The following is a 49441-nucleotide window of genomic DNA, read 5'->3' on the forward strand; positions in this document are numbered from 1 at the left end:
GCCTCCCTACACCCCGCAGCGCTACACCCTGGGCGAGGACTTCCTCACCGTCTTCGACGGCGAGTACGTTTTCGAGAACCTGCGCGACGCCACCGGGCTGCGCGCCCGCGCCATGATGCGCATGGCACTGATGAGCCAGGGCGGCCAGTTCATCACCTACAGCTGGACCGGCACCACCAGCACCCGGCCCTGGCCCTGGCGCGCCGACACTGCCGCGGTCTGTCCCCGGTGCTTGGCCGGGCCCGACCCGATCTGGCGCATCGCCTGGCACCTGCTGCCCTGCGTGGTCTGCCCGATCCACCGCGTCTATTTGACCGGCTGGTGCCCGAGCTGCCACAGCCGGATCAGTGTCGGCGACACCCCTCGCTACCGGCGCGAATGCAACGGACCGTTCGGCCCGCAGGGGCGCATTGTCGGCGCCCGCAACTGCCGGCAACAGCTCGCCCGGCTCCCCTGCGAGCCGGTCGGAAGCGAGCGGCTGCTGCGCATCCAGCAGGACCTCCTGGCGCAACTGCACCGTCCACGCGATGGACCCATCGAACCCACCAAGGCGTTCTGGGACCTCTATGAGCTGCTGTTCCGCCTGGCAATCTATTTCGGCACCCCGGAGATGCTCCCCGCCGACACCGACGCCCACCTCTGGTGGACCTTCCACGAGTTCTGCCACCTGCGCGACCAACTCGCCCTCACCGCCGGGCCCACCGCCCGCGAACGCTGCGGCGACCTGCTCTCCTACCAGCCCGGACCGCTGCTCAGCGCCGCTGCGATGCTCATCATCGACGAACTCAGCTTCACCGGCACCCTGCTGGACGCACTGCGCTACTTCATGGACCAACGCCGCTACGACCCCTGGGCTGGCACCCTCTGGCACGAGTTCTGCGACGACTATCACCCCACCGCGGTCACCAACCGGATCCTCAACCACCTCAAGATCAGAACCGTCGACCCGGCGCTGCTCAAACCACTCGCCCTCTGGGAACCAGGCGCGCCCCACCACCTGCACCCAGCCGAGACCGTCGACGATCTGGACCTGCCCGAGGCCGCGCTGCTGCTGGCCGGCGAAGGACTGCGTCCGTGGGAGAGCAGCGTGCCTGACGTGACACCCCATAAAGGAGCACAGGCCATCGGAAATGTCAGCTCGTGATCTTAAGATTGACAGCCGTGATCACCGCGCGGACTGTGTCTTTCGATCTCCACGTCAGCTACCGGCAGGCCTACCTCATCGACTACGGCACGCTAGCCCCAGAAGCTTTCCCCGATGACCATCCGGAGCACCCCGTGGGGATCCTCCGGGTCAAGGACGACAAGGCTCTCCTGGTCACGGGCCTGCACACGGGCATCGTCGGCCTCTCGGTGACGGTGGCCGACAGCGATCCGGGAGCAGACACTGACGGGTATGAGGACATCGTGGAGATCAGCTTCCGATCCGAGATCGGACGCCTCTGGTTATGTGAGTGGGCAGGTGAACGAGTCCACGATCTACCGGAGTTGCCCTCGGGTCCGGGGTGGTATCGGCTGCGCTACCACGCCGCGAACATGGACGAGGGCGCCGAGGTGAACAGCTCGATGGACGAGGTCATCGACCGCTATCTGCTGCAGATCTGGCCGCACGATGCATCCACACCGCGTGTGATCAAAAGCACGAGCCACCAACATGCCTACTGGCGCAACGTGAGCTGACCTCCCGGCAGAGACCTCGGGGCTGCCCTGCTGCGACCGACCAAAGCGATGTCCAGCGACGCCAGACATCTGGCGATCCGACTCCCAAAGCTCTGCTGGAACCCTAGGCCAGAATAGTTTCGGACCCGGCGTCACAGCGTCCGCCCAGTCCGACCCGAAGCATGACACGTGATCTTCGACCGGATACTGCCAACTTCGATGACGCAAACGCTGGTACTTCGATATCCGTCGAAATGACAGTGCCCAGGTCCGGGACAGGTCTAACTGTCATCTTCGCTGCTTCCAGACACCAGAGATAGTTGTCACATCCCAGCCATACTTGTCACCAAGAACAGGTTGGCGGTGGCGTCGGGAGGCGAATCGGTGACGACGGACGTGGCGGCAATGACTGAACGCGAGTACTTCGCCTTCATGGCCAAGCGGTTGGGCATGTTCGTGGCCGGGTCGAGGCTCGCTGGGGTGGAAGGGTTTCTGGACGGCTATGACCAGAACGCGCTGCGGCATGGAGGTCCTGGCCTGCGTGGCTGGCGGGAGTGGCTGGTAGCTCGGCGAGGCCAGGACTGCAATCACGGCTGGCATGGCCAAGTGCGCCATATCGCGCTCCCTGATGGATGGGAGCGGTGGGATCTGTCCCGCGAGGAGGAAGCCAAGGTTATCGAGGTCCTCTTCACGCTGCTGGATGAGTTTCTCGCTGAACGGGAACTGTCGACGGCGCACGGTGACTAGACCGTCCGGCGATAGCTTCGGGTGGCAAAGAGTTGCTGGCGGGCGTATTGCTGGTGGATGCCCTGGGTGGACATGCCGACGGCTGCGCCGAGCTCAGCTTCACCGGCACCTTGCTGGACGCGCTGCGCTACTTCATGGACCAACGCCGCTACGATCCCTGGGCCGGAACGCTCTGGCACGAATTCTGCGAGGATCACCACCCCACCGCTGTCACCACTCGGGTTCTCAACCACCTCAAGATCAGAACCGTCGACCCTGCTTTGCTCAAACCGCTCGCCCTCTGGGAACCGGGCGCACCCCACCACCTGCACCCACCCAAGACCGTTGAAGACCTCGACCTGCCCGAGGCGGCGCTACTCCTGGCCGGCGAAGGCATTCGTCCTTGGCAGACCACCGCAGGTGTCCGGGCGGCTACGGGCGTTTGAACAGGAGACCTTTCACTGATGCGACCGACCCCCGCTGAAATTCCCCTGACCGGAGGACGCATCACCTCAGGTGTCGTCCGGGTCGCTAATACCGTTCGGCGGCCCGCCACGGCCTCCTCCGCCTTCGTCGCCCGCCTGCTCACCCATCTTGAGCAATGCCAGTTCCCGGGAGCGCCCCGCTACCTCGGACGAGACGAAGCCGATCGCGACATTTTCACCTACCTGCCCGGCTGGGTGCCGGCCAGGTTCCAGCGCTGGAGCGACGCTCAAGTCGCTTCAGCTGGAGCGCTTCTTCGCTCGCTGCACGACGCCACCCGCAAGAGCGGCCTCACTGGGGAGCACCCCGTCATCTGCCATCACGACCCCGGACCCAACAACACGGTGTTCCGCGCCGGGCTACCAGTCGCCTTCATCGACTTCGACACCGCCGCCCCGGGCCATCCCCTCGAGGACATCGGATACATGGCCTGGACGTGGTGCATCTCCTCCAAGACCACCGCGCCGCCGGCCACCGCACAAGCTGCCCAGGTGCGAGTGCTCGCCGACGCCTACGGACTCACCGCTGCGCGCCGTGCTGCCATCCTTGATGCGATCCTCGACCGCCAATCCCGCAACGCCCGCTGGTGGGCAGAACGCCTGACCGACTCCAGTCACCATCTGGCCAGTCCCGAACAGATCACCTCCCGCATCGCATGGTCCGAACGCGAACACGCCTACACCAGTGCCAACCGTCTCGTCTTCGCGACGGCACTGCGCTGACGTCGAACGTGCTCCTGATGGCACCCACACGAGTACGTTCACAGTTGATCTTCGGCTCCGTACTGCCAACTTCGATGACGCAAACGCAGGTACTTCGATATCCGTCGAAATGACAGTTCCCAGGTCAGGAGCATCTCTCACTGCCATCTTCGATGCTTCCAGACAGGTGGGGCGGGCGACAATCCTCAGAGAAACGGTAAGGAAACAACCGCTGCTCTACTACTGATCCGCATGACCTACCGAACTTCACTGACGGCGCTGGCCCTGGCCATGGCGGGGTTGGCGGCGCATCCTTCCGCGGCGGGCGCCACCGCTACCATCGCCGCGAGCGCCACTGCGAACCCCACCTCGAGCTCCGGCGTGTCTTCCGTGCAGTGGAAATCCTGCCCGGCCTACTCCGACGAGGTGATCCGCAGCCTGGGCGTGGCGGAGGACAGGGTTACGGCGTTCCGCTCCTTGGTGAAGCGCCTGGAGTGCGGCACGGTCAGCGCCCCGCTGAACCACCGCGACCCCGGCGGGCGGAAGATCGACATCGCGGTGACCCGGCTGGCCGCCACGGACGAGGCCCACCGGCTCGGTGCCATTGCCGTCCTGCCGGGCGGGCCGGGCAACAGCGGATACCTGGACCCGGTCCTGCGGGCCGCGCTCAGGAACGAGGAGATGGCGGGGCTCAACGAGCGACACGACATCATCGGCTTCGACCCGCGCGGGGTCGGGTACAGCACCAAGGTCGCCTGCACCTTCTCGCCAAACGGCCCGCAGGAGCCCGGCGCGCTGACCAAGGAGGCGGCCAGGAAGATATACGACGCCCAGGTCGCAGCCAACCAGAAGTGTGGAAGCTCTGACCCGGCCTTCCTTGGACAGCTCACCACCGAGAACGTGGCCAAGGACCTGGACCTGGTACGGACCGCGCTGGGTGAGAGCAAACTCAACCTGCTCGGCTTCTCATGGGGCACCTATCTGGGGATGGTGTACCGCAGCCTGTTCCCCGGGCACACCGGACGGGCCTTCCTGGACAGCGTGGCGCCGCCGTGGACCCGTATTGACGAGCACGCCAAGGACAGCGCGGAGGCGGCCGAGCGCAACTTCGGGCGCCTGGCCGCCTGGCTGGCCCGCCGCGACGGGAGTTACGGTCTCGGCGCCACCGCACGGACGGTGCGCGAGGAGGTGGCGAAGCTGGTCAGCACGTACGACAAGAGCCCCAAGACCTACACCGACCTGCAGCGGCCCATCGACGGCTCGGCCGTCGCCGACCTGGCCAGGCGCAACTCGACCGAGTGGGTGCGCGCGGGCAAGGCGCTGGCCGAACTGCGGACGGCGACGGGCACCACCGCCCCGCCCACCGTCAAGGAGCTGCTCGGCGCACCGATGCCGGGGACGCCCGTGCCCGGCGCGCCCGAAACACTGAACAGGACCATGAACCTGGCCGTCGCGTGCAACGAGGACAGCAGCCGGGCCGGTTTCGACACCGCCTGGCGTGACTACCAGCAGCTCGTGAAGCGCCACCCGGCGACCGGCCGGTCCTGGGGACTGCCTGTCATGTGTCCCGGCTGGCCGCTGCCGGTGCAGCAGGCCACGTTGAAGCGGAGCAGCGGGTCACTGGTGCTGGCGGGGCACCTGCACGAGTTCATGTCCGTCTACGAATGGACGCTGCAGACGCGGCGCGCCATCGGCGGCACCGTCTACACGGTCGCCGACGACGTGCACGTGTCGACCACCCGGGTGCCCAAGTGCGCCGCCGACGTGGCGCGGTACTTCGAGACGGGCCAGATCGGCAAAGGTTGCGAGGGCAGCGCGATCCCGAGCTGACCACCGGTTACCGGCCCGGCGGCCTGCCACGGGCCGCCGGGTCCCTCTCGCGGCGCGCCCGGGCGGGTTCCGTCCGGTTCGAGCAGAGGCCCGTCACCACCTTGCCGAGCCACAACATCGTGCTGCTCTTCCATCCAGACCTTTCCCGAACCTCGCTCGGATTGGCACTTCCACCTGGACACCGGCGACTGCTGTTTCGCCACCGCATCGAGACGGTCATGCTCGGCGCGACGCCGGGTCGGCGGCGGCGCCCGAGGGCAGCCTGAGGGCCGCCGGGACGCCGAGCGCGGCGACGGCCGCGAGAAGCAGCAGCGTGGGCCCCATCGCGCCGCCGAAGGCCGCGGCCGTCCACCGCGATCCCCCGTCACCGGCCTGCCTTGTGGCCAGGCCGGGCGCGATGAGCGTGATCGACGTGGTGGCCAGGGCGATGCCCAGCGCCGGGCCGATGTTCATGATGGTCTGCTTCAGTCCGCCGGACACCCCCGAGTCGTCGGCGGGCGCCTGCTGCACGACGACGGCCGTCGCCGTGACCATCACTGTGCCGAAGCCGGCGCCCAGCATGAGGAACGCCACGGCCATTGCCGGTGAGGCCGCCGACCTTTCCACGCCGGCCAGCAGCAGCATTCCCGAGCTGACCAGGGCCATCGCCCCCAGCGCCGTCCGGCGGGGTCCCTGCCGGCGTACCAGCACCGCGGCGACCGGCGCGCCGACCACCATCATCACCGCCAGCGGCAGCACGCGCAGCCCGCTCTGCAACGGGTCCAGGGCCAGGACCTCCTGCAGGAAGTAGCTGCCGACGAACAGCGCTCCGAACATCGTGGCGGAGCTCGCCAGCAGGACGGCCAGCGCTGCGGTCAGCGCCCGCGACGCGAGCACCTGCCGGGGTATCAGCGGGTGGGCGGCGACCCGCTGGTGCCAGGCGAACGCGCCGCCCGCCGCGACGGCCGCGGCCAGTCCGAGCACGGTGCCCGGGGCCCATCCCGTACGTGGTACCTCCACCAGGGTGTGGATCAGGCAGGCCAGGGCCGCGGCCAGCAGGCAGGCGCCGGTCAGTCCGAGCCGGGCGGTTCGGGCGCCGGCACCGGCCTTGGCACCGGTGCCGACGGCCGCACCCGTGTCGTGCGGCGCCGGCACGCGGACGGCCAGAGCGGCCACGCCGATCAGGAGCGCGGGGGCGACGTTCAAGAGGAACACCGAACGCCAGCCGAAGTGGGCGATCAGGGCGCCGCCGACGAGCGGGCCGGCGGCGGCCGCCAACCCGATGGCGCTGCTGCGCACAGCGATGGCCATCGGGAGCCGGTCCGCCGGGAACGCGGCGCGGAGCATCCCGAGGGTGGCCGGTTGCAGCAGCGCGCCGAAAATTCCTTGGGCGACGCGCAGGCCGATGACCCAGCCGGCGCCGGGCGCCAGGGCGAGCGCCGCCGAGGTGGCGGCGAAGCCCACGGTCCCCACGGCGAAGACCTCCCGGTGGCCGTAGCGGTCGCCGAGCCTGCCTGCGAGAACGAGCAGGGCGGCCACGGCGATGAGGTAGCCGGTGCTGGTCCACTGGACCTGCGCGAAGGAGGCGTGCAGGTCCCGTTGCAGGGTGGGCTGGGCGATGGTGAGCACGGTTCCGTCGAGGGCGACGATGACCGCCCCCGTGACGCTGGCGACCAGCGTGAGGTGGCGGTGGCGTCCCGGTCTCACTGCGGTTCCTGCCCGAGGTGCGCCTCCAGTACGGCCCGCAGCAGCGGTTCGAGCTCGGCCGATCCGGTGGTCAGTTGCAGGCTGCCCCAGGCCCATAGCTGGGCGAGGCCGTGCGCGTTCGCCCACAGCACGCCTGCGGCGATCCGCGGGTCTACACCCGACCGCAGGCCTGCCCGGGTCAGCAGATCCACCACGACATGGAACAGCGGCAGGCTGGCTTCCCGCAGGCCCAGATGATCGCTCTCGAGCAGGTCATGGCGGAACATCAGCTCGTACATGCCGCGGTTGGCCAGCGCGAATTCGAGATATGCCCGGCCCAGCGTCGTCAACTGCGCGCGTGGATCTGCCCGGCCGTCGCCCAGCGCCCGGGTGACCTCGGCGCCCAGGGCCGCGAAGCCCTCGCGGGCGATGGCGGAGAGCAGTTCCAGGTGAGTGGGGAAGTAACGGCGCGGTGCGCCGTGCGAGACTCCGGCCCGCCGGGCGATCTCACGCAGTGTCAGCGACTGCGTCCCCTCGCGGGTCACCAGGTCCACGCCGACCTCTATCAGGCGGGCACGCAGCCCGGCGTCCTCCTCATGCATAGACACTGTCTACCAGCGTCTGGTAGACAGTGTCTACATGCCGGATGCCTCCTACTCCCGCACCTCTGCAGACGTCGCCAGGACTCGCCGCTTGTCTGGAGTCGGCATGCCCGATGACCCGCGCCCCGCTCGGCGATGCCGCGCACAGCCTTGGGCAGATCGCATGCGTCCGACAGCCGTATCGCCCCGACGCTGTCGCCGCCGGCCCATCGGCTCCGGCCTGCACAGGTTGATCACCTGTAGATGTCATGCCCACAGGCCGGCCTACCGGTTCACCTCCGCGGCGCGACAAGGGCCCCGCCCAGCAGCGGGGCGGCGGGCGGGCCGATCAGGAGGGACCCCATGATGCGAGCGTGCCGCCGCGAGGGATGCCACTGAGTGAGACAGAGCAGTACGCCTGGAACGAAGCCCGCCTCTGCCATGCCGAGCAGGAACCTGGGGAGGTAGAACTGCCAGACACATTGGGCACGAACGCCGTGAGACCGGACAAGATCCCTCAGGTGATCACGATTCTGGCCAGCCACCAGCGGGCGCCGACCTTCTGCAGGATGACCTTCAAGGAGTGCACAGGTTGTTCCTCGGCTATCTGTGGAGCCGATACCGACTGATGTGGCCCATCCTCGTTGTCCACGGCGCCATGAACGCCGCGCCCATTCTGCTGGGCATGTTGTGACGCCTGTCGCTCGAGCCTCCTCGTCGGTTCGACGCCTTCCCACCTGGGAAACGATCACATTCATGCTGGGAAGCGATCTTCCAGGCCATCACTTCGTCCCAGGCCGGACACACTCGTGAACACCCCAATACGATCGTCACCGGCACCGGGCCACTGGTCACCTCCTGCAGGAGGCGCGGCATCAGCTAGCCGAATTGCCAGCCGAGCAGGTTCCAGTGCTGGCAGAACCAGACGAGGGCCAGCATTCCGGCCAGCAGGATCACCTGGTGGCCGCGGGCCAGGACGCCGACGCCCGGCCGCCTCCAGCCGATGACAGTGGTGGTGATCGCGGCGACGGTGAGGGCCAGGAACAGCGGAGGAAGGAGCAGCAGGGCCCGGAGGGAGGTCGGCACCCCGTACAGGATGCTCGTCTCGCCGGTCAGCATCAGCACGAACAGGACGACGAACACCAGCCCGACGGCGCCGGCCAGGCCGGCGAGGAGCCGTCCGGCCCGCCAGGCGCGGGACGTCCGCGAGGGACGCCTCCGCAGCCGCCGGATGGCGGCGGTCAGCGGCAGGCCGAGCACGGCGGTCAAGGCGGTGACGGCGAACGCCAGGACGACGACGAGGTTGGCCGGGGGAGTGTCCCACCAGGGGATGAGCACGTAGGCGGGACCGTCGGTGGCCGCGTACGTGACGGCGCCGTTGGTGACGAACGCCAGTCGCTGTGATCCGCCGTTCTGCTGGTAGAGCCCTGGAGACAGGGGGCTCCACGTCTTGCCCATGAACGCAAGTTTCCCGCCGTCCTCGATCCGCAGCCGGGAGGAGCCGGTCAGCGTGAGCACCTTCTCGATGGTCGACTCGACGCTGCGGGTCGGCTTGTAGAAGCCCGCCACGGGAGCGGCCGTCCTGCTCGAAGAGGCGGCGGGTGCGGCGCGATCGCCGGGGAGGAAGCGGTCGAAGAAAGCGGGCAGGAGCTCGGTGACGGCGTCGATGCCGCCGACGCCGTTGGTGGAGACGAACAGGCCGAGGTCGGCGTCGGGTACGAGCAGCAGCGCGCTCTGGAAGCGTTCCCAGCTGCCGTCGTGCATGATCACGCGGTGCCCGTTGAGCGTCTGCTCCTTGAACCCGTGGGCGTACCCGTCGATCCGCGGGTCGGCGGTGAAGGACCGCTGGTGCATGAGACGGGCCGTGGGCTCGTCGAGCAGGGGCCCGTTCCGCAGATGGGCGATCATGAAGCGGGCCATGTCGTTCGCGGTGGCGCTGATCGATCCGTCGGGCGCGAGGTTGTCGAAGACAAAGGGTTTGCGCTGGTACGTCCCCTCGTCGTAGTCATAGCTGCGTGCCTGGCCGGCGGCCAGGGCGGCGGGGACCGGCTCGGCGGCCGTGCTGTGCCGCATGCCGAGCGGGTCCAGGATGTGGTCCTGTACGTACTGGTCGTACGGCTGCCCGCTCACCCGCGACACGATGTATCCGGCCAGCGCCGCGCCATAGTTCGAATAGGCCGACATCTCTCCGGGCGGGCGCACCCGCGCCGGCAGGTGCTCGGCGAGATACGTGCCCAGCGGCGGTACGTCGGCCTTGCTCCGCGAGCCCAGGCCGATGGCGCTGTCCTCGAACCCGGCGGTGTGGCTCATCAGGTGGGTCAGCGTGATCGGTCGGGGGTACGTCGCGGGGATCTTGAACGTGGTGAGGTAGCGGTTCACGTCCGCGTGCAGGTCCAGGCGTCCCTGTTGCACCTGCTGCATCACTGCGGTCCAGGTGAACAGCTTGGTGACCGAGGCGATCCGCACCAGCGAGGTCTCGGGGTCGAACGGCGTCCGGTTCTCGCGGTCGGCCAGGCCGTACCCCTTGCTGAAGAGGGTCCGTCCGCCGCCTACCACCGAGACCACCGCGCCCGGCACATGGTTGGCCTCCAGTCCTCGCGCCATCGCGGCGTCGAAGAAGTCCGTCAGCTCACGGGTGTCCGGAATGTCCACGGCCGACGCCGGGGTGGGGGTCGAGACGGCCGCCAGCGACAGCATGGCGACGAGCAGCAGGCGAGGGAGGGTGACTGGCCACACGGCGTGACTCCTGACGTTGTCGGGGTCATCAACGGTGCGGCCGGCGAGGGTGCGGCCGCATCACCATCACGGCCATGGCTGCATCACACTAAAGTCGGAGATTTCGTACGGTCGGCATCGACGCTCGGCCGAGGTGGTGCCCGCGCCGCCCTGGTTACGCTGGGCCGATGGTGCCATACCGGAGCGCGCTGCGGCGGCTCGTCACATCCGGCCCGCACGCGATCAGCGTGGCGTCCGTGGCGTTCTGCCTGTTCCTGACCGTCCTGGCGGTCAAGACGCCGTGGGCGCCGCTGCCGCGCGGAGTCATCGCCGCCGCCGGCCTGGTCGCCTCGAGCGCCGTGTGGTTCCGCAAGCGGTGGCCGGCCGCCGTCGCTGCCGTCGGAGCGGTCGCGTACGCGCTGTCGGGCAATCCCGGGCCGCTGCTGATCGGCCTGTTCTCTGGTGCGGGGACGCGGCTGGGCGCGCGGTTCGCGGCGCTGGCGGCGATCAGTGTCGCGGGATTCCTGGCCCAGCAGTGGATCGACAACGGCGGGTTCGGAGTGGACGCGCTGCTCTCTGCGATGGCCGCCACCGGCGCCGTGTTGCTGGCCGGCCTGTACGCCGCCACCCGCCGCGAGCTCACCCGATCACTGCGCGAACGCGCGGAGCGCGCCGAGACCGAACGGCACCTGCGCGACGAACAGGCGAAGGCCGCCGAGCGCGGCCGGATCGCGCGGGAGATGCACGACGTGCTCGCACACAAGGTCACCCTCATCTCGCTGCACGCCGGCGGGTTCGAGGTGAACGCCGGCGCGGAACCGGCGCGGATCCAGCGGGAGGCGGCGCTGATCCGGCTCACCGCACAGGAGGCACTCGAAGAGCTGCGGAAGATCGTGGGCGTGCTGCGGGCCGGACAGGACGCCGGATTTCCCGACCTGCGGCGGTTGGTGGAGTCGTGGGCGTCGGCCGGCAACACCGTCACGCTGCACGGCGACCTCGGCCCGTTGCCCGTGGCGACGGCCCGGGCCGCCTACCGGCTCGTCCAGGAAGGGCTGACCAATGCGCACAAACACGCCCTCGGCGCACCTGTCACTGTCTCGGTGACCGGCAGCCCGGAGGACGGCGTCACGATCGCGGTCGTCAACGAGCTCAGGCCCGGGGCGCACCCCTCCGGCGGCGGGGCCGGTCTCGTGGGCCTGGCGGAACGTTTCCGATTGATCGGCGGAACGGTGCGCAGCGCGCCCGACGATGCGGGAGGCTGGCGTCTCGAGGGCCGGTTGCCGTGGGACGCATCCGCGAGGGGCACACATGATCAGAACGCTGCTGGTGGATGACGAGTCGCTGATCCGCGCCGGGCTGCGATTCATCCTCGAATCCGCTCCCGACGTGGAGATCGTGGGGGAGGCCGAGGACGGGGACCAGGCGGTCGACGCCGTTCGCCGCCTCCGGCCGGACGTCGTCCTGATGGACATCAGGATGCCGCGGTCCGACGGCCTGGCCGCCACCGAGGCCATCCGCGAGCTCGCCCGGCCGCCCGCAGTGGTGATCCTCACCACGTTCGACAGCGACGAGCACGTCTTCACCGCCCTGGAGGCCGGGGCCTGCGGCTTCCTGCTCAAGGACACCTCACCGCACGACTTGATCGCCGCGGTGCGCGTCGCGCACGGCGGCGACTCCATGCTGTCCCCGCGGGTGACCCGGCGGCTGATCCACCGGGTCACCACCCACGTGCCGATCCGACGGCACCATGACGCGCTGGCCCGGCTGGAGACCCTCACCAGCCGCGAGCGCGAAGTGCTCACCGAGGTTGGGCTCGGCCGCTCCAACACTGAGATCGCGGCCAGTCTGAACATGAGCCAGGCGACGGTCAAAAGCCACATCTCACACCTGTTCGACAAGCTCGCCGTCACCAACCGCGTGCAGGTGGCCATTGCCGCCTACCGCGCCGGCCTGGTGGACTGACCCGCACGGTCGCCGCTCGGGAAGACCGGCCACCGACGATGACGTCGACCGCCGGCGGGACCGCCGCCCACCCGGCGAGCACCGCGAGCGCCGTGCCGCGAACGGCAGCACGAGCCGCTCTCCGGCTTGGCGATGGCGAAGACGGCATCGACTTGTAGTTGTGGGTTCCGGTCACGGGCTGAGACTCGTGCGTATGCCCAGCCGGTCACAGCACCCCTCCCGGCAGTGTCCAGAAACATCTCCTATTTTGGATGTTTTAGTGCGTGTTTGAGAAGATCATTCATGTTCGGCGTGGCGGCGTGACGACTGGCGCGGATGCCGTCAGGGTGGCCGGATGCCCCCAGATCGCTACCCCTCGGACCTGACCGACGCGCAATGGGAGCTGATCGAGCCCTTACTTCCCGAGCCGAGCACCAGCGGGCGTCCGGAGAAGCATCCGCGCCGGGAGATCGTGAACGCGATCCTTTACATGGTGCGCTCGGGCTGCCCGTGGCGGTACCTGCCCCTCGACCTGCCGTGCTCTTCTGGAGAGGGCCGTACAACCTCCTGCCGAAGCTGGTCGCCACTGCGTTCGATCAGATGATCGGAGAAGGGAACGAACCGTACGACGGCGCCCGTTTGTCGTCGATCGTCCCTCAATCCCTGCAGGCACGCGACGGCATTCTCACGGCGAACGAAAGGTCTTCACTGGAGTACGCGGTGACGTACGCGCCGATCCATCCGGACAGTCAAAACCTCTTCTCCACCCACAACCAGTCGATGGCCTCCCTGCCACCTCCGATCGACCGCGACGTGATCGATCCCGACGGCGACCGTTACCTCGACGAGAAGCCGCAAGCCGGTGACACCACGGTGAAACGGCTGACACTGGAGCGCCAGATCGTGTTCCCCCCGGACGGCCCGAGCGGTGACGACGTGGCCCAGGGCGATCTGGGCACCTGCGTACTGCTGTCCACGCTTGCCTCGATCGCCGACCACGACCCCGGCCAGATCAGGCGGATGGTCAAACCGAGCAGCGAGCTGATCGCCTCAAACCGGCTCCCCGGTTCGCAGCTGATCCCGACCGTACGCGGTGAGCTGCCGGCCCGGCTCGGACGGCGACCGGAAGCGCGCGGCGAGCCGGAGCCGGCGGCCCGGCTCTGCGCCAATCAGCGCGAACGCTCAGTGCTGCTGCGCAAGGAGGCCGGCATGGGCGGAGCAGTCATGTGACCTTGCCGCGGGCGCGTAGGGTCGCCACACCGTCGCCCTCGAGCTCGTTCCAGTAGCCGGTGCGTCCGGTCATCGCCATGATCAGTGCCAGTGTGGGGCCGGCCACCAGGGCGCCGGAGCCGGTCGTGAAGGGGCCGTCGGTGGCGACGAGGCGCAGGTCCCGGATCCGGCCCTTGGCGAGGACGACCATGTCGGAGCGCCGGTAGTACTCGGCCACCAGGGTGAGCACCTCGATCGGGTAGTCGCGCCGGATACCCAATGGGCGTCGGATGTCCTCTCCGTGCACGATTGTCTCGCCCAGCAGCGCCATGACGGGCAAGGGCGGCTTGGTCGTGCTGGTGACGATGCCGCGGAACCCGGCGAGCGTCTCGGCCGGGGTCGCGCCCAGCTGCTCGGCCAAGCGCATGGCCACCTGTTTGTCGAAGTCGAAACGGCAGCGGATGACGCCGGTCAGCCACCGTACCGGTGTGAGGCTCGCCCCTGCGGTGATGTGCGCCAGCACCTCGCGGACCGTCAGCCCGGTGCACAGGGACGGCGTGGTCCATTGCTCGCTGGTCAGCCCCGCGAGGTCGGCCGCGAGGGCCGCCCGCTCGGTGTGGGTCAGCGACCAGATATCGGTTCGGTGGTGCGGTGTTGGCTTCGGTGCAAAGTCGGTCATGGTCAGTGGCTCACCAGACCGACATGGTTGCCGTCGGGGTCGGCGAACACCGCGATCCGTCCCAGGGGCGTTGGCGCCGGTTCCATGACGCGGCTGCCGCCCAGCCGTTCCGCACGCGCCAGTGCGGCCTCGACGTCGTCGACCGCGAAGTAGACCACGATCCCGGTGTACGGGCTGTCCGGACCGGCCTGGCCGATACCGCCTGCGGGACGGTCGCCGTCACCACCGATGAGCGCGTAGGTCTCGTCGATGACGTTCACCGTCCAGCCGAACAGCTCCTGATAGAAGTGCCGCGCTTGCGAGGCATCGGGAGTGGAGATGTCGAACCATCCGGGCGTGGGACGAGATCCGATCGATGTCATGGCAGTCCTCCTCAACAAGGGCCGATGTGACCCCTCACCTGGTAGGACTGCCGTTGTAGGGCACAATCGTCGCTCATGGGGGAAAATTCTTCTGGGCTCCAGACGGACCTGGCGGTGCAGCGCGTTCAGGACGCCGACCTGGCCCAGGCTCGCGCGGGGGATGACGCCGCCTTCGCCCGCCTGGTGGGACCGCTGCGCCAGGAGTTGCATGCCCACTGCTACCGCATGCTGGGCTCGAGTCACGACGCCGACGATGCCCTGCAGGATGCCCTGCTGCGTGCGTGGCGAGGGCTCGCGCGCTTCGAGGGACGTGGCTCGTTGCGTTCGTGGCTCTACACCGTGGCCACCCGTACCTGCCTGGACCTGGCCGACTCCCGCGCCAAGCGGGCGTTGCCCGCCGACCTCGGCTCGCCCAGCGAACGAGCCGTGCTTGACGCCGCCCCCCTGACCGAGGTCGCCTGGCTGGGCCCGTACCCCGATCAGGGCCTCGCCGACGGCCGGGCCGTCCCTGAGGCGCGTTACGAGCAGCGTGAATCCGTCGAACTCGCCTTCGTCGCCGCCCTGCAGCACCTGCCGGGCAACCAGCGGGCCGCGCTGCTGCTGTTCGACGTTCTCGGATTCTCCGCCGCCGAGATCGCCACCATGATGGGCACCTCGGCCACGTCGGTGAACTCCGCCCTGGCGCGGGCCCGCAGGCTCGTGACAGAGAAGATCCCCTCCCTGAGCCAGCAGCAGGCGCTGCGGAAAATCGGCGACGCCAAGGTGCGGCAGCTCGTGGCCGCGTTCGCGGCGGCGCTGGAACGTGGCGACATCGACGCCTTGGTGCCCCTGCTGACCGAAGACGTCACCTGGTCCATGCCGCCGCTGCCGACCTGGTACCAGGGGTTGGCGGCCGTCACCGACTTCGCCATGCAGGTCCCCATCACCAGATGCTCAAGTTGGCGCTGCCTTCCCACCAGCGCCAACGGCCAGCCCGCCGTGGCGTTCTACCTCGGCGGCGACGCCATCGGAGCGCACACTGCCTGGTCGATCACCGTGCTCGCGTTCGACGACGCGCGCATTTGCCAGATCGTCTCCTTCCTCGGCCCCGAGCACTTCCCGTCCTTCGCACTGCCGGCCTCACTGCACTGACCGCGAGAGCCGCAAGGCGGGGCCGATGATCGCATCGGCCCCGCCTTACCTCCGCCTCTTCGCCCGTACGGGCCCACGCCATCTGGTCGGCGGCTCGACCGGAAGTGTCGGCTCATGATCGTAGTCTTCGCGCCCATGACCACCACCGAGACCGTGTCGTTCGATCTCCATGTCAGCGACGGGCAGCCCTACCTCATGGACGTCGGCACGCTGGTCCCAGAAGCTTTCCCGATGACCATCCGGAGCACCCCGTCGGGATCATTGGGGGACTCAGCTTCCGGTCCGAGCCTTCCGCCGGTGGCCGCGCCCTCGGTGGCCGTACTGGTTGGACTGGCCGGCCAGGCGCCGCACCACCACCACGAGCCCGGCCGATGTCGGATGATCTGGCCGAGCACCGTCGCCCTGACGGCTGCGATCAGTGGCTGGGAGTGCGCGCTGTGCTGTCATCCGCCGGTCGTCGGTACAGAGGGGTGCTGCTGTCGCTGCCACGGACGAGGAAGGAGGTGACGGCCCGGCCGGTGGCCTTCTCCTCCCGGGGAGAGGCTGGGAGCGGCCAGTCCAAGTGCCGATAGAGGTGGGCGCGATAGAGATCGGCGGTCGTCTCCACAAGGTCCGCGTAGTGCTCGGCTCGACGGACGAGCCAGAACCTGTGGACGAGCACGACGGCGGGGAGGGCGAGGAGCGCCCACAGGGTCCACGGAGTGAAGACCAGGTAGGCCACCGTCCAGATGCACGCGGCGACGGCGGCGTCCAGGCGCAGCCGGGCGGCGGCCAGTTCCGTACGGGTCTGCTCGGGCAGGACCAGCCAGAGGTGGGGCCAGACGGCGACGATGTCGAGGCCGTACTTGTCGACGGGACGGGTCTCGGCGGCGCGAAGGACGTTGCCCAGCCGAGTCGGCATCATCTGTACGGGGTGGGCCGGACGGCGGCGGATGCGTCTGTCCAGCGTCTGGAAGCGGCGCAGCTCCGCCCGGTCACCGGGTTGGGCGCCGTCGGCGAGCACCCGCGGAGCGAGTTCCTGCCAGGCATCGACGTCGCTTCTCGCCGCTGTGACGTGGCGGTCGGCGAGTGCGCGGGTCAGCCGCTCGATTCTGGCGGGCCAGTACCCTTCGAGCAGGCGTAACACCGGCAAGGTGAGCTGCTGCACGAGCACGGCGCTGGCGACGACGGCGGCGAGAACGGCCAGCAGGATCGTGATCTGGACCGGCCCCGGCTGTGCGGCGAGCCACGCGAGGCCGCGTGCCGCGGGTCCGGCCGGGTCGGTGAGGCGGCCGTGACCGCGGACCCACGCCAGCGCACCGCAGACCCAGAACACCAGCGCCGGTCCAGCGGCCGCCCCGAACCTGTCCGCGAGCTTGGCTGCCGCGCCTTCCCAGAACTTGTCCACGCTGGTCAGTCCTCACGGATCAGGACACGATCATGGGTGGGGCACCGGGGCACGGGCATGGCCACGCTCAGCCGGTACCAGATGTAGTCCCTCTCGGGGCAGCCGAAGCGGTCGGCGGCGACGGGCTCCCCGTCGCCGGGCGGGCGATCCACGCCGCGCACGGCCCGGTCCTGCGCGGCCGGAGGCCGGTGCAGTGGATCAGCGAGCACCGAGGAGACCCACGCCTCAAGCCCCGGTACGGCCCCATACAGGGTCGTCAGCTGCCCGAGGAGCCGTTCGTCGTCGCTCTCGCGCAACAGCGCGGCGACCTGGCGGTCGACCTCGGCCGTGTCGGCAGCAGGAACGAGCTCGGCCAGGTGACCGCGCAGTACGCGCAGCGTCTGGGCGACGTCCTCGTCCAATCGCTCTCCTCCGGGGGAAGCCAGCGGGCCCTTCACATTGTGATCGGCGCCGCCGAAGCGCGCCACCCGCCCGCACGCGTGGTCCGGCCGGTCGGGCACCGGAACGTGGACAGGAGAGGCCAATTTCTGTGACCGGCTACCGCAGGTCCGCGCGCCGGTAGACCATATCGGTGCCGAGCAGCGGCGGAGAAGGGACGTGGTCGTGACCGCTTTCGCAGACGGTTCAGACCTGGGTCAGGCGCTGGCCGCGCTGGCCGCGGCCGAGACCGTTGAGGCCGCGCTCGTCGTGGTCAGACGCCATCCGGTGCTCTTGGACGCTGCCTTCCATGAAGAGATCCTCGCCATGATGCACCAGGCCGACAGCCCGGCAGCGGCCGAGACGGTCCTGCGGATGCTCGCGCTGGTCGACGCCGTCCGCGCCGCGATCGTGGCGGCTGCGGCGAGAGCCGATTCCCTGGAAGTCGACGGAGATTCCCTGGATCTCGTCGCTGATCTCTTGGCCTCTCTCACCCCGGATCAAGCCGCCGCCGCCGTGACGGCCTTCCCTGAGGCGGAACGGGTGGTGCCCGGCGCGGCCGCGCTGTTGCACGGCATGCTCGCCGACGTCGACTACCGAGGTGACGGGATCGCTCGGTCCCGCTACTTCACGGCATGGGCGTTCGCGCGTGATTGTGTCGACTTCGGCATCCCGGAGGCCGCGGCGTTGGCGACCCGATACCGACCGATCCTGCAGAGCCTGGAGAGTGCGCTCGTCGCCTCCGTCGATGACGGTCCAGCGCCGCACCTCCCACCCGGAATCCAGCCGGTCGTCGAGGAGGCCGCCGGCGACCCGGCAGCCGACGGGCTGGACGCGAGGGCCCTGATCAGGGTGCTGAGCGGGGTGCCGCCCATCGGACGTGCCATGGAGGAGACGATCCGCACGGGCAAGGCGGACGAGCTGGCGAGCGCCGTCGAGCCCCTGGAGCAGGTGATCGCTCTCCTTCCGGAGGGGCATCCCTGCACCCTCCTCGTCAAGGCGGTGCGCGCCAGAGCCAGGATCTGCCTGTACGCGAGCGGCGCGGATCGAGCCCTGCTCCGAGCCGGAGCGGTCGAGCTGTGCGAGGTCGCGCTGCATCCGGCGATCGCCTGGGGTCCCCATGCCGAAACCGTCGCGCAGGCCGCCATGTCCGCGGCCCGGCGCTGCCTCGCCGAACCCACCGAGGTCGACTTCGCCGGATCCGTCGGCGCGGTGCCCGTCGAGGAGGCCGATGACAGCGACAGGCTGACCGAACTGCACGGCGCGGTCCTGCGCCGTCTCCTTGCTCCCGCAGGAGGTGAGTCCGAGGCCGAGGTCGTCATCGTGGGATCCTCGCAAGCGTTCGCGCTCGGGCAGGAGGGTAACGAGCTGCTGAGCCGTTACGCCGAGCGTGGCGACCCTGACGTGCTCCACCAGGCCATCGCCGTGCTGACCCGGGCCGCGCGGCTCGATGGCCTCGCCTCGATGGCCGGTGCGATCGTCCACGACCTTCTGGGCTGGGCGTACCGTCAAAAGTACGCCGCCACAGGCGACCGGAGCCTCCTGGACCGAGGCATCGCCCTGGCCGAGGCGGCGCAACGGGTTCCGATCTCCATACCCGGGCTCCCTCCGCGGATCAGCGCGACCAACCTCGCGAACATGCTGGTGGACCGGCAGCAACTCGCCAGTGACAGCGCCGACGGCGACAGAGCCATCGATCTGCTGGAAGATGACCTCCGGCTGCACCCCGATAAATCCGATAAATCCGACAACTCCGACGACGACGCTTGGGCGACCCGGAGCGCCCTGGGCATCGCCTTGATCCGCCGATATGAACGCACCGGGGACATCGCCGCGCTGGAGCACGGTCTCGACCTGGCCGAACGAGCCGCTCAGAGGTCCCGCGCACCGGGGCCGCTCACCAACCTGGCGTTCACGCTGCTGGCGCAAGCCGACCACAGCGACGAACACACTGCCTCAGAACTGCGGTCCCGAGCCATCGCTCTCCTGGAGACCGCCTGCGCCCATCAGGAACCCACAGATCCGGCGGCCGCGAGCCGCTGGGGCGGGCTCGCGCAAGCGCTCATCGTCCAGGGCATGGCAGGTCGCCGCCGCATCGACCGGTTGTTCGGCCTGGCGATCCAGGCCGCGGGGCCCACATCGGAGTTCGGCATGCGGATGCGGGCGAGCCACGCCCAGTACCTCGCCGAATGGGCGCGACGCCCCGGTCTCCCGTTCCGCCGACGCCGCGCCGCGCAGACCGCGCTGCGCATCGCCACCGACGTCCTGGCGAACACGCCCGTTGACCACGCCGAACGACCACTCAACCTGTTCGTCCGAGCGGTCGCCCTCGCCGCTCTCGCCCGGCGGGCGCCGGACCGCGTCGACGCCGAGGAGATCTCGCAGACCTTCCGCCAAGCCTGCGAGGGTGCGCACAAGTCGCTCAGCACGGCCGGCCGGTTCGCATCGCGGTGGATGGAGTGGGCGGCCGGCCAGCAGGCGTGGGCAGAGGTGGGTGAGGCAGCGGACGTGGCACTTTCCGCGATCTACCGCTTGTCGCTGGTCCAGGCCGTGACCGACCACAAAGACCTTTGGGTGGGCAGTGCAGCCGATCTCGCCCAGACCGCCTCATTCGCACACACGCTCGCCGGGGATCCCGCGGCGGCTGTCGTCTCGATCGAGGCGGGCAGGGCCATCGTGCTGAGCGAACGCGTGGCTCTGTCGCCCGCCCAGATCGACCTGCTGCCGGACGGGACCAAGAGCGGGCTCCTGGCCGCGTTCGCCTCCTGGACCGGCACCAGCAGGCGGCTCGAACAAGCCAGACACGACGTGGAAACGCCCCCCGCCCTTATGCGCGACGTGGCGGCCGCGTGGGCCGGACTTGAAACCGCGGTTCGGGACGTCCGGCGCATTGCCGGTTTCCATCGCTTCTGGGACATACCCGCCTTCGATGACATCGCCGCGACCGCGTCGGCGACCGCGCCCGTGGTCTACCTGATCCCCGGAGAAGGAGAAGGGCTCGCGTTGATGGTCGACAGTGGTGCGCGGGCGGTCTGGCTGCCAGGTCTGGGGCGCCAAGAGGTCGAACCGGCCGTGGCTCTGTGGGCCAAGGGCACTCCGTGGCATGAGGATGTCCAGCGGTGGGCATGGACAGGGGTCCTCGGCCCTGTCCTCTCGGAACTCCCCGCCGCGCGGGAACTGACCCTGATTCCCTGCGGACAACTCGCGCTCCTGCCCCTGCACCTGGCCCGCCCACCCGACACGACCGACTACCTGCTTGACCGGATCGCCATCCGGTACGCGCCCAACGCACGCGTCCTGCGCCGGCCACCCCTCAATCCAAGGGCGGACCACCTCAAGGCCGTCATCATCGCCGATCCTCAACCGACCAGCCGACGACGGCTTCCGGCGACCTTGCTCGAGGGCAGCCGCATCGCCGACCTGTACACCTCCGCACTGCTCCTGACCGGCGCCGAGGCCACCCGTGCCGCCGTCGAAGCCGCCATCGCCGAAGGCGACGTCCTTCACCTCGCCTGCCACGGCGAGACCGACCTGAACCAACCGCTCAACAGCGCCCTCCTGCTCGCCGACGACACTCCGCTCGACCTCGCACAGCTGCTCCGGCTCCCTGTGGCAGCAGCGGTCGTCGTGCTGTCGGCCTGCGGCACCGCCGTCCCCGGCCAGCGCATCCCCGACGAGGCCATCGGCTTGAACACCGGATTCCTCGCAGCCGGCGCGCACAGCGTCATCGGTACGCTCTGGCCCGTCGACGATGTCGCCGCCATGATGATCAGCATCCGCTGGCACCAGCTCCACCGAGCGGGAATCGCCCCCGCGGAAGCACTGAGACAAGCCCAGATCTGGCTTCGCGACAGCACGAACCACGACAAGGCCATCACACTCGGCATCCCCCGCCCTGAACTCAAAGGACTCGCCGCACGCCTTTGGGGCGCCGGCCACGCCCATGCCGACCCTTCCACCTGGGGGGCGTTCGTCTACAGCGGCCCCTGACGGGTCAGTTCGGCCTGCCGTGGTGATCGGCGAGGCGGGCGAGCACGTCGATCAGGTGCGGGCGCGCATGCTCTCGCAGGGCTTGCCGAGTGACCAGCGGGTTCGCCACACTTCTGACTCCCTGGAGCCTCCGCGGGCAACCCTGGGCCAGAACAACCACGAACTTCGGAGTCATGGCCTTCGTTCACGGGCAAGCGACCTTCGACCTGGTACTGCCGACTTCGATGACGCGAGCGCCCGCATCTCGACACCTATCGAAGTGACAGCGCCCAGGTTGGGAGCAGGCTCCACTGCCAGCTTCGCTGCGTCCAGACATCAGAACTCGATGAACCCGTACAGCGCGAGATGGTTCGACTTCGTACTGCCGACCGTGTGATCAATGCTCGACGGCCGCACCGTGCCCTTGACGAAGAGGTAGTCGATCTTCCTGGACCCGTCGGTCGCCTTCGCTCCATAGCCGGTCATGCCGAAGCCGCCGAGGGTGGTGGCGGCGATGTTCGTGCGATTCGCGTCGATCCCGATCACGCGGATCGTTGACGCGTTCATCAGGCTCGTGGCGTCCGCGCCGACGTGGATGCCGGAGTTGGCGATGCCCGTGTAGCCCGCGCCCGCGCAGGCGTTCGCCCCGTTCTGCTCCGGGAGGTGCATGGTGGCGGCGAAGACGGTCGTCCCCGTTTCCTTGATCGTGAACCTCGCCGCGAGAGCGCTGGTGCGCTTCCATTTGTAGGCGTTGGTGGTGCCGTCGTCGCTGTCCGGCGGCTTGTACAGCGTGCACCCGGCCCCGCCGTTGTACGGTGTTCCGGGCTTCAACCAGCCCGCGCTCCAGTACTTGGAGACGTCGCCCGCCGCGAGGCTCAGCGTTCTGGTGTTGTAGATGATCGCGTTGGTCTGCTTCTTCTTCAGGTCGCCGAGCGCCTGCTGGCTGCAGTTGTGCGAGCTGCCCCACTCCTCGGGGTCGTCCCAGGCCACGAGTGCCTGGTAGGTGCCCGCCGGATAGCCGAACTTGGCCCCGAGTTGGTCGGCGTAGGCCGTGGCCTGTCCGGTGCCACGTACCTGTTGCACGATCAGGAGGTCGGGAGCCTTCACGCCGGAGGTGGCCGTCTTGCCGTTGTCGTCGACGAGCATCGACGTGAGGTGGTCCGGACCCGTGATGCGGGTGCACGTGCCGTCGGCGTTGTTCCTCACCAGGTTCTCGATGTTGTTGGTGTAGACCCGTAAGACTCGGTCCGCCGCGGCCGTGGGCGCTTGGTGCGCCTGCGCGATCGAGGGTGTGGTGAGAAGCAGAGCGGATGCCGCGAGCGCTGCCGTGCCAAGCGATCGGTGAGGGAATGACATTGTCGAAGGGTAGCGATGATCGTCGGGCCTGTCGCGGGTGGCCCCTTGAGGCATCCGGCCGTCTTCTCCTTCACGTTGCCGCTCATCACTTCGAACGCCTCGATCGAGCCCTCCCGCCTGGCCGGTACGGCCCGCACCTTATTCATCGTCATGCAGCGCGAGCCGGGGCACCCCGCGGTGCGCGCCGACCGGCGTTCCGACGATCTGTCGCCAGAGAACGCCCGCGCCTGCCGTGCCGGCTCTCATCGAGCCGGCTGCTGCTCTCCCGGGAGGGGAATGGGCTCCCAGGGGGAGGGATGCCAGGCGTAGGTGGGCATCGCTCCGCCGACGAGCGCCAGCCGGTGGGCCTGCGTCCAGCCGGCGCGGCGTGACCAGCGGCGCAAGGTGGTGGCGACCGCGGCGAACAGGGCCAGGTAGAGGAGCAGGACGGTCGCCCAGGCCGAGCAGAACGCCGGCGCGCTGCCGCACGGGCCGCTGGAGGCGGCGCAGCTGGCGCAGGTCGACGAGGTGCTGCGGCGACACGCCCGCTGAGGCGGACGAGCCCGGTCGATCACGATGGATCGACCGGGCTCGCCGGGTGGAGACAGGTCAGGCGAGGTCGAACCGGTCGAGCTCCATGACCTTGGTCCAGGCCGCGACGAAGTCCGTCACGAACGTGTCGCGCGCGTCCTGGCTGGCGTAGACCTCCGCGAGGGCCCGCAGCTGCGAGTTCGAGCCGAAGATGAGGTCGACCGCGGTGGCGGTCCACTTCACCTTGTCGGTGGCCACGTCACGGATCTCGTACACGTTCTCCTCGGACTCCGACGCCTTCCACCGGGTGCCCGGGGAGAGCAGGTTGGCGAAGAAGTCGTTGGTGAGCACGCCGGGCCGGTCGGTGAGGACGCCGTGCTGCGTACCGCCGAAGTTGGCCCCGAGAGAGCGCAGGCCGCCGATCAGGACGGTCATCTCCGGCGGGGTCAGGTTGAGCATGTAGGCACGGTCGACCAGCAGCACCTCCGGCTGGGTCTTCTCGCCGGGACGCACGTAGTTGCGGAACCCGTCGGCCCGCGGCTCGAGGACCGCGAAGGACTCGACGTCGGTCTGCTCCTGCGTGGCGTCGGTGCGGCCCGGCCGGAACGGCACCGTCACGCTCACGCCGGCCTCGTGCGCCGCCCTCTCGACGGCGGCCGAGCCGGCCAGCACGATCAGGTCGGCGAGCGAGATCTTCGCGCCGCCGGCCTCGTTGAACTCGCGCTGGATGCCCTCGAGGGTGTCCAGGACCGTCGCGAGCTGCTCGGGCTGGTTGACCTCCCAGCTGCGCTGCGGCTCGAGACGGATCCGGGCCCCGTTGGCGCCGCCGCGCTTGTCGGTGGAGCGGAAGCTCGCGGCGGAGGCCCACGCGGTGGAGACCAGCTGGGCGGTCGTGAGGCCGGACTCCAGGACCTTCGCCTTCAGGGCGGCGATGTCGGCGTCGCCCACGAGCTCGTGGTCGACGGCCGGCACCGGGTCCTGCCAGAGCTGGGGCTCGGGGACCCACGGCCCGAGGAAGCGGCTGACCGGGCCCATGTCACGGTGCAGCAGCTTGTACCAGGCCTTGGCGAAGGCCAGCGCGAACTCGTCGGGGTTCTCCAGGAAGCGGCGGGAGATCTTCTGGTACGCCGGGTCGACGCGCAGCGACAGGTCGGTCGTGAGCATCGTCGGCTTGTGCTTCTTCGACGGGTCGTGGGCGTCCGGGATGATCGCCTCGGCGTCCTTGGCGACCCACTGCTTCGCGCCGCCGGGGCTCGTGGTGAGCTCCCACTCGTAGCCGAAGAGGATCTCGAAGAAGCGGTTGCTCCACTGCGTCGGCCGGTCCGTCCACGTCACCTCGAGACCGCTGGTGATCGTGTCAGCGCCCTTGCCGGTGCCGTGGGTGCTCAGCCAGCCCAGGCCCTGCGCCTCCAGCGGCGCGCCCTCGGGCTCCGGCCCCACGTGGTCGTCCGCGACGCCGGCGCCGTGGGTCTTGCCGAACGTGTGGCCGCCGGCGATGAGAGCGACGGTCTCCTCGTCGTTCATCGCCATCCGGGCGAAGGTCTCGCGGATGAAATGCGCCGCCGCGGCCGGGTCCGCGTTGCCGCGGGGACCCTCCGGGTTGACGTAGATGAGACCCATCTCGGTCGCGCCGACGTTCGGCACCATCTCGGTGTCGGTGACGTAGCGCTCGTCGCCGAGCCAGGCGTCCTCCGGACCCCAGATGATCTCCTCAGGCTCCCAGACGTCCTCGCGGCCGAAGCCGAAGCCGAAGGTCTTGAATCCCATCGACTCCAGGGCGACGTTGCCGGCGAGCACGAGCAGGTCGGCCCACGAGATCTTCTGGCCGTACTTCTGCTTGACCGGCCACAGCAGCCGGCGGGCCTTGTCGAGGTTGGCGTTGTCCGGCCAGCTGTTGAGCGGGGCGAAACGCTGCGCGCCGTCGCCCGCACCGCCGCGACCGTCGTGGATGCGGTAAGTGCCCGCGGCGTGCCAGCTCATCCGGATCATGAGACCGCCGTAGTGGCCGAAGTCGGCCGGCCACCAGTCCTGCGACGTGGTGAGCACCTCGATGATGTCCTGCTTGAGGGCCTCGACGTCGAGCTTCTCGAACTCCTTGGCGTAGCTGAAGCCCTCTGCCAGCGGGTTGCCCTTGGACGAGTGCGCGCGCAACACCGAGAGGTCGAGCTGGTTGGGCCACCAGTCCCGGTTCGTGCGCGGACGACCGCCGGTCTTCGGAGTCGGCGAGTCGATTGCCGGATTCTCGCTCTCGCTGCCATGCGCGGTCACCGAGTCATGCGCGACCGGGCAGCCGGCCGCCGCCTTCTGGTCCACTCCCTGCGCGCTGGAGGGGGCGTTGTCCTGGGTGTCGCTCATCTGCTTCCTTCCGAACTACCGGATCACTGGTCAATTGGTCTGGCCGCGCAGTCGGGGCAGGTGCCCCAATAGACGACCTCCGCCTCTTCGATCACGAAGCCCTGGTCATCCGAGGCGGTGAGACAGGGGGCGTGGCCGACGGCGCAGTCGACGTCCGCGATGGCACCGCAGGAGCGGCACACGACATGGTGGTGGTTGTCACCCACCCGTGACTCGTAGCGCGCGGTCGTGCCGGCGGGCTCGATGCGCCGCACCAGACCGGCCTCGGTCAGCGCACGCAGCACGTCGTACACCGCCTGGTGGGAGACCCTGGGGAGCTGGGCCCGTACCAGGGCGATCACCGTGTCGGTGTCGACGTGCGCGTGATCGCGCAGTGCGGCGAGCACTGCCAACCGCGGCCGGGTCACGCGCAACGAGACTGCTCGTAACCGCGCCTCGAAGTCAGACGCCATACGGCCAACATATAGCCCTAATCTGGAATAGTTCAAGTTTGCTGTGAGTCCGATACCGCCGGCGTTGATCGGCAGCGGCCCGAGCCTCGATGCGTCAAGGGCGCTGGAACGACGACGCCCGGCCGGCGACGGTCAACCTCGTCGCCGGCCGGGCGTGTGAAGGCGGTGCTACGGGGCTTTACTTGGGGGCGTCGAAGGTCCACTCGGCGCGGGCGCCCGGGCCCACGGCAAGGGTCGAACGTCCGATCCGCTCCTCGTGCCGCGTCGCCACGGACCGGTTGAGCGACATGGAGACCTGCTTGAGGCCCGCCTGCTCACGCGCGACGGAGTCGAGCTGGATGGTGGTGCCTCCGCCCATCGCGATGGCGCCGCCGCCGGTGGTCGTGACGTCGAACCCGCCCGCCTTGAGCAGCGGGACCGTGTTGGCGAGGTCGCGCGCGGGGACGCCGATGCGGATGTAGGTGATGTCACGCATCAGATGGTCGGCGTAGGCGTCCGGCAGGTAGCGCTCGCGGCTGACGTCACCGTCGTAGCCGGCCGGCTCGGTCTGGCTGCGCGGGTCGGCGAAGTACTCCGGGAAGTACTCCATCGCCCACGGGTCGAAGGCCTCGTACTGCTCGGCGGTGGTGCGGATGGTGTCGAACCACGGGATCGGGACACCATCGCCGAAGTCCCGCGTCTGGCGGTACCTGGCCGGGTCGCTGATGCCCAGGGCGGCCAGCTGCGCGGTCACCTTGGCCAGGTCACCGGCGCGTTCGGTCGACACGCCCAGCCCGGCGGAGCCGTAGAGGGCGTCCTGGCCGGGCAGGTCGCCCTCGCCGAACAGCTCGATGTAGGTCTCGCGGCCCTTGAGGTAACGGCCCTTCCAGGTCAGCCCGCCACCGGTGGTGGTGCGGACCTCGAAGTTGGCGAACTCCCGCAGGTAGGCGGAGTTCTCGACGGCGTCGGCGGTCTCCCGGTCGACGACGCTGTAGGCGTGGTTGTAGAAGAGCAGCTGCTTCTGGGACGACACGTGGGACGCTTCGGCCTGTGCCGTCCCCACACCCCCGGCGAGCGCGACGGCGCAGGTCGCGGTGAGAGCGGTGATCATCCGTAATGTCCGGCGAATCATCATGGAGGTGATCTTAGAGCGAGGATGATCACCTTCACTATCGTTTTGACAGGACCCATACTGCAAATGTGGTGCCGTCATAGCGGCGATATGGCGAGACCGGCCCGTCCTCCGTGCGCCTGCGCGCGCCGGCAAGGTACGCGTTGACCCCCTGGGCGGCCGATGGTTGACTCGGCCGGGTGTCAGCTGGATCATCGGCTGCTCGCGCGGCGGCACGGCTGCCCCGTGAGCCGGGCGTCTACCGGTTCCGAGACCGGCGCGCGATCGCCTGCACCTGACGGAGATGGTCGCCCGGGTGGCCCGGGTCGAGGCGGTGGCGTGCGGCTCGCTGCACGAGGCGGCCTGGCTCGAGCGCAACCTGCTGGAAGCCGACATGCCGCCCTGGAACCGCAGGCCGGGTGGCGAGGAGACGGCGATCTACATCGTGGTGGACGCGCGGCCGCGTACCGCCGGGGTGCGCACGAGCCACCTGGCACGCTTCGACGACGTCGTCGGCTTCGGGCCCTACCTCGGTGGTACGAGAGCGCGGCAGGCGATCTCGGGGCTGCACCGGGCGTTCCCGCTGTCGTACACGCGTGACCGGCTCACCGGCGCCGAGCGCGCCATCGCGGCGAGGCGCGGCATCGGCCCGCAGGCCAGGGAGCGGTTTGCCGCGGCCGTGATCTCCGCGCTCGACGGGACGGACGCCGAGCCCGCGCGTGAAGCGCTGACGGCGGCGCGCGATCGTGCGGTGGCGGCGCTCAACTTCGAGCTGGCCGGCCGGATCCACGAGGAGCTGGCCGCGCTCGAATGGGTGACGAGCGTGCAGCGCGTCACCGTCGAAGGCGGCGGCGACCAGGACATATGCGGATGGGCGGACGGCGTCGCCGTCACGTTCGCCATCCGCGGCGGGCGCCTGAACGGATGGGACCAGCGCGAGTGCGCTCGCTCGGCCGTCGCCCGGGCGAGCGCCGTCACGCCGCCGGAATGGACCGGGTTCGCCCAGCGCAACGCCGAGCTGGCGGCGGCGCTCATCCGAGCCTGACCGGGTGCTCGGGGCTCATCCGAGTCTGTCCGGCGGGCGGACGATCTCCGAGTGGAGGGGCGCGGGCCGGGCGAAGTCGTCCGGGGCGCTCCAGTCCACCAGGGCCGCGCCGTAGTTGAGACCCGCGCCGAACGCGACCAGCACCGCGCGCTGCCCCGCCCGCAGCCGCCCGGCGTCCATCGCCTCGCGCAGCACCAGCGGGAGCGAGGCCCCCGAGGTGTTGCCGATCCGCTCGATGTTGGTCAGGGTCTTGCTCAGCGGTACGCCCAGGGTGTCCAGCACGCCGTGGACCAGCCGCAGGTTCGCCTGATGCAGCGCGAAAAAGTCGATGTCCGCCACCTCCAGCCCCTGGTCGCGCACGAACGACTCGATGAACTTCGGCAGCGTGCCCAGCACGAAGTCGCGGATCTCGCGGCCTTCCATCGTGGTGAAGTTCTCGCCGAAGGCGGAGGCCTTGGGCCTTCCGTCCGCGTCGAGGCGTACCTCCCGCGCCACGTACGCCGTCCAGTACCCGGCCGGTTCGGTGCGCAGGGTCACCCGGCGGACGCCACGGCCGGCGCGGGTCCGTTCGAGCAGGTAGCAGGCGGCGGCGTCACCGAAGATCACCCCGATCGTCCGGTCCTCCGGGTCGAACGCCTTCGAGTTGACGTCCGTCAGCACCACCGCCACACGCGCGTACTCGCCGGACTGGACGTACCGGCGCCCGACGTCGAGCGCGAAGACCCCGCCGGGGCAGCCGCCCGAGTTGACGTCGAAGCCGGCGCCGCCGGCCATGCCCGCCTTCCTCATGATCGCCACGGCCGTGCTCGGCAGCATGAGGTCCGGTGTGAACGTGCCGCAGATCACCAGGTCCACCTGGTCGGGGGTGATGCCGGCCTGCCCGCAGGCGTCCACCAGCGCGTGCGCCCCCAGGTCGGAGGACCACTCGTCGGAGGCCGCCATCCGGCGGGTCTCGACGCCGATGTGCTCGTGGATCCATGCGCTCGTGGTGGGCAGCCGCGCGGCGAGTTCGTCGTTGGTCACCACGCGTTCGGGGATGTACCGGCCGATCGCCCGGATCCCCACGCCGAACGGCGGAACGCTCATTCGAGACCTCCCAGGTCGTCCGCCGGCGTCACGCCGCCTGCACCGTGGCCGGAACGGTCGCCGGCACCGAGTCGTACCAGCGGATGGCGTACCGGTTCAGCCGGGTGGGCGCGCCCGCCAGGGTGAGGTCCGGCAGCCTGCGCAGCACCGCCGGGAGGGCGATCTGCGCCTCCAGCCGGGCCAGCGGAGAGCCGAGGCAGAAGTGCGGCCCCACGCTGAACGAGATCGGCTGGTTGCCCGGCCGGTCGGGCCGGAAGTCGTGGGGCGCGTCGAAGCGCCGGGGGTCGCGGTTCGCCGCGCCCAGCAGGATCAGCAGCTCGGCCTCGGGCGGCAGCGTCGTGTCACCGACCCGCATCGTGGTGGTCGCCCGGCGCACGGTGAACTGCGCCGGCGCGTCCCAGCGGAGCAGTTCCTCCACGTACGGCCGCACGAACTCCTCGTCCGCGCGCAGCCGCGTCGCGTCCTCCGGGTGGCGCAGGAGCTGCAGCAGCCCGTTGGCCAGCAGGTACGTGGTCGAGTCGAGCGCGGCAGCGAGCATCCCCACGAGGTTGACCAGCAGCTCGTCGGCGGTGAGCACGGCCTGATCGTGGTCGTGCGCGGCGATGAGCGCGCTCGTCAGGTCGTCCCCTGGGGCGCGGCGGCGTGCGGCGATGAGGTCGACGATGTACGCCTCGATCTCCTCCGTCGAGCGCTGGCCCAGCTCCGCCTCGTCCGGCGGCGGGAACGCCTCCAGCACGATCAGCATGTCCCCGACCCGGTCCTCGAACCAGCGGTAGTCCGTCTCCGGGATGCCGAGGATGTCGCACATGATCCGCACCGGCAGGGGGAGGGCGAAGTCCTTCACCAGGTTGACGACGCCGTCACCGGCGCACCGTTCGGCGAGGCCGTCGGCCAGCTGCTCCGACCGCTTCCGGATGAGGTCGCCCATGCCCGCCACCCGGCGGGCGCTGAACCAGCTGGAGAGCAGGGGACGGACCCGCGTGTGGTCCGGCGGGTCGGTGAACAGCAGCGTCTTGGTCAGCAGCGTCGAGGCCCGGTTCGTCCGCCAGGCCGGCCAGTTGCGGTCCAGGCGCGCTTCGTTCACCACGGACGTGGACGCGTCGCGCAGGATCTGGTCGGCCGCCTCGTAACCGACCACGATGAACAGGCTGTCGGTCACCGGCACGATCGGGCCGTGCTCGTGCAGCGCCTGGTAGCCCGGATAGGGATCCTCGATCCCGTTGGGGCCCATGATCCAGGCCAGGGCGGACTCGACGTCCATCCCGGATCACCTCCTTGCCGTCGTCTCTGATCTCATACGCCTTGGGATGTCACGCGCCGGATGTCTGGTTCGATGCCGCGACGTCCGGCCGGGCCGCGGACAGCCGGCTGCCCGGTGCGAGGCGGGCAGCCCGCAGGACGACGTCCGCGGCCCGTACGACGCCACCGGCCTGCCGGAGCCGTTCGCCCCAGCGCCGGCTGCGCCGCCGGTAGGAGTCGTCGGAGAGCAGCCGGAGCAGTTTGGCGGCCACCTCGGCCGCGTCGAAGCCGGGCGGCCGGTCCAGGGCCAGCCCGACGCCGGCGTCCACGGCGCGGGCGGCCAGGTCGTAGCAGTCCAGCCAGAACGGCAGGACCAGCATGGGCCGCCCGCAGTAGACGCTCTCGTGGAAGATGTTGTTTCCGCCGTGGCAGACGACGGCGCGCACGTGCGGGTGGGTGAGCACCCCGAAGTGCGCCGGGACCCACTCGACCGTGCGGACGTTGGCCGGCAGCTCGGCCGGCAGCAACGCCCGCTGGCCGGCGGGCAGCTTCCACAGCACCTGGTGACCGGGCCCGAGCCGCCGCAACGCCTCGGCGAGCTCCCGCAGCTGGGCGGCGGAGAGCTTGATCAAGGTGCCCATGTTCACGTACACGACGGACTCGTGCCGGTCCAGCCAGTCGTTCAGCTCGCCGCCCCCGTCCGCCCAGCTCTCGCGCGGCGGGACCACGGCACCCACCAGGTGGAGGTGCGGGGGAGCGGCGAAGGGGTACTCCAGCCCGAAGACCGAGTAGGTGAGCACCGCCACCGCGTCGTCGCTGTGCCGTTCCGGATCGGCGAAGACGTTGGCGATGCCGTGCGCGCGCCGCTCCCGTGCGAGCGTGAGGTCGGCGCAGCGCAGCATCGCCGCCCGGAGCCGGAGCCGGAACGCGACGCTGGCGAGCCGTTGGGCCCCGCTCATCCGGCGCGGCAGGCCGGACGTCGGCGTCGGGTAGCTCCACGGCAGCCGGCCGAGGTACACCCCGCTCGGTGGGAACGCGATGCTCAGCACGAACGGCACCCGGCGCACGCAGGCCGCGTCGATCGCGCCGACGTTCAGGTTGTCGATCACCATCAGGCGCGGGCGTACCTGGTCGATCTGCTCCAGCGTGCGCTGGAAGAACGTCCGCAGCACCGCCCGGTCCCGCACCACGCGGGCCAGCGCGACCGTGCCGGCGGTGGTCCGCGGGCCGCGCGTCATGGCGTCATACATCACGCCGTCGACGGTGACCCTTTTTTCGCCGTAGGAATGGAACGAGACCGGGCTGCCCACGGCCGCGCCATTTACCTGGTGCCGCGCGTCCTCCTCGGAGGCGAAATGCAGGTCCGGCGCATTTCTCCGGGACAGTTCCCCGGCGATCGCGAGAATCGGATTGAGCAGACCGGAGTGCGCCGCGCCGGCGAAAAGAATAGGTCGTCGATCTGATGTCATCCGCATTCCCGGGTCAGTCCGCAGAAATCCCGGCCAGCCTCGCCCGGAGTGGTCGAAGGCCGGTCGAGGGCCGCTCCAGATGGATCGGAAATGCCCCGCCGGTCGCGCCCCGCTCGAGGCCCGCTGAATGGCGGATCCAGGAGCGCCGTCCGGCTCTTGACGCGCCGGCGGCGGGCCGCGAACACTCGGCTATCGGGACCTCACGGGCCCGTCGCGGATATCCGGCGAATTCTTCCGGAGGAAATGCCAGTGTCGGAATCAGGTTCCGCCCTACCCGGTTTCTACTCCCGGGAATTCGTCAGCGACCCGTATGCGGCGTACGACTATCTGCGCCGTACCGGGTCCGTCCGGCGGATCCACCGGGCCGGCGTGCCCGTCTGGCTGGTCACCGGTTACGACGAGGTCCGGCTGGTCCTCACCGACCAGCGCTTCGTCAAGGAGCCGGCGCGATGGCCCGTACCGATCGAGGAGGCCGACCCCGGACTGGGAGGTCTTGACCGCTTCGTCGGCAGGCACCTGCTGTATTCGGATCCGCCGGGCCACACCCGGCTGCGGCGGCTGGTGTCGAAGACGTTCACGCCACGCAGGGTCGCGGAGTTCGAGCCGATGATCCGGACCGTGGTGGACGAGCTGCTCAAGCGGTTCGACGTACAGGACGAGATCGACCTCGTCGGATGGTTCGCGGTGCCCATCGGGACCACCGTGATCTGCGAGGTCCTGGGCATTCCCGCGGCCGAGCGCAAGGACTTCCGGCGGTGGTCCCTCCCGCTGGTCTCCGACGACGAGTCCGCCCGGTCCGGCGCGGAGCTCGCCGCCGGCCGGCGGGCCGCGCTCGTCCAGCTGAGCGAGTACCTCGGCGCGCTGATCCGGCAGAAACGCGCCCGGCCCACCCCCGATCTGCTGAGCGCGCTGATCCAGGCCCGCGACGGCGACGCCCGCCTGAGCGAGACGGAGCTCGTCGCGATGGCGCTGCTGCTGCTGATCGCCGGGCACGAGACCACCGTCAACCTCATCGGGAACGCGATGCTGGCCCTGCTGACCCACCCCGACCAGGCCGACCTGCTGCGTCGCCGGCCGGACCTGCTCCCCGGCGCCGTCGAGGAACTGGTCCGCTACGAGGGCTCCGTCATGATCTGCAGCCTGCGGGTCACCGGCGAGCCCGTCGAGCTCGCCGGAGTACGCATCCCGGAGGGGGAGCTGGTCATGGCCGTGGTGGCCGCCGCGGATCGCGACCCCGCCCGCTTCGCCGACCCGCAGCGGCTCGACGTGACCCGGTCGGCCAATCCGCATCTCGGGTTCGGCGCGGGCGCCCACTACTGCGTCGGAGCGCCTTTGGCGCGGCTGCAGGGCCGGATCGCCATCGGGGAGCTGCTGCGCCGCTATCCCCGGATGGAGCTGGCCGTGCCCCGCCACGAGCTGTCCTGGCATCCCAGCATCTCGCTGCGGGGCCTGCACTCCCTCCCGGTCGCGCCGCGCGGCAGGCCCGTACGGGGCGCGCACCCCGCCACTCAGCACGCGGCAGGAGGTGCCCGTGGCCGCTGACACCTGGCCGGGACCGGTCGCGCTGCTGCGGCGGCACGTCCGCCGCACGCCCGGCGCCACCCTCTTCGAGTACGCGGGCGACCGCGACGACCGCCTCACCTTCGCCGAGCTCGACGCGCGGGCCGTGGCGCTGTCCGCCGAGATCCGCCGGCACACCGCGATCGGCGACCGGGTGGTCATCCTGCAGGAGTCCGGGCTGGAGTTCCCGGTCGCGTTCTTCGCCTGCCTGTACGTCGGTGCCGTCGCCGTACCCCTGTATCCGCCGGACGTCCAGCGGGCGACCACCCGCCTGGACACGGTGGTCCGTGACGCCGATCCGGCCCTCGTCCTGACGGCCTCCCGCCACCGCCGCGCGGTGCGCGACTGGCTGGACGGCGGCGTCGTCCGCTCATCCCGGTTGCTGCTCATCGACGAGGCCCGCGAGCCGGGCCGTGCCGAGGCGGAGCCGGTGGCGGTACGAGGCGACGAGCCGGCGCTGCTGCAGTACACCTCCGGCTCGACGGGCGACCCCGCCGGAGTCGTGGTCACCCACGGCAACCTGGTGGCCAACGTCCGCCAGATCCAGCACGCCTACGAGGTGTCCTCCGACAGCGTCCTGGTCAACTGGCTCCCGCTCTTCCACGACATGGGGCTGCTGACCATGGTGGTCCTGCCGGCGCTGTTCGGGATCCGCTCGATCCACCTGGCGCCCGCGACGTTCATCCGGCATCCACGCCGCTGGCTCGAACTGATCTCCCAGCAGCGGGACGCCAACGCCATGTCGCCCGACTTCGGCTACCGGCACTGCGTGCAGCGCATCGCTCCGCCGCAGCGGGCCGGGCTGGACCTGCGCGGCTGGCGGATCGCCGGCAACGGCAGCGAGCCGGTCCGGCCGCAGACGCTCGACCTGTTCGCCGAGGCGTTCGCGGCGCAGGGGTTCGACCCGGCGGCCTTCCGCCCCAGCTACGGCCTGGCCGAGGCGACCGTTCTGGTGTCCGGTTTCCGCGCGCCGGGGCCACCCAGGCGGCTGCCGGTGGATCGGGCGGCGCTGGGTCGTGGCGACGTCCGGATCTTGCCGGGGGATCGGGCGGCGCTGGGTCGCGGCGAGGTCGGGATCTTGCCGGTGGATCGGGCGGCGCTGGGTCGCGGCGAGGTCGGGATCTTGCCGGTGGACCGTACGGCGCCGGGTCGCGGCGAGGTCCGGACCGTCGAGTCGGGCTCGGCGCAGGTTCTCGTCGGGTGTGGCGTGCCGGCCGAGCAGGATGTCAGGGTGGTCGACCCGGACACCGGCAAGGTGTGCCCGCGGGGACGGGTCGGTGAGCTGTGGGTGTCCGGGCCGAACGTCACCGCCGGATATTTCCGGCAGCCGGCACGCACCGCCGCCACGTTCGTGCCCGACCTCGACGGCCGGCCCGGCCCGTGGCTGCGCACAGGAGACCTCGGCTTCCTCGACCAGGGCGAGATCTTCGTCGTGGGGCGGCTCAAGGATCTGATCATCATCGACGGACGCAACCACCATCCGGCGGATGTCGAGCAGACCGCCGAGCAGGCGCACCCGGCCGTCGCCGCGGCCGGCGTCGTGGCGACCTCCGTGGAGACCGCCGAGGGAGAGGCGCTCGTCGTGCTCGCCGAGGTCGACCGGCGCGCCCCCGGCTTCGCACCGGCGACGGTGCGCACCGCCGTTCGCCGGGCCGTAGCCGACCGTCACGGCGTCTCGCCGCACGACGTGGTGCTGGTCCGCCGCGGCGCGCTGCCGCGCACGACCAGCGGGAAGGTGCAGCGGGGCCGGGGCCGCCGGCTCTATCTGGACGGCGCCTTCGCGGCGGACGGTCCGGCGGCCGTCGAGACGAGGGCGGGGAACTGATGGCCAGCGCGGAATCGAACGGCGCTCCTGAGACGGCCGCGGCCGTCGGGCGGCTCAGCCCGGTGGCGTTGCAGGGCTGGTTCGTGGAGAGGATCGCGGACGCCGCCGGGGTGGCGCCGGACGAGGTGGATCCGGAGGCGAGCTTCCGGGACCTGGGGCTCTCCTCCAGGATGCTGGTCTCGCTGCACGGAGATCTGGAGAACAGGATCGGCCGTACGGTGCCGGCGGCCGTCGTCTGGGAGCACGGCAGCCCGGCCCGGCTGGCGCGCTTCCTCTGCGGGGCGCCGGGCACCGGCTCGGCAACCACGCCGACCGCCGCCCCGGTCGCTGGGCTGGACGGCGGCTCGAAAGCCGATCCGACCGCCGCTCCAGTCGCGGGGCGGGCCGGCGGCTCGAAAGCCGATCCGGCCGCCGCCTCAGTCGCGGGGCGGGCCGCTGGCGCGGGAGCCGGTCCGACCGCCGCCTCAGTCGCCAGGCGGGCCGCCGATTCGGCCGTCGTCCCGGTCGCGGGGCTGGCCGCTGGCGCGGTAGCCGATTCGACCGGCGTCCCGGTCGCGGGGCTGGCTGCCGGCTCGGAAGCCGATTCGGTCGCCGAGCCGATCGCCGTCGTCGGGATCGGGCTGCGGTTGCCTGGTGCCGTCGACTCGCCGGACCGCTTCTGGCGGCTGCTGTGCGACGAGGTCGACACCGTACGCGAGGTGCCTCCGGAGCGCAGGCGGCTCGATGCCGACGCCGTCCGGCGGGCGGGGGCGGATCCGGCCGCATGCCGCTGGGGAGCGCTGCTGGAGCGGGTCGAGGAGTTCGACGCCGGATTCTTCGGCATCTCGCCCCGCGAGGCCGCCGCGATGGATCCGCAGCAGCGGCTGCTGCTGGAGGTCGCCTGGGAGGCCATCGACCGGGCCGCCGTACCACTGGACCGGCTGCGGGCCGGCCGGACCGGCGTCTTCGTCGGCATCGCCAACTACGACTACGGCCGCATGCAGGACGCCGCAGGCGCCGGGATCGGGGCGTACACCAACACCGGCAGCGCGCTCAGCATCGCCGCCAACCGCCTGTCGTACGCCTTCGACCTGCGCGGACCGAGCCTGTCGGTGGACACCGCGTGCTCGTCGTCGCTGGTGGCCCTGCACCTCGCCGTGCAGAGCCTGCGCGCCGGCGAGAGCGACGCCGCGCTCGTCGGTGGAGTGAGCCTGGCGCTGTCCCCGGTCGTCGGGCTCAACTACGGCCTTCTCGGCGGGATCTCGCCGAGCGGGCGGTGCCGGGCTTTCGACGCCGACGCCGACGGCATCGTACGGGGCGAGGGCACGGCCGTCGTCCTGCTGGAACGACTCTCCGACGCCGTACGGCACGGCGACCCCGTCATCGCGGTGGTGCGGGGCAGCGCCGTCAACCAGGACGGGCGCACGAACGGCCTGACCGCACCCAGCGCCGCCGCGCAGGCCGACGTCGTACGCCGCGCGTGGCGGGCGGCAGGGGTCACGCCCGCCGATGTCGCCCTGGTGGAGACGCACGGCCCCGGCACCCCGCTGGGCGATCCGATCGAGGTCGCCGCGCTCGCCGAAGTGTTCGGTGACGACGGCATCCGCTGCGCGCTCGGATCGGTGAAGACCAACATGGGGCACCTGGAGGCGGCCGCTGGGCTCGTCGGCCTGGTGAAGGCGGCCCTGTGCGTACAACGCGGCAAAATCCCCCCGAACCTGCACTTCCATCGGCCCAATCCGCTGATCCCGTTCGAGGGGTCGCCGTTCTTCGTGCCCACCGAGGTGACGGAGTGGCCCGCCGCCTTCCACCGGAGGGTCGCCGGAGTCAGCAGCTTCGGCTTCGGCGGCACGAACGCGCACGTCGTCGTGGAGAACGCCGGGCCGCCGCCCGACCCCGCCGACCCGGACCCGGTCGCCGACGGCTGGCCGCACGTCCTGGTGACCTCCTCCCGCAGCGCCGGGGCGCTCGCGCAGTCCGCGCGGCAGTTGGCGGAGGTGGTCGAGCGGGAGGCGTCACTGGGCGACCTGTGCTTCACCGCGGCGCGCCGCCGGACCCACCTGGAGCACCGCGTCGGGGTGGTCGGGCACAGCCGGGCCGACCTGGCGGCCGGCCTGCGCGCCTTCGCCGACGGCACTCGGCCGCCGGGGGTCCGGTCCGGGCTGGCCCGCGGCGTCGCACTGATGGTGGCCTGGTGCTTTGCCGGGTACGCCGGCGACCCGGGCGCCGCCGGCCGCGCGCTGTACGCCGTCCCCGGCCCGTTCCGCGACACCATCGACCAGGTCGCGCCGCTGATCGCCGCAGAGTGCGGCTTCGACGTCCGCGACATCCTGCGGGAACGCCCGGACGCGGCCCCGGACCAGGAGCGCTCGGACCCAGCCGTGGATCGGGCGGAGGACCGGGAGCGCACGAACGCGGCCCTGGATCGGGCAGAGGCCCGGGAGCGCACGGACGCAACCCTGGACCGGGCAGAGAACCAGGAGAGTTCGAACGCAACCCTGGATCGGGCAGAGGGCCGGGAGAGTTCGAACGCGCCCGAGGACAGGGCGAAGGCCCTTGCAGGAGGCGTGGACGCGCCGAGTGACCGGGCCGATGACCCCCTGCGGAGCGGCCAGGGTGCGGCGAGTGACCGGCTGGAGAACCCTCTGCGAAGTGGCCTGGATGCGCTGGAGGATCGGGCGGACGTCCTGCTGCCGGCCGCCTTCGCCGTACAGATCGCGTTGGCCGCCTGGTGGCGGTCCAACGGCGTCACGCCCGATGCCGTCGTGGGGCACAGCGCGGGCGAGGTCGCGGCCGCTTACGTCGCCGGTGCGCTGGACCTGCCGGACGCCGTACGGGTGATCTGCCGGCGGGCCCGGCTGCTGCAGACCCTGAGCGGCAGCGGCGCCATGATGTCGGTGGAGATGCCGTACGAGCGCGCCCTGCGGGAAACGGCCGGCAGCGGCCTCGCGGTCGCCGTCGACGCGGCACCCGGCCAGGTCGTCGTCTCCGGACCGGCCGAGGCGCTGGCCGCGCTGACCCACCGTTGCGAGGCGGAGGGGATCCGCTGCCGTCGCCTCACCACTCGAGTGCCCGGCCACTCGGAGCTGGTAGAACCCGTTCTGGCCGAGCTGGGGGAGCGGCTGACCGGCATCGCCCCGCGGACGCCGGCGATCCCGTTCGTGTCCACCGTGGACGCCGGCGCGTGGAACCCGGTCGTCGACGCCGCGTACTGGGTGCGCAATCTACGGCAGACCGTGCGCTTCCGGCCCGCGGTCGAGGACCTGGCTGAGCGCGGGTTCGGTGTCTTCCTGGAGATCAGCGCGCATCCGGTGCTGACGTACTCGATCGACCGTACGCTGCCCGGGGGCGGGGCCGCGCGACCGGCCGTCCTGGCCTCCGTCCGGCGCGACGAGTCGCCCCGGGAGTCGCTCCTCGCCACGCTGACCGAGCTGCACTGCCGAGGCGTTGCGGTGGACTGGTCGGCGCGGTATTCGCAGGGGGAGATCGTCCCGCTGCCGTCCTATCCCTGGCAGCACCGGCCGTACTGGTTCACCCCGCAGGAGGGCCAGCCCGCCCACCCGAACTGGTTCACCCCGCAGGAGGGCCAGCCCGCCCACCCGAACTGGCTCACCCCACAGGAGGGGCAGCCCGCCGACCCGATCCCGAGTGCACCGGCGACCGATCGGATGGCGGCCGTACCTCCGACGGCGCCGGCGGTGGCTGCGAAGCCGGGGACCGCGCCGGCGGTGCCTCCGACGGCGCCGGCGGAGGCTGGCAAGCCGCGGACCGCGCCGGCGGTGCCGCCCGGTCAGTACGAGATGACCTGGTATCCGGCTCCGCCGCCCGGAGCGCCCGCCGCCCGTGACGACGGCTGGCTGGTGCTGGCCGACGACGGCCCGTACGGCGTGGCTGTCGTCCTCGAGCTGGCCCGGCGCGGCCGGCGCTGCCTTCTCGCGCAGCAGGGCCGGCTGGACGCGCCGGCGCTGCGCAGTCTCCACGAGGTTGGGGGGACCTGGCTCGTGGTCGACCTACGCGCCCTCACCGATGACCGCGAGCACCGGGAGACGGCCCTGCCGGAGCTGGCCGAACACCGGCTGACACGGGCCGCCGCGCTGGTCACCGACCTGGTGGCGGCGGGGCTCGGCGACCGGGTGCGGACCTGGTGGATCACCCGGCACGCCCAGCCCGTCTCCGGGCGCGACCAACCGGTCGACCCGGCGTCGGCGGCGCTGTGGAGCCTGGCACGGACGGTACGGCTGGAACACCCCGACCTGTGGGGCGGCCTGTTGGACCTCGGTGCCGACGACCCGGCGCCGGCGGCCCGCCACCTGATCGACGAGCTGCTCGCTGCGGGGCCGGAGGACGAGGTGGCCTATAGGGACGGGCACCGGTTAGTCGCCCGCCTCACGCCGGCCGCACCGGTCGAGCCCGGCCTGATGCTGGCCGGATTGGGCGAGCCCGGCTTGATGCCGGCCGGGCCGGTCGAGCCCGGCCTGACGCCGGTCGAGCCCGGCCTGACGCCGGTCGAGCCCGGCCTGATGCCGGCCGAATCGGTCAAGCTCCGTCCCGCGCGGAAGCTCCGTCTTGCCCTGGTCGAGCCGATCCGGCCCCGGACCGCTCCGGCTGCGGACCCCGACGGCGCCTACCTGATCTGCGGTGGCCTGGGGCGGCTCGGCATGGCGGTCGCGCGCTGGCTCGCTGACCGTGGAGCCCGCCATCTGGTGCTGACCGGCCGCACCGGGGCCGGCCAACGGCACGAAGCCGACCTGGAGCAACTGGCCGACCTCGGCCTCCGCGTCACGCCGGTGCGGGTGGACGTCACCGACGAGACCGCGATGACGGCGCTGTTCGAGCGCTTCGGGCAGGACCTGCCGGCGCTGCGGGAGGTGTACCACCTTGCCACGAGCCGGGGCCTTGGCCGCCTGGCCACCACCCGCGCCGAGGACGCGGGGGCGCGGCTGGCGGCGAAGATACGCGGAGGCTGGCTGCTGCACCGGTTGTGTGCCGGCCGCGGCGTGTCCCGTCTTGTCTTCTTCTCGTCGGCGGCGGCGTGCCTGGGATGGCGGCTGGGCGGGCATTACGCCGCGGCCAACGGCTTCCTGGACGCCCTGGCGCACGAGCGCTCCCGTGCGGGGGAGCAGACGCTGAGCGTCGGCTGGGGTGCTTGGGACGTGTCAGATTCGCCCGACGTCGACCTGGTCGGCGACGACGGATTCCGTCCCATGCCACCGGACGTGTGCCTGGCGATCCTCGGCTCGCTGCTGACCGGCGACGTGTCCCACCGTACGGTCGCGTCCGTCGACTGGCCGGTGCTCGCGGCCGCCTACCGGTCCGGCCGGCCACTGCCTGTCCTCGACTCGGTCGCGGGCACGGCTCGTCTGCTCGTCGGCACGGCCCATCCCGTCAAGGATGGGGACGGACCGGCGGGCGCCAGTGCGGCACTGATCCGCGGCGGCGGCGTCCCGGCCACCAGCTCGGTGCCCGCCGTGCCGGCCGTGCCGGCCGTGCCGGCCGTGCCGGCCGTGCCGGCCGTGCCGGCCGTGCTCGCCGGCGCGGTGGATACGGCCCCAGGCGCGAACGGGATCCTGGGAGCCGATCGCCCGCTCCACCTTGACGGCTGGCCCCGTCCTGATGGTGAGGCCGGGATTTCGGGAGGCGATCGCCCGCTTCACCTTGACGGTCGGTCCCGCCCTGATGGCGAGGATGGGTCCTCGGGAGGGGATCGCCAGGCTCGTTTTGTCGGTGTGGACGAGCTGAGGCGGATGCTGCGGGCGGAGCTCTCCGCCGTTCTGCGGATCGACGATCCGGAGGAGATCGACACGCGGGTCGGCCTCTTCGAACTCGGCCTGGACTCGGCGATGAGCGTCGAACTGCGCAGCCGGATCGAAGGCCGCCTCGGCCGCGAGGTGACGCCGACCCTTGTCTTCGAATACCCGACCATCGAGGAGCTGGCCGTTGCGCTGGCAGAGGACACGGCCGACTCGCCGGCCACGCCCGACCTCCGTCCCGCCGCCGCGCCGCGCGGTCCCGAGCCGGCGGTGGCGTCGGGCGGTCCCCGGCGGGCGGATGCGGACCACCGCACCGAGGCGGGAGCGGAGTCGTACGGGCATGGCCCGCTGGAGGAGCAGGACGAACTGATCAGGCGGCTGGCCGAGAAGCTGGAGCGGCTCCGCTGACCGGCGGCTTCCAGGTGGCTCGCGCAGTGAGAGGAGGGACGGGTATGGACATCGATCCGCCGCATCGGGAGCTGCTCGAACGCGCGCTGGCGACCATCGAAGATCTGGAGGGCCGCCTCGATCGCGCAGAGCAGCAGCGGGCCCTGCCGATCGCCGTGGTGGGGATCGGGTGCCGTCTGCCGGGCCGGATCCGAGGCGCCGACGAGTTCTGGCGCGCCCTGCGGGACGGCACCGACCTGGTGGGCGCGCTCGAGCGCCGCACAGCCGGGCCGGACGGTGACGTGACCGGGCTTCCCGGCTCCTACCTGGATGACGTCGACCGGTTCGACAACGAGTTCTTCGGCATCGCGCCGGGCGAGGCGGCCGCCATGGACCCGCAGCACCGGCTCCTGCTGGAGACCGCCTGGGAGGCCTTGGAGCACGCGGGAATGCCCCGGCAGACCGTACGGGGCAGCGCGACGGGAGTCTTCCTGACCCTCGGCACGCACGACTACTGGCAGGTGGGCGTCTCCCGGCTGGGCACCGCGCCGCGGCACGATCACGCCGTCGTCAACAACTCCCACAGCACCGCCTGTGCCAGGCTGTCGTACTTCCTGGGTGTTCGGGGCCCCAGCCTGACCGTGGACGCCGGCTGTTCGTCGGCCCTGCTGGCGACGCACCTGGCCGTCCGGAGCCTGCGGGCGCGTGAGTGCGACGTGGCGCTGGTCGGGGCCGTCAACCTGATGATGGCCGAGCACTCGGGCGCCGGCATCGCCGAGTCGGGCACGCTCTCGCCGGACGGCCGGTGCCGTACGTTCGACGCCGGGGCCGACGGCTACGGGATCGGCGAGGGCTGCGGCGTGGTGGTGCTGAAACGCCTGGCCGACGCGGAACGGGACGCCGACCGTGTGCTCGCCGTGCTGCGCGGCAGCGCGATCAACCACAACGGCGGCGGTCCCGGGTACGGGATCCCGGCCGTCTCCGCGCAGCGCGCGGTCATCCGCGCCGCCTACGACGACGCCGGGATCCCCGCGCGGACGGCGACATACGTGGAGAGCCACGGCACCGGAACCTCCCTGGGGGACGCGGCCGAGCTGAGCGCGCTCGCCGCCGAGCTGCTACCCGGCCGGCCTGCCGACCGCCCGCTGGTGGTGGGCGCCGTCAAGACGAATGTGTCCCACCTGTTCGCCGCGTCCGGCATGATCGGCCTGATCAAGACGGTGCTGTGCCTGCACCATGGGGAGATCCCGGGGAACCTGCACTTCGCCCGTCCTCATCCCGACCTCGGCGCCCTTCCGCCGGCGATCGTCATCCCCAGTGACACGCGCCCGTGGCCACGGGAAGCCGAGCCGAGGGTGGCCGGTGCCAGTGCGTTCGCCCAGGGTGGCAGTAACGCCCACGTCGTCCTTACCGGCGCGCCGGCCGAGCTGCGAGCTGCCGGCGTGTCTGAGCCGCGCCATGAACCGCGGGTCGCCGGGGTGTCTGAGCCGCGTCACGAGCCGCAGCCGGTCCTGGTTCCGATCTCGGCCCACGACGAAGCGGCGTCGCGTGCGCTGGCGGCCCTGCTCGCGGACCGGCTCGAACGGGGTGGACCCGCGGTCACGCCGGCCGACGTCGCCTACACCGCGGCGCGGCGGCGCTCGCATCTCGCGTATCGGGGGGCGGTGGTCGGGCGCACCAGAGAGGAGCTGGCCGCGGCGCTGCGCCGGCTGGCGGCGGGCGGGAGCGGGCCCCGGGCGCGGGCCCGACGCGCGGCCGTCGCCGCACGGACGGCGTGGTGCCTGGGCGCCGGTGACGCCTGGCCGGCCATGGTGTCCCTGGCCGGCAGCGACCCGATCCGCCGGTTCATCGCCGAGGCGGCGCCCCTTGTGGCAGCTGTGATCGGCGTCGACCTGGCCGCCGCCGTGGCGGCTGAGACCGCCGCCGTGACCGCCGCCGTGACCGCCGCCGTGGCCGCTGAGACCGGTGTCCGCCAGGTCGCCGCCGTGGGCGCCAATCCGGGTGCCGGTCCGGCCGCCGCCGTGGACGCCAAGGCGAGTGCCGGTCCGGCCGCCGCCGTGGGTCGTCGACCGGGTGGCGATCTGGCCGCCGCCGTGGGCGCCAATCCGGGTGCCGGTCTGGCCTCCGACGCGGGTTATCGACCGGCTGCTTGCTTGGCTGCCGGTGTGGTCGCCGAGGCGGGTGTCGGTCTGGCGGCCGGGGTGGGTGGTAGGCCAGGTGTCGGTTTGGCAGCCGCCGTGGTCGCTGAGGCGGGCGTCGGCTTGGCCGCCCCCATGGGCGAAGAAGGGGCGGGTGTCGGCTTGGCCGCTCCCGTGGGCGACGTGGCCACCGTGAATGACCACGCCAGGGCGCGGGTGCTCACCGTGCTGGCCCAGATAGCTCTCGGACATTGGTGGCGGTCGGTGGCCGGCGAACCGGCCCTGGTGCTGTGCGCCGGGCTCGGCGTGCCGGCCGCACGGCACCTCATCGGCGGGCTGCCGCTGGAGGAGGCGATCAGGTCGGCCCTGGCGGCCGCCTGCCCGTCCGCCGGCGGCCCGGACGGCGGTGACCCGCCCGCGCTGTGCCGGTACGACAATCCGGCCGCGCTCGCCGCCGCGGCATCCGTACTGGCCAGAGAGGGCGGGTACGGCGTCGTGGAGATCGGCCGGATCTGCGCACCCCCCGGCCCGCTCGGCCGCCCTCCGGTCAGAGCCGCCTCGGACGACGAACGGCAGGCCGGTCCGGACGCGTCCGTGCTGGACCTGCTCGGGCGGCTGTACTGCCGTGGCGTGGACGTGCGCTGGGAGGCGCTGTACCCGGCAGGGCGACATGTCGACCTGCCGCCCTATCCATGGTCGGACCGGCGGCACTGGTGGGCCCCGCCGGCGGACGCGCGGGACGGAAAGGAAGCGGACGAATGATCACGACTGACGCGTGGGTCCTCCACGCCGGGCCGAAGGGCGGCGGGCCGGCGCCCGGCGGCGCGGCCAACCTGCGCAGGGAGATGTTCGCCTTTCCGGACCTGGACGACGACGAGGTGCTGGTCGAGCCCCTGTACGGCTCGTGGGAGGCGAACCTGGAGCACGCCCTGTCCCGCTCGCCGGTGGACATCTGCCGGCAGCGCGGCGAGCCGTCCGTCGTGCTCGGCAACATCGGCGTGGTACGCGTGCTGCGCACCGGACAGGCGCCGCAGGCGCGGGCGTTCTCCGAGGGCGACGTGTGCATGGTGATGCCCTTCGGCAGGTGCGACCGCTACGGCTACGCGGAACTGGCCTACGCGTACGACGCCCCGGGCACGATCGGGCTCCTGGCGAAGCGGACGAAGGTCGCGGCACGCATGCTGCTCCCGCTGCCGTCCGGCTCGGCCTACTCCCTGCCCCAATGGGCCACCTACGCCCGGTACTTCTCGGCCTGGGACAATTGGCGGGTGGCGTACGCCTGCTGGCGGGGACAGCTGCCGGACGTCGCCGCCGAGGACCATCTGGTGTTCGGCTGGGGAGGCGGAGTCGTCCTGGCGGAACTCGAGCTCGCGCGCCGGGCCGGGTTCCGCGTCGCCATGACGGCCGGCAGCGACGAGCGGCTGTCCTGCCTGGCCGGCCTGGGCATCACGCCGGTGGACCGGCGTACGTTCCCGGATCTGGAGCTGAGCCGGCGGCTCGACGAGGGCGACCCGGACCTGGTGGAGCGGTACCGGACCTCCGAGAAGGAGTTCCTGCGGATCGTCGAGTCCCTCAGCGACGGCCACGGCGCCGCGATCTTCATCGACAACATCGGCGCGCCGCTGCTGCGGCCCACGCTCAAGGCGCTCGGACGGCAGGGGGTGCTGACCACCCTCGGCTGGAAGCACGGCATGGTCACCGAGACGCGCCGCGCCGTCGAGTGCATCAAGCGGCACCTGCACATCAACACGCACGTGTGGCGCTCCGGCGACTCCCCTTGGATCCGGGACTACCAGGCGACGACCGGGTGGATCCCCGGACCGGACATGATCCGGACCTACGACTTCGAGGACGTCCCGAGGCTCGCCGACGACTACGCCGCGGGCAGGGTGACGAGCTACTTTCCCGTGTTCACGGTGAACCCCGAGTGACCGGGCGCCGGGGGAGCCGCACGTCCGGACGCGGGCCGGAGAAAGGTGCTGGACCAGCGTGCGGAAAGCCTTGATCACCGGGATCACCGGTCAGGACGGGTCCTACCTGGCGGAGCTCCTGCTCGCCGAAGGGTACGAGGTCTTCGGGCTGCTGCGCGGCCAGAGCAACCCCAAGGCCGCCTGGCTGGAGCAGGTCCTGCCCGAGGTGCGCCTGCTCACCGGCGATCTGCTCGACCTGCCCAGCCTCATGCGCGCCTTCGCCCGCGCCGACCCCGACGAGGTGTACAACCTGGGCGCCATCTCCTTCGTCGCCCACTCCTGGGAGAACGCGCGCATGGTCGCCGACGTCACCGGCGGCGGGGTGCTCAACATGCTGGAGGCGGCCCGGCTGCACCAGGAGCGGAGCGGCCGCCAGGTGCGCTTCTACCAGGCGTCGAGCTCGGAGATGTTCGGCAAGGCGCAGGCGGTCCCGCAGAACGAGACCACCCTGCTGTGGCCGCGCTCGCCGTACGGGGTCGCCAAGGTCTTCGGCCACCACATGACCGTCACCTATCGCGAGACGTACGGCATGCACGCCAGCTCGGGCATCCTGTTCAACCACGAGTCGCCGCGCCGCGGCCGCGAGTTCGTCACCCGCAAGATCACGCGAGCGGTGGCGCGGATCGCGCTGGGCCTGCAGCACGAACTGGTCCTCGGGAACCTGGACGCCATGCGCGACTGGGGATTCGCCGGGGACTACGTGGCGGCGATGCATCTCATGCTGCGGCAGGACCTGCCGGACGACTACGTCATCGCGACCGGCGTGACCCACTCCGTGCGCGAGTTCCTCGACGTCGCCTTCGCGCAGATCGGCGTCGGCGACTGGTCGCGGTACGTCCGCACCTCCGCGCATCTCGTCCGGCCCGCCGAGGTGGACCTGCTCGTCGGCGACTGGAGCAAGGCCGCGTCCGTCCTGGGGTGGCGGCCGAAGGTGGAGTTCGAGGAGCTGGTGGCCATGATGGTCGCCGCGGACCTGGACGCCGAGGCCCACGCCGAGAGCACTCCGCTGCTCGCCGGCCGGCCGGCACCGATGGGACCGTGGCGCCCGGCCACCGCCACCGGAGCCGCCGCCGCCCGATGAGGCGCGAGTCGCCGTCGACGGAATTCCACCTGATTCGGATCGCCGTCCCAGGGTAGCGGATCAGTTGCATGGAGTGACGAAAAGGGAGGCGTGGCTATGCGAGCCATCAGCTCTGCGATGATCGGGATGGCCGTGGCCGCCACCGGTTGCGCGTCGATGGGGACCTACCCGTCGCAGACGTACACGCCGAACAGCGGGGCCAACGCCGACATCCAAGGCGTGCTGCACCTGCGCAACGCCTTCCTCCTGGACGGCGCGGACCCGGACTCGCCGTCCCCGCAACTCGCCCTGTACGCCGTGCTGATCAACTCCGGCAGCCGGCCGGCCCGGCTCGACCGGATCACCGTGGACGGCGGCGGCTCCGTACAGCTGGCAGGTCCCATCACCCTGCCTCCCAACCAGCCCGTCGGCACCGGCGACAGGCCCATCGGCACCGTCAGCGGCGTGCGCAGCGCCACGGTGCCGATGACCTTCGCCTTCAGCGGCGCCGCGCCCGTCCGCGTGAACGTCCCGGTCCAGCTGAGAGCAGGACAGTACGCCAACCTGCCCGCCGCGCCGCCTCCGACGGGGTGACGGCGGTGCCCGGCCGCCCGGTCACAGCTTCGGTACGAGGCCGACGTCGAACCAGATCCCGACCTCGTCGCTGAGCTTGAGCGCGCCCAGCAGCGCGGAGTAGGGCCGGATGCCCCACCGGGTCTGCACGACGGTCGCCGAGCCCTGCACGCGCTCATCGGTCAGCGAGCCCTGGACCTCGATGGGCTGCGTGACCCCGGCGAGGGTGAGGTCGCCCTCGACGCGGAACGACTGTGCGGTCCCGTCCACCCGCGACGACCGGAACATGATCGTCGGGTGCTTCCGTACCTGCAGGATCTTCTCCCGGATGGTCCGCTCGATCTCCGCGTGATCGGAGTCCGTCAGCGGCTTGACGCCGCCGGTCCCCTCCCTGACCTCGAGCGAACCGGCGTCGACCTCGACCGTCATTGAGCAGTTGGCCGGGTCGGCGGCGTCGAGGACGGCGGTGCCGCGCCAGCGGGTGACCTCGATGGTGAGATCATGGCCGGCCTTCGCGCCCAGCCCGGTACGGGTCGTATGGACGAGGAGCCGGCCGGACTCTGCTCCGAACGTGTAGTTACCAGCGGTGATGCTCACCCTCGTCACGCTAGCCCGCACGTGCCCGGCTCACGGTGACACGTGCCGCCGGCATGGCGAATCGGGGGCCGCCGGTTGCGTTTCCCGGAGGAAAGGGGTGAGGGACAGGGCACCCGGCGGCTGAGATCATCGCTGCATGTCCGAAACGCTCAATCCGTACGCACTCGTCACGCATCTGCGGTCGCTGCCGGACGAATGGCTGATGTACCTGCTGCGGCAGGTCTTCGAGCAGCGCCGTCCGTACGGCGACGAGGACGACTCCCGAGGAAACCGCTACTTCATGGCCGTGGCCTCTCGCGACCGGGATCCCCGCAGCGGGCAGTGGAGCGGCCAGATCGACCACATCGCCGTGGCCTACCCCGACCCCGAGCATGACGAGGACCCGCTCGACGTCGACTGGGGCCTGGTGCAGCACGGCGGCTGCGGGCGGTGCCAGGTGCGCCTGACGGGCAGCCGCAAGCACGTGCGCTGCCCGATCTGCGACGAGCCGGCGTTCCTGACATGAGCGCTCCTGACATGAGTGCTCCTGACATGAGCGTTCCTGACATGAGCGTTCCTGAGGCGAGCGTTTCTGAGATGAGCGGACCAGCCGTGCCCGGCCCGGAGGAGGCGCTGCGTGCGATGGCCCTCCACGAGCTGCGCGACGCCGTGTCGCGGATCACCGTCGCCCGGCTCCTGCCGCACCTGCTGGCCCTGCCCGACGACGTGCTGCGCGACGTCCTCTGCGAGGCGCTGGCCGAACGCGCCCCGTACGGACACACCCCTTACCGCGAGGCCCGGATGCTCCTCGCGGTGCCCGGACCCGCCCCCAAACGCGCCGCCTCCGCCGAACAGAGCGCCTGTCGCCACCGGGCGGTGGGCATCGCGCTGCCGCATCTGGGCGAGCGCAAGAAGCGTGGGCGGCTGGCGTTCGAGGGCCGGTGCGCGATCTGCGCCACCGCGCTGTGCGCCGACACCGCCCGCGTGGCCTGCCCGGTGTGCGGCATGACGGAGAAGATGGTGCGCGGCTGAAACCGGGGCGGGGCGGGTGAGGTCCGCGGCCTTATGTTCCGCGTGGCTTGCGGAGTGACACGACCCGATCGACCAAGTGGCCGATCTTGTAGTACAGCCGTGGCGGGACGTGCGGGAGCAGCCGCGAATGCCGCTGTTCCAGCAGCGCGAACATCTCCACCGGTGGCAGGTCGATGTAGCGGGGGAGGTTCTCGTACCACTGGGCGCTGTAGCGGGCCGCGCGTTGGATGCGTCTGATCTCGGCTCTGCGTCGCCGGTCGTAGTGGGTCAGGGCGGTCTCGAGGTGGGGGTGCTGGTAGAGGGAGTGGGCCAGGAAGGCGGCGTCTCCGAGGGCGAGGGCGGTGCCGGCGCCGATGGAGTAGTGGGTGGTGTGGGCGGCGTCGCCGACCAGGGCGAGGTTGCCGTGGTGCCAGGTGCGGTTGGTCAGGGTGCGGAAGGCGAGCCAGTGTGCGCCGTCGTTGTGGGCGCGGCCGAGGAGGGGGTGGCCGTCGAGGATGTCGGCGAAGAGTTTTTCGAGCAGGGCCAGGCTGTCGC

Annotated in this window: 38 protein-coding genes and 1 pseudogene (1 of these 39 only partly in view); 22 read left to right on the top strand and 17 right to left on the bottom strand. The window is 70.9% G+C overall.

What is annotated here, in order from left to right; genetic code table 11:
• The 6 genes from AB0H84_RS28650 to AB0H84_RS28675 form a co-directional block, all read left to right on the top strand.
• Positions 1-1144, top strand: partial view of a TniQ family protein gene (locus tag AB0H84_RS28650; protein ID WP_357610572.1) — the 3' portion only. 170 nt of this gene lie to the left of the window's left edge; 1144 of the gene's 1314 nt are visible here — the last part of the coding sequence; its start codon lies beyond the left edge, outside the window; its stop codon occupies positions 1142-1144.
• A gap of 17 nt (positions 1145-1161) precedes the next feature.
• Complete coding sequence (locus tag AB0H84_RS28655; protein WP_357610575.1) at positions 1162-1680, top strand: hypothetical protein; 519 nt, start codon at positions 1162-1164, stop codon at positions 1678-1680.
• 363 nt (positions 1681-2043) lie between these two features.
• Positions 2044-2406 carry a hypothetical protein gene (locus AB0H84_RS28660; protein WP_357610577.1) on the top strand — a complete coding sequence of 121 codons (363 nt, stop codon included), beginning with the start codon at positions 2044-2046 and terminating at the stop codon, positions 2404-2406.
• A 32-nt stretch (positions 2407-2438) separates the two neighbouring features.
• On the top strand, positions 2439-2831 hold the full coding sequence (locus tag AB0H84_RS28665; RefSeq protein ID WP_357610580.1) for a hypothetical protein: 393 nt from the start codon (positions 2439-2441) through the stop codon (positions 2829-2831).
• An 18-nt stretch (positions 2832-2849) separates the two neighbouring features.
• Positions 2850-3590 carry an aminoglycoside phosphotransferase family protein gene (locus AB0H84_RS28670; RefSeq protein ID WP_357610583.1) on the top strand — a complete coding sequence of 247 codons (741 nt, stop codon included), beginning with the start codon at positions 2850-2852 and terminating at the stop codon, positions 3588-3590.
• Between the two features lie 231 nt (positions 3591-3821).
• Positions 3822-5399 carry an alpha/beta fold hydrolase gene (locus AB0H84_RS28675; RefSeq protein ID WP_357610586.1) on the top strand — a complete coding sequence of 526 codons (1578 nt, stop codon included), beginning with the start codon at positions 3822-3824 and terminating at the stop codon, positions 5397-5399.
• 216 nt (positions 5400-5615) lie between these two features.
• Here the strand turns inward: AB0H84_RS28675 and AB0H84_RS28680 are convergent, their stop codons facing one another.
• The 3 genes from AB0H84_RS28680 to AB0H84_RS28690 form a co-directional block, all read right to left on the bottom strand.
• Positions 5616-7085, bottom strand: a complete 1470-nt coding sequence (locus AB0H84_RS28680) for an MFS transporter (protein ID WP_357610589.1) — start codon at positions 7083-7085, stop codon at positions 5616-5618.
• Positions 7082-7666 (bottom strand): TetR/AcrR family transcriptional regulator, encoded by a 585-nt coding sequence (locus AB0H84_RS28685; protein WP_357610591.1) that lies wholly within the window; start codon positions 7664-7666, stop codon positions 7082-7084. The genes AB0H84_RS28680 and AB0H84_RS28685 overlap by 4 nt, the downstream gene beginning before the upstream one ends.
• An 858-nt stretch (positions 7667-8524) precedes the next feature.
• Complete coding sequence (locus AB0H84_RS28690) at positions 8525-10381, bottom strand: serine hydrolase domain-containing protein (RefSeq protein WP_357610593.1); 1857 nt, start codon at positions 10379-10381, stop codon at positions 8525-8527.
• Between the two features lie 167 nt (positions 10382-10548).
• On the opposite strand from AB0H84_RS28690, the gene AB0H84_RS28695 reads away from it, so the two are divergent.
• The 4 genes and pseudogenes from AB0H84_RS28695 to AB0H84_RS28710 all read left to right on the top strand — a co-directional run bounded on the left by AB0H84_RS28695 (position 10549) and on the right by AB0H84_RS28710 (position 13531).
• A complete protein-coding gene (locus tag AB0H84_RS28695) occupies positions 10549-11694 on the top strand; it encodes a histidine kinase (RefSeq protein ID WP_357610596.1) in 1146 nt (381 codons plus the stop codon).
• A complete protein-coding gene (locus tag AB0H84_RS28700; RefSeq protein WP_357610599.1) occupies positions 11669-12322 on the top strand; it encodes a response regulator transcription factor in 654 nt (217 codons plus the stop codon). The genes AB0H84_RS28695 and AB0H84_RS28700 overlap by 26 nt, the downstream gene beginning before the upstream one ends.
• 334 nt (positions 12323-12656) lie before the next feature.
• Positions 12657-12839 (top strand): annotated as a pseudogene (locus AB0H84_RS28705) (transposase); the annotation flags it as partial.
• Between the two features lie 62 nt (positions 12840-12901).
• Positions 12902-13531 carry a hypothetical protein gene (locus AB0H84_RS28710; protein ID WP_357610602.1) on the top strand — a complete coding sequence of 210 codons (630 nt, stop codon included), beginning with the start codon at positions 12902-12904 and terminating at the stop codon, positions 13529-13531.
• On the opposite strand, the gene AB0H84_RS28715 is transcribed toward AB0H84_RS28710, so the two are convergent.
• Both AB0H84_RS28715 and AB0H84_RS28720 read right to left on the bottom strand, forming a co-directional pair.
• On the bottom strand, positions 13524-14189 hold the full coding sequence (locus AB0H84_RS28715) for a maleylpyruvate isomerase family mycothiol-dependent enzyme (RefSeq protein WP_357610605.1): 666 nt from the start codon (positions 14187-14189) through the stop codon (positions 13524-13526). The genes AB0H84_RS28710 and AB0H84_RS28715 overlap by 8 nt on opposite strands.
• Before the next feature lie 2 nt (positions 14190-14191).
• Positions 14192-14551 (bottom strand): VOC family protein, encoded by a 360-nt coding sequence (locus tag AB0H84_RS28720; RefSeq protein ID WP_357610608.1) that lies wholly within the window; start codon positions 14549-14551, stop codon positions 14192-14194.
• A 75-nt stretch (positions 14552-14626) separates the two neighbouring features.
• On the opposite strand from AB0H84_RS28720, the gene AB0H84_RS28725 reads away from it, so the two are divergent.
• Entirely contained in the window at positions 14627-15682 is a 1056-nt protein-coding gene (locus AB0H84_RS28725) for a sigma-70 family RNA polymerase sigma factor (RefSeq protein WP_357610611.1), read from the top strand.
• A gap of 415 nt (positions 15683-16097) precedes the next feature.
• Here the strand turns inward: AB0H84_RS28725 and AB0H84_RS28730 are convergent, their stop codons facing one another.
• Both AB0H84_RS28730 and AB0H84_RS28735 read right to left on the bottom strand, forming a co-directional pair.
• Positions 16098-17069, bottom strand: coding sequence for a hypothetical protein (locus AB0H84_RS28730; protein ID WP_357610613.1), 972 nt, complete (start codon positions 17067-17069; stop codon positions 16098-16100).
• A gap of 5 nt (positions 17070-17074) precedes the next feature.
• A complete protein-coding gene (locus tag AB0H84_RS28735) occupies positions 17075-17470 on the bottom strand; it encodes a hypothetical protein (protein WP_357610616.1) in 396 nt (131 codons plus the stop codon).
• 202 nt (positions 17471-17672) lie between these two features.
• On the opposite strand from AB0H84_RS28735, the gene AB0H84_RS28740 reads away from it, so the two are divergent.
• Positions 17673-21476 carry a CHAT domain-containing protein gene (locus tag AB0H84_RS28740; protein WP_357610619.1) on the top strand — a complete coding sequence of 1268 codons (3804 nt, stop codon included), beginning with the start codon at positions 17673-17675 and terminating at the stop codon, positions 21474-21476.
• Positions 21477-21791: 315 nt separating this feature from the next.
• Here the strand turns inward: AB0H84_RS28740 and AB0H84_RS28745 are convergent, their stop codons facing one another.
• The 5 genes from AB0H84_RS28745 to AB0H84_RS28765 all read right to left on the bottom strand — a co-directional run bounded on the left by AB0H84_RS28745 (position 21792) and on the right by AB0H84_RS28765 (position 27242).
• Positions 21792-22811: a hypothetical protein gene (locus AB0H84_RS28745; RefSeq protein WP_357610622.1), complete on the bottom strand. Its 1020-nt coding sequence runs from the start codon at positions 22809-22811 to the stop codon at positions 21792-21794.
• Between the two features lie 242 nt (positions 22812-23053).
• Positions 23054-23365 (bottom strand): hypothetical protein, encoded by a 312-nt coding sequence (locus AB0H84_RS28750; RefSeq protein WP_357610625.1) that lies wholly within the window; start codon positions 23363-23365, stop codon positions 23054-23056.
• Between the two features lie 34 nt (positions 23366-23399).
• Positions 23400-25676: a catalase/peroxidase HPI gene (gene katG / locus AB0H84_RS28755; protein ID WP_357610628.1), complete on the bottom strand. Its 2277-nt coding sequence runs from the start codon at positions 25674-25676 to the stop codon at positions 23400-23402.
• Positions 25677-25699: 23 nt separating this feature from the next.
• A complete protein-coding gene (locus AB0H84_RS28760) occupies positions 25700-26128 on the bottom strand; it encodes a Fur family transcriptional regulator (protein WP_357610630.1) in 429 nt (142 codons plus the stop codon).
• Positions 26129-26306: 178 nt separating this feature from the next.
• Positions 26307-27242, bottom strand: coding sequence for a DUF5829 family protein (locus AB0H84_RS28765; RefSeq protein ID WP_357610633.1), 936 nt, complete (start codon positions 27240-27242; stop codon positions 26307-26309).
• Positions 27243-27534: 292 nt separating this feature from the next.
• Here AB0H84_RS28765 and AB0H84_RS28770 point away from each other — a divergent pair, with 292 nt between their 5' ends.
• Positions 27535-28263 (top strand): hypothetical protein, encoded by a 729-nt coding sequence (locus tag AB0H84_RS28770; RefSeq protein WP_357610636.1) that lies wholly within the window; start codon positions 27535-27537, stop codon positions 28261-28263.
• Positions 28264-28278: 15 nt separating this feature from the next.
• On the opposite strand, the gene AB0H84_RS28775 is transcribed toward AB0H84_RS28770, so the two are convergent.
• The 3 genes from AB0H84_RS28775 to AB0H84_RS28785 are packed head-to-tail and all read right to left on the bottom strand — an operon-like array spanning position 28279 to position 32057.
• Positions 28279-29349, bottom strand: a complete 1071-nt coding sequence (locus AB0H84_RS28775; protein WP_357610639.1) for a ketoacyl-ACP synthase III — start codon at positions 29347-29349, stop codon at positions 28279-28281.
• 28 nt (positions 29350-29377) lie between these two features.
• Positions 29378-30610 (bottom strand): cytochrome P450, encoded by a 1233-nt coding sequence (locus AB0H84_RS28780; RefSeq protein WP_357610641.1) that lies wholly within the window; start codon positions 30608-30610, stop codon positions 29378-29380.
• Positions 30611-30659: 49 nt separating this feature from the next.
• A complete protein-coding gene (locus AB0H84_RS28785) occupies positions 30660-32057 on the bottom strand; it encodes a glycosyltransferase (protein WP_357610643.1) in 1398 nt (465 codons plus the stop codon).
• A gap of 249 nt (positions 32058-32306) precedes the next feature.
• On the opposite strand from AB0H84_RS28785, the gene AB0H84_RS28790 reads away from it, so the two are divergent.
• The 7 genes from AB0H84_RS28790 to AB0H84_RS28820 all read left to right on the top strand — a co-directional run bounded on the left by AB0H84_RS28790 (position 32307) and on the right by AB0H84_RS28820 (position 47320).
• Positions 32307-33599 (top strand): cytochrome P450, encoded by a 1293-nt coding sequence (locus tag AB0H84_RS28790; protein WP_357610646.1) that lies wholly within the window; start codon positions 32307-32309, stop codon positions 33597-33599.
• Positions 33589-35442 carry a fatty acyl-AMP ligase gene (locus AB0H84_RS28795; protein ID WP_357610649.1) on the top strand — a complete coding sequence of 618 codons (1854 nt, stop codon included), beginning with the start codon at positions 33589-33591 and terminating at the stop codon, positions 35440-35442. Before AB0H84_RS28790 ends, AB0H84_RS28795 begins: the two co-directional genes overlap by 11 nt.
• Positions 35442-41579: an SDR family NAD(P)-dependent oxidoreductase gene (locus AB0H84_RS28800; protein ID WP_357610652.1), complete on the top strand. Its 6138-nt coding sequence runs from the start codon at positions 35442-35444 to the stop codon at positions 41577-41579. Before AB0H84_RS28795 ends, AB0H84_RS28800 begins: the two co-directional genes overlap by 1 nt.
• A gap of 44 nt (positions 41580-41623) precedes the next feature.
• Positions 41624-44458, top strand: a complete 2835-nt coding sequence (locus AB0H84_RS28805) for a beta-ketoacyl synthase N-terminal-like domain-containing protein (RefSeq protein WP_357610655.1) — start codon at positions 41624-41626, stop codon at positions 44456-44458.
• Positions 44455-45627 carry a hypothetical protein gene (locus AB0H84_RS28810; protein ID WP_357610658.1) on the top strand — a complete coding sequence of 391 codons (1173 nt, stop codon included), beginning with the start codon at positions 44455-44457 and terminating at the stop codon, positions 45625-45627. Before AB0H84_RS28805 ends, AB0H84_RS28810 begins: the two co-directional genes overlap by 4 nt.
• Positions 45628-45685: 58 nt before the next feature.
• The gene (locus tag AB0H84_RS28815; RefSeq protein WP_357610661.1) at positions 45686-46747 is read left to right on the top strand and encodes a GDP-mannose 4,6-dehydratase; all 1062 of its coding nucleotides are present in this window, start codon (positions 45686-45688) and stop codon (positions 46745-46747) included.
• A gap of 96 nt (positions 46748-46843) precedes the next feature.
• Positions 46844-47320: a hypothetical protein gene (locus AB0H84_RS28820; protein WP_357610664.1), complete on the top strand. Its 477-nt coding sequence runs from the start codon at positions 46844-46846 to the stop codon at positions 47318-47320.
• Between the two features lie 21 nt (positions 47321-47341).
• On the opposite strand, the gene AB0H84_RS28825 is transcribed toward AB0H84_RS28820, so the two are convergent.
• Complete coding sequence (locus tag AB0H84_RS28825) at positions 47342-47896, bottom strand: YceI family protein (RefSeq protein WP_357610667.1); 555 nt, start codon at positions 47894-47896, stop codon at positions 47342-47344.
• 136 nt (positions 47897-48032) lie between these two features.
• Between AB0H84_RS28825 and AB0H84_RS28830 the strand changes: the two genes are divergently transcribed.
• Both AB0H84_RS28830 and AB0H84_RS28835 read left to right on the top strand, forming a co-directional pair.
• Positions 48033-48401, top strand: a complete 369-nt coding sequence (locus AB0H84_RS28830; protein WP_357610670.1) for a hypothetical protein — start codon at positions 48033-48035, stop codon at positions 48399-48401.
• Between the two features lie 71 nt (positions 48402-48472).
• Entirely contained in the window at positions 48473-48907 is a 435-nt protein-coding gene (locus AB0H84_RS28835) for a hypothetical protein (protein WP_357610672.1), read from the top strand.
• A 31-nt stretch (positions 48908-48938) separates the two neighbouring features.
• Here the strand turns inward: AB0H84_RS28835 and AB0H84_RS28840 are convergent.
• Positions 48939-49441: FAD-dependent monooxygenase (locus tag AB0H84_RS28840; RefSeq protein ID WP_357610675.1), on the bottom strand; the 503-nt coding region annotated here is incomplete at its 5' end.

Source organism: Nonomuraea sp. NPDC050786 (assembly GCF_040654115.1).
In the GTDB taxonomy this organism is placed as follows: domain Bacteria; phylum Actinomycetota; class Actinomycetes; order Streptosporangiales; family Streptosporangiaceae; genus Nonomuraea.

Bases quoted from the DNA above. Each gene is read 5' to 3' on its own strand.
- AB0H84_RS28675 (WP_357610586.1), top strand. From the start codon at position 3,822: ATGACCTACCGAACTTCACTGACGGCGCTGGCCCTGGCCATGGCGGGG.
- AB0H84_RS28760 (WP_357610630.1), bottom strand. From the start codon at position 26,128: ATGGCGTCTGACTTCGAGGCGCGGTTACGAGCAGTCTCGTTGCGCGTG.
- AB0H84_RS28720 (WP_357610608.1), bottom strand. From the start codon at position 14,551: ATGACATCGATCGGATCTCGTCCCACGCCCGGATGGTTCGACATCTCC.
- AB0H84_RS28700 (WP_357610599.1), top strand. From the start codon at position 11,669: ATGATCAGAACGCTGCTGGTGGATGACGAGTCGCTGATCCGCGCCGGG.
- AB0H84_RS28785 (WP_357610643.1), bottom strand. From the start codon at position 32,057: ATGACATCAGATCGACGACCTATTCTTTTCGCCGGCGCGGCGCACTCC.
- AB0H84_RS28820 (WP_357610664.1), top strand. From the start codon at position 46,844: ATGCGAGCCATCAGCTCTGCGATGATCGGGATGGCCGTGGCCGCCACC.
- katG (WP_357610628.1), bottom strand. From the start codon at position 25,676: ATGAGCGACACCCAGGACAACGCCCCCTCCAGCGCGCAGGGAGTGGAC.
- AB0H84_RS28725 (WP_357610611.1), top strand. From the start codon at position 14,627: ATGGGGGAAAATTCTTCTGGGCTCCAGACGGACCTGGCGGTGCAGCGC.
- AB0H84_RS28800 (WP_357610652.1), top strand. From the start codon at position 35,442: ATGGCCAGCGCGGAATCGAACGGCGCTCCTGAGACGGCCGCGGCCGTC.
- AB0H84_RS28775 (WP_357610639.1), bottom strand. From the start codon at position 29,349: ATGAGCGTTCCGCCGTTCGGCGTGGGGATCCGGGCGATCGGCCGGTAC.
- AB0H84_RS28715 (WP_357610605.1), bottom strand. From the start codon at position 14,189: ATGACCGACTTTGCACCGAAGCCAACACCGCACCACCGAACCGATATC.
- AB0H84_RS28695 (WP_357610596.1), top strand. From the start codon at position 10,549: ATGGTGCCATACCGGAGCGCGCTGCGGCGGCTCGTCACATCCGGCCCG.
- AB0H84_RS28810 (WP_357610658.1), top strand. From the start codon at position 44,455: ATGATCACGACTGACGCGTGGGTCCTCCACGCCGGGCCGAAGGGCGGC.
- AB0H84_RS28685 (WP_357610591.1), bottom strand. From the start codon at position 7,666: ATGCATGAGGAGGACGCCGGGCTGCGTGCCCGCCTGATAGAGGTCGGC.
- AB0H84_RS28780 (WP_357610641.1), bottom strand. From the start codon at position 30,610: ATGGACGTCGAGTCCGCCCTGGCCTGGATCATGGGCCCCAACGGGATC.
- AB0H84_RS28710 (WP_357610602.1), top strand. From the start codon at position 12,902: ATGATCGGAGAAGGGAACGAACCGTACGACGGCGCCCGTTTGTCGTCG.
- AB0H84_RS28830 (WP_357610670.1), top strand. From the start codon at position 48,033: ATGTCCGAAACGCTCAATCCGTACGCACTCGTCACGCATCTGCGGTCG.
- AB0H84_RS28745 (WP_357610622.1), bottom strand. From the start codon at position 22,811: ATGTCATTCCCTCACCGATCGCTTGGCACGGCAGCGCTCGCGGCATCC.
- AB0H84_RS28670 (WP_357610583.1), top strand. From the start codon at position 2,850: ATGCGACCGACCCCCGCTGAAATTCCCCTGACCGGAGGACGCATCACC.
- AB0H84_RS28835 (WP_357610672.1), top strand. From the start codon at position 48,473: ATGAGCGGACCAGCCGTGCCCGGCCCGGAGGAGGCGCTGCGTGCGATG.
- AB0H84_RS28805 (WP_357610655.1), top strand. From the start codon at position 41,624: ATGGACATCGATCCGCCGCATCGGGAGCTGCTCGAACGCGCGCTGGCG.
- AB0H84_RS28765 (WP_357610633.1), bottom strand. From the start codon at position 27,242: ATGATGATTCGCCGGACATTACGGATGATCACCGCTCTCACCGCGACC.